This is a genomic window from Chryseobacterium pennae (assembly GCF_003385515.1).
Taxonomy (GTDB): Bacteria; Bacteroidota; Bacteroidia; order Flavobacteriales; family Weeksellaceae; genus Chryseobacterium; species Chryseobacterium pennae.
On the sequence record NZ_QNVT01000028.1, the window covers coordinates 1 to 57,671 of the forward strand.

Annotated in this window: 55 protein-coding genes and 3 tRNA genes (1 of these 58 running past the window's edge); 6 read left to right on the plus strand and 52 right to left on the minus strand. The window is 34.1% G+C overall.

Features of this window, described 5'->3' with window-relative positions:
- Positions 1–224: 224 nt before the first annotated feature.
- From DRF65_RS22300 to DRF65_RS22460, 33 genes are all read right to left on the minus strand, one after another.
- Positions 225–298 (minus strand) — tRNA-Asp (locus DRF65_RS22300).
- A 33-nt stretch (positions 299–331) separates the two neighbouring features.
- Positions 332–405, minus strand: a tRNA-Asp gene (locus DRF65_RS22305).
- 33 nt (positions 406–438) lie between these two features.
- Positions 439–512, minus strand: a tRNA-Asp gene (locus tag DRF65_RS22310).
- Between the two features lie 485 nt (positions 513–997).
- Positions 998–2,644, minus strand: a complete 1,647-nt coding sequence (locus DRF65_RS22315; RefSeq protein ID WP_115972948.1) for a hypothetical protein — start codon at positions 2,642–2,644, stop codon at positions 998–1,000.
- A 132-nt stretch (positions 2,645–2,776) separates the two neighbouring features.
- A complete protein-coding gene (locus DRF65_RS22320; protein ID WP_115972949.1) occupies positions 2,777–3,883 on the minus strand; it encodes a hypothetical protein in 1,107 nt (368 codons plus the stop codon).
- A 64-nt stretch (positions 3,884–3,947) separates the two neighbouring features.
- A complete protein-coding gene (locus DRF65_RS22325) occupies positions 3,948–4,895 on the minus strand; it encodes a phage exclusion protein Lit family protein (RefSeq protein WP_115972950.1) in 948 nt (315 codons plus the stop codon).
- A 135-nt stretch (positions 4,896–5,030) separates the two neighbouring features.
- A complete protein-coding gene (locus DRF65_RS22330; RefSeq protein ID WP_069214566.1) occupies positions 5,031–6,227 on the minus strand; it encodes a hypothetical protein in 1,197 nt (398 codons plus the stop codon).
- Between the two features lie 98 nt (positions 6,228–6,325).
- Complete coding sequence (locus DRF65_RS22335; RefSeq protein ID WP_115972951.1) at positions 6,326–7,063, minus strand: hypothetical protein; 738 nt, start codon at positions 7,061–7,063, stop codon at positions 6,326–6,328.
- Between the two features lie 9 nt (positions 7,064–7,072).
- Positions 7,073–7,984, minus strand: a complete 912-nt coding sequence (locus tag DRF65_RS22340; RefSeq protein WP_123947415.1) for a hypothetical protein — start codon at positions 7,982–7,984, stop codon at positions 7,073–7,075.
- Positions 7,985–8,447: 463 nt separating this feature from the next.
- The gene (locus DRF65_RS22345) at positions 8,448–12,458 is read right to left on the minus strand and encodes an NACHT domain-containing protein (RefSeq protein ID WP_115972953.1); all 4,011 of its coding nucleotides are present in this window, start codon (positions 12,456–12,458) and stop codon (positions 8,448–8,450) included.
- Positions 12,459–12,575: 117 nt separating this feature from the next.
- Entirely contained in the window at positions 12,576–17,732 is a 5,157-nt protein-coding gene (locus DRF65_RS22350; protein ID WP_115972954.1) for an Eco57I restriction-modification methylase domain-containing protein, read from the minus strand.
- Positions 17,725–18,405, minus strand: coding sequence for a hypothetical protein (locus DRF65_RS22355; RefSeq protein ID WP_078777615.1), 681 nt, complete (start codon positions 18,403–18,405; stop codon positions 17,725–17,727). Before DRF65_RS22355 ends, DRF65_RS22350 begins: the two co-directional genes overlap by 8 nt.
- Positions 18,406–18,475: 70 nt before the next feature.
- Positions 18,476–20,746 (minus strand): hypothetical protein, encoded by a 2,271-nt coding sequence (locus tag DRF65_RS22360; protein ID WP_228438889.1) that lies wholly within the window; start codon positions 20,744–20,746, stop codon positions 18,476–18,478.
- A gap of 57 nt (positions 20,747–20,803) precedes the next feature.
- On the minus strand, positions 20,804–21,493 hold the full coding sequence (locus tag DRF65_RS22365) for a hypothetical protein (protein ID WP_115972955.1): 690 nt from the start codon (positions 21,491–21,493) through the stop codon (positions 20,804–20,806).
- Between the two features lie 13 nt (positions 21,494–21,506).
- A complete protein-coding gene (locus DRF65_RS29195; protein WP_115972956.1) occupies positions 21,507–22,391 on the minus strand; it encodes a M23 family metallopeptidase in 885 nt (294 codons plus the stop codon).
- Positions 22,392–22,393: 2 nt separating this feature from the next.
- The gene (locus DRF65_RS22375) at positions 22,394–24,400 is read right to left on the minus strand and encodes a TraM recognition domain-containing protein (RefSeq protein WP_115972957.1); all 2,007 of its coding nucleotides are present in this window, start codon (positions 24,398–24,400) and stop codon (positions 22,394–22,396) included.
- On the minus strand, positions 24,400–24,753 hold the full coding sequence (locus DRF65_RS22380) for a hypothetical protein (RefSeq protein WP_034870040.1): 354 nt from the start codon (positions 24,751–24,753) through the stop codon (positions 24,400–24,402). Before DRF65_RS22380 ends, DRF65_RS22375 begins: the two co-directional genes overlap by 1 nt.
- A gap of 11 nt (positions 24,754–24,764) precedes the next feature.
- Positions 24,765–25,634, minus strand: a complete 870-nt coding sequence (locus DRF65_RS22385) for a DUF4138 domain-containing protein (protein WP_034870041.1) — start codon at positions 25,632–25,634, stop codon at positions 24,765–24,767.
- Positions 25,635–25,638: 4 nt separating this feature from the next.
- On the minus strand, positions 25,639–26,853 hold the full coding sequence (gene traM / locus DRF65_RS22390; protein ID WP_115972958.1) for a conjugative transposon protein TraM: 1,215 nt from the start codon (positions 26,851–26,853) through the stop codon (positions 25,639–25,641).
- A 33-nt stretch (positions 26,854–26,886) separates the two neighbouring features.
- On the minus strand, positions 26,887–27,240 hold the full coding sequence (locus DRF65_RS22395; protein WP_052114697.1) for a hypothetical protein: 354 nt from the start codon (positions 27,238–27,240) through the stop codon (positions 26,887–26,889).
- A 2-nt stretch (positions 27,241–27,242) separates the two neighbouring features.
- Positions 27,243–27,857 carry a conjugative transposon protein TraK gene (gene traK / locus DRF65_RS22400; RefSeq protein WP_034870044.1) on the minus strand — a complete coding sequence of 205 codons (615 nt, stop codon included), beginning with the start codon at positions 27,855–27,857 and terminating at the stop codon, positions 27,243–27,245.
- Positions 27,858–27,898: 41 nt separating this feature from the next.
- Complete coding sequence (locus tag DRF65_RS22405) at positions 27,899–29,134, minus strand: membrane protein (protein WP_034870045.1); 1,236 nt, start codon at positions 29,132–29,134, stop codon at positions 27,899–27,901.
- 2 nt (positions 29,135–29,136) lie between these two features.
- Positions 29,137–29,967, minus strand: a complete 831-nt coding sequence (locus DRF65_RS22410; RefSeq protein ID WP_034870046.1) for a hypothetical protein — start codon at positions 29,965–29,967, stop codon at positions 29,137–29,139.
- 3 nt (positions 29,968–29,970) lie between these two features.
- Positions 29,971–30,636: a hypothetical protein gene (locus tag DRF65_RS22415; protein WP_115972959.1), complete on the minus strand. Its 666-nt coding sequence runs from the start codon at positions 30,634–30,636 to the stop codon at positions 29,971–29,973.
- Positions 30,637–30,642: 6 nt separating this feature from the next.
- Positions 30,643–31,365, minus strand: a complete 723-nt coding sequence (locus DRF65_RS22420) for a hypothetical protein (protein WP_115972960.1) — start codon at positions 31,363–31,365, stop codon at positions 30,643–30,645.
- 9 nt (positions 31,366–31,374) lie between these two features.
- Positions 31,375–32,028: a hypothetical protein gene (locus DRF65_RS22425; RefSeq protein WP_034870120.1), complete on the minus strand. Its 654-nt coding sequence runs from the start codon at positions 32,026–32,028 to the stop codon at positions 31,375–31,377.
- Complete coding sequence (locus tag DRF65_RS22430) at positions 32,015–35,101, minus strand: TraG family conjugative transposon ATPase (protein ID WP_115972961.1); 3,087 nt, start codon at positions 35,099–35,101, stop codon at positions 32,015–32,017. Before DRF65_RS22430 ends, DRF65_RS22425 begins: the two co-directional genes overlap by 14 nt.
- A gap of 6 nt (positions 35,102–35,107) precedes the next feature.
- A complete protein-coding gene (locus tag DRF65_RS22435; RefSeq protein WP_115972962.1) occupies positions 35,108–35,437 on the minus strand; it encodes a DUF4133 domain-containing protein in 330 nt (109 codons plus the stop codon).
- Positions 35,438–35,440: 3 nt separating this feature from the next.
- A complete protein-coding gene (locus DRF65_RS22440) occupies positions 35,441–35,761 on the minus strand; it encodes a DUF4134 domain-containing protein (protein ID WP_078771559.1) in 321 nt (106 codons plus the stop codon).
- 113 nt (positions 35,762–35,874) lie between these two features.
- Complete coding sequence (locus DRF65_RS22445; protein WP_115972963.1) at positions 35,875–36,414, minus strand: hypothetical protein; 540 nt, start codon at positions 36,412–36,414, stop codon at positions 35,875–35,877.
- Positions 36,415–36,452: 38 nt separating this feature from the next.
- On the minus strand, positions 36,453–37,106 hold the full coding sequence (locus DRF65_RS22450) for a ParA family protein (RefSeq protein WP_034870054.1): 654 nt from the start codon (positions 37,104–37,106) through the stop codon (positions 36,453–36,455).
- A 70-nt stretch (positions 37,107–37,176) separates the two neighbouring features.
- On the minus strand, positions 37,177–38,667 hold the full coding sequence (locus tag DRF65_RS22455; RefSeq protein WP_115972964.1) for a relaxase/mobilization nuclease domain-containing protein: 1,491 nt from the start codon (positions 38,665–38,667) through the stop codon (positions 37,177–37,179).
- On the minus strand, positions 38,664–39,023 hold the full coding sequence (locus DRF65_RS22460; RefSeq protein ID WP_115972965.1) for a hypothetical protein: 360 nt from the start codon (positions 39,021–39,023) through the stop codon (positions 38,664–38,666). Before DRF65_RS22460 ends, DRF65_RS22455 begins: the two co-directional genes overlap by 4 nt.
- A gap of 1,022 nt (positions 39,024–40,045) precedes the next feature.
- Here DRF65_RS22460 and DRF65_RS22470 point away from each other — a divergent pair.
- The 4 genes from DRF65_RS22470 (at position 40,046) to DRF65_RS22485 (ending at position 42,048) form a co-directional block, all read left to right on the plus strand.
- Complete coding sequence (locus tag DRF65_RS22470) at positions 40,046–40,408, plus strand: hypothetical protein (RefSeq protein ID WP_115972967.1); 363 nt, start codon at positions 40,046–40,048, stop codon at positions 40,406–40,408.
- A gap of 150 nt (positions 40,409–40,558) precedes the next feature.
- Positions 40,559–41,248 carry a hypothetical protein gene (locus DRF65_RS22475; protein ID WP_115972968.1) on the plus strand — a complete coding sequence of 230 codons (690 nt, stop codon included), beginning with the start codon at positions 40,559–40,561 and terminating at the stop codon, positions 41,246–41,248.
- Between the two features lie 140 nt (positions 41,249–41,388).
- Positions 41,389–41,685 (plus strand): hypothetical protein, encoded by a 297-nt coding sequence (locus DRF65_RS22480; RefSeq protein ID WP_115972969.1) that lies wholly within the window; start codon positions 41,389–41,391, stop codon positions 41,683–41,685.
- A gap of 141 nt (positions 41,686–41,826) precedes the next feature.
- Entirely contained in the window at positions 41,827–42,048 is a 222-nt protein-coding gene (locus DRF65_RS22485; protein ID WP_123947416.1) for a hypothetical protein, read from the plus strand.
- 216 nt (positions 42,049–42,264) lie between these two features.
- Here DRF65_RS22485 and DRF65_RS22490 read toward each other — a convergent pair whose 3' ends face one another.
- Positions 42,265–43,305 carry a PDDEXK nuclease domain-containing protein gene (locus tag DRF65_RS22490; protein ID WP_115972971.1) on the minus strand — a complete coding sequence of 347 codons (1,041 nt, stop codon included), beginning with the start codon at positions 43,303–43,305 and terminating at the stop codon, positions 42,265–42,267.
- 307 nt (positions 43,306–43,612) lie between these two features.
- Between DRF65_RS22490 and DRF65_RS22495 the strand changes: the two genes are divergently transcribed.
- Both DRF65_RS22495 and DRF65_RS22500 read left to right on the plus strand, forming a co-directional pair.
- Positions 43,613–44,509, plus strand: a complete 897-nt coding sequence (locus DRF65_RS22495; protein ID WP_185148483.1) for a phospholipase D-like domain-containing protein — start codon at positions 43,613–43,615, stop codon at positions 44,507–44,509.
- Between the two features lie 344 nt (positions 44,510–44,853).
- Positions 44,854–45,375, plus strand: coding sequence for a transposase (locus DRF65_RS22500; protein ID WP_228438891.1), 522 nt, complete (start codon positions 44,854–44,856; stop codon positions 45,373–45,375).
- A 207-nt stretch (positions 45,376–45,582) separates the two neighbouring features.
- Here DRF65_RS22500 and DRF65_RS22505 read toward each other — a convergent pair whose 3' ends face one another.
- The 18 genes from DRF65_RS22505 to DRF65_RS22595 form a co-directional block, all read right to left on the minus strand.
- Positions 45,583–46,389: a PRTRC system ThiF family protein gene (locus DRF65_RS22505; RefSeq protein ID WP_115972972.1), complete on the minus strand. Its 807-nt coding sequence runs from the start codon at positions 46,387–46,389 to the stop codon at positions 45,583–45,585.
- The gene (locus DRF65_RS22510) at positions 46,386–47,099 is read right to left on the minus strand and encodes a PRTRC system protein B (protein ID WP_115972973.1); all 714 of its coding nucleotides are present in this window, start codon (positions 47,097–47,099) and stop codon (positions 46,386–46,388) included. The genes DRF65_RS22505 and DRF65_RS22510 overlap by 4 nt, the downstream gene beginning before the upstream one ends.
- Before the next feature lie 28 nt (positions 47,100–47,127).
- Positions 47,128–48,297 (minus strand): hypothetical protein, encoded by a 1,170-nt coding sequence (locus DRF65_RS22515; RefSeq protein WP_115972974.1) that lies wholly within the window; start codon positions 48,295–48,297, stop codon positions 47,128–47,130.
- Positions 48,298–48,372: 75 nt separating this feature from the next.
- Positions 48,373–48,591, minus strand: a complete 219-nt coding sequence (locus DRF65_RS22520; RefSeq protein ID WP_115972975.1) for a PRTRC system protein C — start codon at positions 48,589–48,591, stop codon at positions 48,373–48,375.
- A gap of 12 nt (positions 48,592–48,603) precedes the next feature.
- Complete coding sequence (locus DRF65_RS22525; protein WP_115972976.1) at positions 48,604–49,194, minus strand: PRTRC system protein E; 591 nt, start codon at positions 49,192–49,194, stop codon at positions 48,604–48,606.
- Positions 49,195–49,205: 11 nt separating this feature from the next.
- A complete protein-coding gene (locus tag DRF65_RS22530) occupies positions 49,206–49,670 on the minus strand; it encodes a hypothetical protein (protein WP_115972977.1) in 465 nt (154 codons plus the stop codon).
- A gap of 25 nt (positions 49,671–49,695) precedes the next feature.
- The gene (locus tag DRF65_RS22535; RefSeq protein ID WP_115972978.1) at positions 49,696–49,893 is read right to left on the minus strand and encodes a DNA-binding protein; all 198 of its coding nucleotides are present in this window, start codon (positions 49,891–49,893) and stop codon (positions 49,696–49,698) included.
- Positions 49,894–49,895: 2 nt separating this feature from the next.
- The gene (locus DRF65_RS22540; protein ID WP_115972979.1) at positions 49,896–50,105 is read right to left on the minus strand and encodes a hypothetical protein; all 210 of its coding nucleotides are present in this window, start codon (positions 50,103–50,105) and stop codon (positions 49,896–49,898) included.
- Between the two features lie 30 nt (positions 50,106–50,135).
- Complete coding sequence (locus DRF65_RS22545; protein WP_115972980.1) at positions 50,136–50,534, minus strand: single-stranded DNA-binding protein; 399 nt, start codon at positions 50,532–50,534, stop codon at positions 50,136–50,138.
- Positions 50,535–51,366: 832 nt separating this feature from the next.
- Positions 51,367–52,206, minus strand: coding sequence for a toprim domain-containing protein (locus tag DRF65_RS22555; protein WP_115972982.1), 840 nt, complete (start codon positions 52,204–52,206; stop codon positions 51,367–51,369).
- 424 nt (positions 52,207–52,630) lie between these two features.
- A complete protein-coding gene (locus tag DRF65_RS22560; protein WP_115972983.1) occupies positions 52,631–53,734 on the minus strand; it encodes a hypothetical protein in 1,104 nt (367 codons plus the stop codon).
- A gap of 65 nt (positions 53,735–53,799) precedes the next feature.
- Entirely contained in the window at positions 53,800–54,006 is a 207-nt protein-coding gene (locus DRF65_RS22565) for a hypothetical protein (protein WP_115972984.1), read from the minus strand.
- Between the two features lie 40 nt (positions 54,007–54,046).
- On the minus strand, positions 54,047–54,754 hold the full coding sequence (locus tag DRF65_RS22570; protein ID WP_115972985.1) for a helix-turn-helix domain-containing protein: 708 nt from the start codon (positions 54,752–54,754) through the stop codon (positions 54,047–54,049).
- A gap of 2 nt (positions 54,755–54,756) precedes the next feature.
- Complete coding sequence (locus DRF65_RS22575; RefSeq protein WP_115972986.1) at positions 54,757–55,008, minus strand: DUF3853 family protein; 252 nt, start codon at positions 55,006–55,008, stop codon at positions 54,757–54,759.
- Between the two features lie 32 nt (positions 55,009–55,040).
- A complete protein-coding gene (locus tag DRF65_RS22580; RefSeq protein ID WP_115972987.1) occupies positions 55,041–55,583 on the minus strand; it encodes a hypothetical protein in 543 nt (180 codons plus the stop codon).
- Between the two features lie 19 nt (positions 55,584–55,602).
- Complete coding sequence (locus DRF65_RS22585) at positions 55,603–55,863, minus strand: helix-turn-helix domain-containing protein (RefSeq protein WP_072922691.1); 261 nt, start codon at positions 55,861–55,863, stop codon at positions 55,603–55,605.
- 166 nt (positions 55,864–56,029) lie between these two features.
- The gene (locus tag DRF65_RS22590) at positions 56,030–56,881 is read right to left on the minus strand and encodes an RteC domain-containing protein (protein ID WP_115972988.1); all 852 of its coding nucleotides are present in this window, start codon (positions 56,879–56,881) and stop codon (positions 56,030–56,032) included.
- 67 nt (positions 56,882–56,948) lie between these two features.
- Positions 56,949–57,671 carry the 3' end of a helix-turn-helix domain-containing protein gene (locus DRF65_RS22595; RefSeq protein ID WP_123947417.1) on the minus strand. The gene runs 924 nt beyond the window's last position, so 723 of the gene's 1,647 nt are visible here — the last part of the coding sequence; the start codon falls outside the window, past its right edge; its stop codon occupies positions 56,949–56,951.

Consider the following 57,671-nt stretch of genomic DNA (forward strand, 5'->3'; position numbering starts at 1 on the left):
TAAATTCATTAAAAACTTCCCACAAGATGTTCAATTTCTGAACAAGCCCATGAACAGGCTTTCTTCTTACTTTTCAGTGACCTTTTTTCAACCTTTCTATCGGGTCACTGAATAGGTCACTTTCAGCTTGTAGTTTTTTAGCTCCATTTGGAACAGGCACAAAACAAAAAATGCTGTAAAACACCTATTTTACAGCATTTTGTACTATTTTGATTTAATAGTTGCGATCCGGACGGGACTCGAACCCGCGACCTCCGCCGTGACAGGGCGGCATTCTAACCAGCTGAACTACCGGATCAATTTTTTTTAAAGTAAATTGAGAAAACTTCTGCGATCCGGACGGGACTCGAACCCGCGACCTCCGCCGTGACAGGGCGGCATTCTAACCAGCTGAACTACCGGATCAATTTTTTTAAAAAGAAATTGAGAAAACTTCTGCGATCCGGACGGGACTCGAACCCGCGACCTCCGCCGTGACAGGGCGGCATTCTAACCAGCTGAACTACCGGATCATTTTTTTAAAAGTAATGAAAAAACTTTTTGCGATCCGGACGGGACTTGTACTTTTTCAAGAAAAGCCCTATCCATAAGCTTTATACTGTTCTCTTATTTTTTAGGTCACCGAATAGGTCACTATTTTAAATAAGTTTGAGAGCGTCTGTTTTTAACTGGTGCAAATATATGTCTTTTTTTAGCTTTTGCAAAAAAAAAGACTCCTTTTAGCGACAAATTTTTATTAAAACACAGACTATCAAAGACAAAAATCACTCTCTATATTTTTTATTTTTAAAAATTAAAAGTAATATTGATCAATAAACGAGCACATTTGTAATATTTTGTGATAAAAAACATATCATTTTTACTTGATATTACTAACAATTTCGCTCATCCACGACCTATTTCTGAACAAATATCTATCTATGATAGATATTTAATCAAAAACTTCCAAAATAAAATTTATTAGTCAATACACCTTTTTCACCATTTATAGACATTCTTAAATTTGTCTTTCAATATTGTCAAAATAAGGATGTTGAATTGTATATACAGCACCAGTATCTTCTGACGTAATAACAAAATCTGGATAAGGGTTTTCGCTTTTTAAGAGCCTATCAAAATCGTGAATAGTATAACACTTGCTTTGGCTATTGTACATATATAAAGTTGGGGCATTAATAATAAAAATGCCTACAACTTCAAAATCATTTAAATCTACTTCGATTGGGTCATTGGCCCGTAATTTAAAATGGTTTTGAATAACAACAATATTATCCTTTACCCAGTCTACTTTTCTTTTCAACTGTTTTTCGTACTTATCTTTAAAATTACTGTAATCTCTTTTCCAGTTATTGTAATCAAATCTGGATCGATTATGTTTGCATTCAGAAACATATATTTTCTTGTTATTCAAATCAAGAAAAAGAATATCAATGTCACCTATAGTATTATTGATATTAATAAATTGCTTCTTAACAGACTGGAAGCTTTCGATATCAACCTCATAAGGGTATTTTTTTGTTTTGATTAACTCGATTATAGGATTCTGCAATGTCTTATCATGGGTATTATCTACTTTCTCAATAAATTTTTTAAGATCATTATTAACTTTCCATTCAGGCGGAAAAATCCCAAATGGAAAGCAATTTGTTGATAGCTGTGAAATACTTTCCAACCATTTATTAGCACCAATTATATGGTACTGTTTGCCATCAATGGAATATTCTAAAATAGGTCGATACATATGTCTGTAAATATCTTGGTTTTTATAAAAGCACGCTTCAATACTTAAAGCATTTTTCTTTGTAATGGTCAAACCTTCATAGAAACTATCAAGAAATGTATGATCAACACCTGTATTAGCCTTAATCCTTTTAACAATTTCAGGAAAATGTGTAACACCTAATCGGTTCTCAGGTTTTTGTAAATTTTCTGCAACAAAGTAACATAGATCATCATATTTAATAGAATACTTATCTTCAACTAAAAGTTTAAAATCATGAATGCAATCCGAGAGAGCAACTTCTGAATTATGATTGTTTAAATCATTGAAAATATACGAAAAGAATAATGGGTAAGGCTGATAGGTTAGAAAAGCAATTTCTTTTTCTTTCCTTTCATATTTAACACCTATTGCTTTTGGAAATAATTGAACTCTTGCTAAATATTCGCTGGAAATAAATGCCCACTCACCAATATAAATTAATTCTTCAAGAAACGTGCAATAATCTAGCATATTATCCTGCATTTCTTTAAAAAAAATAGGAGCACTTTTAAGGTTATATTTTGTAGACTGTTCAAGTATAATCTTTAAAATTCGGCGTGATCCCGCAAATTTTTCTTCATTAATACTTAGCCGATACCCTTCAATTTGTTTTTGATGCAGCTCAATTGAATCTTCATGTAGATTATGACAAAATAAGTAAAATGAAAATCTTTTTTCACTTTGAATCTTGTCCTCCAGTTTTTTACAGAAAAATGTAAAGCTGAATTTAAGAATTTCACCTACAGTTTTAGGGTCAGTAATTTCAACTTCTGTTTGAAAAAATTTCTCTTTTAAAAGCTCAGAGAGTTCAGGCCAGTAAATATCCTTGTATTTATCATCTGAAATAACAATCCTTTTACCTTCAATATTGTATCCTGGCATTTTTAAGTTTTATAGTTATTAGTAGATATAAAATTAAAAAAAATAGACTTGCATATGATTAGAAATCAAAATAAATTATACTGATTGCTAAATTTATTTTTTTTTGCTTTTTTAAGAATACAGATTCTGTAATTATGTATAAATCTTGTCATACAAATCATCAATTTTGAAATTAAGATTTCTAACCTCCTTATTGTTCAATATCTTATTAATCCCCAATATGATTAATTGAGAAACAATCACTTTCATCTCCCAGTAAAGATCTTGTGAAAGCACATCTTTGCCATTAAGCTTTATATATTCATATCCTCTGTAGTGAGATCCTCCATGCGCTATTTCATTTCTAATTTTAAAAACAGCATCTAAAATTCCTTTCATTTTTTTAGCATCGTTCTTATTTTGTGTCAAATGAATTATACAAAACAATTTCATAAAATCAGTTGATGCATTTTTTTCAAATAATCCCTCCATTGCATAAACCAAATCTAAGAGTTTATCCATATCCTCGACATGAGATTCAACGCTTATTAAATATCTTTTTAAAGACCATAAATTACAATCCCATACTTTAGCAATTCCCGATAAATTGTCTTTCAGATTTATTATTCGTGATTTAGTAATTAAAACATGATGCATGAAAACATCTGTTTTCAGATCTTCGTAAAAGTTTCTCTTCTTAGACTTGAAGTGAATAATGCCACCATCAAAAACGCTATTCAATCCCATCACGGAAGTTGTTGGAAAAGTTAAATGCAATGCAGATAAAAATAGAAATGAAATCTCTTTCTGTAGTGCCTTATATTGATTATAACTCTGAATAAAATCATAAGGTATTGAATTCAGATTTTTAATTTGATCTCTGGAAGGTATTAATGTTTTTCGGGTTAATTGAGTTTCTATTATAACTACTCCTGTTGAATAATGCCAGTTCTTATAATTATTATCAACATTAAAATATGAATAAATCATTCCTAGATTATTAAAAACATAACTTTGGACACGATTTGTTTCTACAAAACCACTCCTAAATTTTGGCAGAATTTTAATCAAAACTTTTTCGACTTCATCAGAAACAAAAGTTTTCAGACCATAGTTAAACCCATATTCTACTTTTTTTTCAGAGATATTTAATGTTAGAATATGTTTAATATCGTCCGTAATATCCAGGATTATTTCATCATCCGAACTATCATCTGTATCGAAGTAACATGGAACAATCCATTGTAATTTTGTACTCATATCACAAAATGGTATTTGAATAATTTAAGAGCTGCTAATGTATTGTATAATTCTAACCATCAGTTTAGCTCCATTTATTGATTTGTTTACCTTGTTCTAAAAGCTCGTAGTATAATTCTTTAAAATTATTATAATGCGTGCTTGTTACAAAGTTGTGAGAAAACTGCTTATCCCACAATTTTAAAAATAAAACCAAAAATGCCCATATAGGACTATCTTCAGATGGCTTAATTAAATCTAAAGCATTTTCAATTCTAACATCAACATCAGGATGATCACTTCCACCCGATAAATCATGGCTTACGAAAAGCATTGAAGCCAAACCTACAACGATGGCTAAATGGCTTACAAATGGCTTTCTGCAATTTTCCAGGAGTAAAGATATTGCTCGCGAATCTGCTTCAATTTCTAACGCTTTGACACGATCACCTTTCAGATTATTTTCGCCTCTTGTTTTGATATGTTCTAATTCTGCGTGTGCTATTTCATGGAAAAGAATAAAGTTCATTGCTTCTACATACAGATCATTTGCTCTAAGAATATAAAAACCTTCATCTGTATTTTCATCAAAAATCTCCGGATTAGGAAAATATTCTGTATCCCACTTTGAATAAGCTCTTACTAATGATTTGGCATAATCAAATAATTCTTCTGTAAGTTCTATTAATTCTATATTTTGACTTTTGTGAGTAGAAATTTCTCTTTTAATTTGGTCAGGAATAGCCATTCCCTCCTCATAAAGAACAAACATTGAAAAGCTAATTATCCAAAGATAAGACAGATATGTTTCGTGAATATATATCATTCCATCCTTATCAACATACGGCGTCTGCTTGTTAATTAGAGGGAGAGGATACGATATATAATTTATATGTTCACTTAACTGCAAGTCTTTCTGCAACAGCTCTATAAACTCTTTACTTCTACTTAATAATCGGTCAGTTAAATTATGTTTAAGTACTCTTATTGGCTGTAAACCAGTATGATATTTACCTCTAACACTTTTCTTCATGGTATTTAATTTTCTAAAAAATAATTCTATAATCTTCTATTTTCTCTATGGTAATTTTAATTTCCACCTTGGTTATAATTTTTTCTCGGAGATAAGCGTATTTAGTTTTAGTTTCCATTTAAATATAGTTCACTTCTATTTTTCATTCAGCAGGAACTTTTCTGCGAACACATCCATCTTAGATTCTTGCGCTTTAATTTGATTCTTTACAAAATCTATTCTTTCATTATCTAAGGTTGAAGTTTCATCAAGCAAAGATTTTTGGAGATCCTTATAATCTTCAAAACAGATCAATAATTCTAAATGAATACTTTTCTTATGAATAGGTGCCGTTATTGATTTTAATTTGATAATTGTATCATCCAAAGATGAGATGAGAGAAGATAGATTATCTTTAATCTTAAAAAGCTTTTGTACCTCCTCAGATTCGGCATCAATTTCCTTCTTATGATATATAGGTTTATATTTCCACTCCTTCATTATTTTTTTTATTTTACTTCTCCAGTTCTCAGTTAGAAAAACAGATTGAAATGATTTTAGATCAAGCAGAACAACAGACAGTAAATCTTGGTGAAGATATTTTAGATTTTCCAAATCTAGATGTGAAACGGGTCTATTATGAGCTTCTTCCCTTCTTAATTTATTTAAACTGTCCATCGAACTTTCAAATTGAACAGGGCTTTGGAAATAGTTTGCGAATAGATTAAAGTTAGATAAGATGATTTCTTTCACTTGTAATGTAAATGTGTAAGCAATCAGAACATTACCATCATTACAATCTACTCCAAAATTGTTAAAATAGATTTTCTTAACATCTCTTTTTATTTTATTGCCTATTTCATTATCCCACCACTCATCACCAAATTTATCTTTGAACTTTAATTTTACAATTTCTCTCAATCCATTCTCAATTTCAGAAATTATCTGTTTAGCTTGAGCAAGGCGATAATCTTCTGAATTTTCCTGAAAAAAAGTTGATGTAAGCCATTCAATGGATCTTCCGGTTCCAATAAATTCTGCTGTAGCTTTAGTCGATAAAGCATATAAAATTTCATTATCGTCCTGATCAAAGGCCCGGACTGCATAATTCTTCAGATCAACATTATCATACTGATTGTTTCTGAAGATACCATTAAAGCAACCCATAATTGCAGTCATTTCTAATTTTATATCATATGAATTTCTTGCAACAGCATAAAAGTCGCAGCAAAGGGTATCTTCGTTAAGAAGGTAAACATCTTTGACATTTATTTCTTTACAACTCTTATCCAAAATATGGATTATCTTCAGTGAGCCACTTACTACATTTGTTAAATTCTCAATTGTTATCATTACTACAGTTTCAAAAATTATTTTAAATAAATGTTCAATAATGTCTTGTGCTATAAAGATTAATCAAATTACAACACAGATAAAAAGCTTTAAAATTCCTATTTCTTACTAAATTGTTCTAAAACTTTGTATTGTAAATGATTCAGGATATCAAGAACATAAGCGAGATGGTTTTCAGCATTCATTGTTGCAAAATGTATCACTTGCATTGATTGGTAGGAAGGCATTTTTAATTTTCTTTCAAAATCAGGGGCATGTTGTCCTAAAGGAATACTTATCAGTTTTTCTTCTCCGCCTAATATATTCGCTGGCGTAAAATGGGAAAATCCATCTCTGAATTTTAGCTTATATTTAGTTAATTCACTTGCTTCCTCTTCACTAAGTATTTTATATTTTTTACATTTCTGAATATTTTTGTCCATACTTCTCCCAGCGTACATCTTATCAGCCTGAATATATTTTTTTATTATTTCTTCATCACCATAATCTGCAACAGTACCAACCTCAAATTGTATTAAAGCAAGCTTTAGTGCTCTTTCAAGAAGTAGATTTGTATTAGTAATACTGGGGATATAAGCATTAATAATCAAACAATGGACAGAATCCTTAATATGCTGTTCCAGATCCCTGAACAAAAACAAATTATGTCCATACAAATACTTTTTATACTGATCATATCTAGCTTCTAGGCCATTATTAAAAATCTCTTTAAGATCGTTTTTGTTAGCAGTGTCAATAATTTCTGATAACTTCTCAAATTCCTTATCGTCACTTTCAAAGGAATTCAAAGCACCATTCTTATATTTCCACTTTTCGATTTTTTTAGCTTTATCCATATTAATATTTTAACATTTACAAATTTTCTCTACAAAATCTGGCTGACCATAAAAGGTAAATCTAATTTCACAGTCAGGACATTCGTACACGTTCATCTTATCACCACAGTTCATACAGACTCCATTTATACTATGTTCATTACCTTCCTCATGAATGTTTAATGTATCGTAAACGATTGCTCTTTTAGCTTCACAAGCTTCGCAGTCAATGTAACCTGCTGAATATAGAAGATTTAAATTACAACAGTAACATATTTCATTATTTGGAGAAAATGTCTTTTTGCAGCAATTTATGCATTCGTAAGCTAAACCGGAATATTCAACTGCCATTCTATGCATTTCATCAACATAAGGTTGAAATGAGATCAACTTGTTAAAATCTTTTCCATCCAAATGCTCCTGATAAAATTCTGAGGGACTTTCAAATTCAAAACTGATATCTGTCAGTAAAGGCATCAATAAATGCGTTACAGCAAAGATTAATTCTTTTTTGAGATTAATTATTTCGTCTTCGGACAAAAACAAATTTAAATGTATGAGCTTATTTCTATACAATTGAAATTTAGTAAGGTGATCAAAATGGAGATTAGTGAAAAAAACCAAATCGTTATTGTCTTTTAAAATATTTTTGAGCTCTTCATATGTCTTAGTCTTTAAATGATTTTCTTTAAACTTTTCAAAAAGGATTTCGCTAGAAAAAGTCTCGCTACTTTTTAAAATAGCATTAATATCAACTTCTTTTATTAAGTAAGCCTTTAGTGATAATTCTATTGATGTCTGGATATAAAGACAGGATATAATTGCTGTTTCCGGATCAAAAATTTCTTTATCATTCTGTATAATTTCTTTAATTCCACGTTTTAAAAATAGAACTGCGTTCTTGTAAATTGTTGAATAGATTTCCTGTAAATATATATCCATTTGCGAGTATTTTTTAAGCATTAATTGTTAATATTCTTATTTTCATAATACAAAACAAACAACTTATTGCGCATTCTTTTTGCGTAGTTTAAATAACTGTAAAAAGTCATACTTGAATAAGCGAAAAAGAACAGGAAGAATTGAAGATTATATATGTTGGCATGACAAGACCAAGGAAGATACTCCAATTAGCTGTCCCCACAGATGATGTTGACCTCTGGACCTCCAAATTCAATGTTTTAAAACCTATGATTTAAGCTATTAGTTAGTATTTAGTTCTTTTCATTAATTCTTGCTTTCAGTTAAGTTGTTGTTCGTTTTTTCTTGAAATATTTATTCAATCGAAAAACAAAATCAATTTAAAATTCCTCAAAGTAAAATCATCAATACAGGCTACATATAAATCAATAATAATATATTTTACAGATAGTTACATTTTAATTCTAAAATATTTTTGAAAAAATTATTTTAAGTGTAGTACTCTAAGTAAACTATTACCTAACTCTATTAGTTTTGGAACTTTATCATGAAATTCTACTGGAAGTACAGCTATGTTTTTCCAGTCATTGGTTCTTTTACCAATATCCAGTATGTAATCATGAATTTTTCGTAAAGTACTTTTTGACTTTTCCAGTTCCGGTTCAGATTGCTCTTCCGACAAAGCTGTTAAATCAGCAAGACCTTCTGTGAAGATATTCTTCCATTCTTCGTTATCGATCTTGAGTTGTTCAAATTCTTTTAAGATTTCTTTTACCTTGTTAAGATCTTCATTATTTGAAGAAACATTTAATGTATTGCCTTTACCCCCAATTTGAGTATTTTTCAAATTAGCTCCCTTAAAATCAAAATAATTACCCATAATTATTGTCTTTTGTTTATTATCGTTTTCTATATATTCTAAATAGTTTTTTGCCTCTTTAAATGTAAAAGGCTTTGAAATGGAGGCATAGTATGATAATTGAGAATCATCAATTAACATATTAACATAAAATAACTTGCTGTCATTATCTGAAATTTTTGATTTCAGATTGTAGAGTAAAGTTTGGATTTCTTTATAACCTTTTTCTGTATCTGACAAACTTGAAACTAAAGCTTTAAGAACGTTTTGAGAATGATGGAAATCAAAAGTATCCTTCTTTAAATTTTCATCATAAGCAATCTCAAAAATCTCTACCAACATAGGTAATTCGTCTAAACGTTTATAGTTAGAGATATCTTTAATATTATAATCATCTCTGTAGTCTTCCCTCACAGTCTGGCTAAAAGCACGAAGTAATCCCGAATATGTTAATAAAGTGCCTTCTGCGTTGCAATGAAATAGAACATTCAAAGCATCTGAACCAAAGATAAAAGGATCCTTTTTTTCAGCAATATATTGATTAGCAATGTCCAAAATAAACTTTTCATTAAGTTTTTTTTCTATCATTACTTCAACTGCTTTCCAACACAAGTAAGAATCGATTTCTGTACAGCATTTTTCTAGAAAAATTATCTGCTCTCCTTTAGGTATTAATTCTATATATTTCGATAGAAAGTCTTTTTGAGAATATATGAACCTCTCGTTTAAAAAATTCTCTTCAATTGCACCATAAGCTTCTTTCAGTTTATTTTCTATTGCATATTCAATATGATCTTTTAATGAACTGGAATCCAACACCACATTGTTCAGATTATAGACAATTTGTTCATTAAACAACTTTAGGTTATCAACTCTTTCTTTAACAAATTGTATAGTACCTTCAGCACTACCGAAAATATTGCAATATCTCAATGTCTTTAAATAGAAATCCTGTGAATAATGAAGATCATATTTTTTATCAAAAAAGTATAACAATTTTAGTACATAATAACCGTTGTAAAGACCTAAGTTTCCATCACTTTTAATATTGATTACTTTATCAAACTTAAATTCTTCAGCAAATTTTAATGCGTAAGTTTTAATGTAAGAAATATGCTCTTCTTTTACTTCAAAACCCTCATTTTCTCGATCTTTAATTTTATCTTTTATCTGGAAAAGCAAAAAATAATCATTGCCAATATGTTTAATAACATCCTCTTTCGTTTTGCTTTCAGTACTTCTCACAGAAGCTCCAATGGCTTTAAAAACTGAATGATGGACACCATGAATATCTTCCGTTTTATACCAGTCCCATTCTATATCATGAATCATCTTCCATGTCATATCTTCGATATTATTTGTATCGAAAACCTCAGCCACTTTGCAAGCCATAGCTTCTTTATTGAAAAGAATCTCAAAATTATTTTGAATAAATATTTGCCTTTTTTTCTTTTCTTCCGCGATTTGTTTTTCATTCGGTAGATCTTCAGGAAATTCATATCCAGCCTCTTTAAATACTTTTTCAAAATAATACCCCAATTCAACTAAATTATTGAAGTACCTATATCGCAAATAATTAATATCAGTAAGTTTTTGAATTTTCAATTCATTGTTTTGATATTTTGCTGCTAAATAATCAATACACATTGTATTATTAAATAGGCTTAAAAGTAGATAGTTTTTATCTGAAAGACCATATGTATTGACAATATATCTGAAAGCATTTATATCTTTAGGTGTACGGTTGATAATTTTAACTAAAATATTATCTCCACTATGAATAAAGCTTTCTTCCGGCCTTAAAAAAGCATCAATTACTCGGAATAAAAAGTCATTTTCTTTATTAACAAAGAAAATAATTCTCTCTAGAAGTTTTTCTCTGAAATCTTTGCTGTAGAAATCAGTAAGCTTTAAATCAAATTTGGAGTTAAAAATTACATTTAGTACTGCTAAAAAATTCTCAGCATTCTTAATTTTTAAGAATATTTTTTCTAAAAGCCATCGAGTCCCACGCATCATATTGTCTTTGATTCTTTCAGGTCTAATCTCGTAAAGATTATATAATGAATTGATTAAAACATCAAAATAGTCGTCGACATTTTGAAAATCAGCAATCATTGCAATAATTTGATGGTTAATTTCTGGTGAAAAGTTATTACAGAAATTTTTTGCTATTTCTTTAAAAAGCTCCTGATCATTTTTATGAAAACCCTTTGATCTAAATGACCTCAAAGCTACATCTTGATATCTTCCTTCAGAAAATATAAGACCTTTAAATATGTCTTTAATTTCAGAATCTCTAGTGTTTGAATCGGTGAAAGAAAGAACATCCAATGCTGAGATAACGCTTCGAAAATGATTATTCTTTTTAATAATTTCTATCAAAAAATCAACATCTGCAAATTCTGCAATCTTATCAATTGAAAATCTTCTGTCTTTTCCAAACCAAAATGTTTTTTCTACAGAAATCTCATTAAAATACCTTCTAAATATCTGATGTTGTGTAGATTCACCTAACCTACCCTTTTCTGTTAAAAATAAAACTTCAGGCTCATTTTCCAGAAGCCATTTTTCAATATCAGCGAGTTTATCATCATCAACTATGTTAAGTAAAAATGTGATTGTATTAAACAAAGAGGGTTTTGTTATATTTTCTTCCGGAGTAAGTCTGATAAGCGAAATAATTTGTTCTGCACTAAACTCTGCTAGGAGCTTTGCAGAAAAAAACTCTTGATAGTTCTTGTGTCTAAAAGTATAATTACCAGAATTCGGCAGCTTTTCGATAAATGATATCTGCTCGAAAGTCGATTTATCATCCTTACCTAAAAGTTCATAAACATGATCCTCTGAAATAAAATTCTGCTGCATCAATTCACTAGTAAAAGCAACTTTCTTCAAACAGTCCTTGATATGAGGAATACTAATTTCCTCTCTTTTCTTCAGCTTATCTTTAGTTAGCTTTTTTAACTCATTTTCAATAAATAAATCCCAAGATTCTGTTTGAGTTTCTGGATAAGATCTTTTACTCTCATAGTATTCGCAAAACAAATTTAAATTAAAGGGATTCTCTAAATATACTCTGAATTTGTTTAGCTCACCATTATTTAATAGTTTGGAAATACGTTTTTCAAGTATATTATTGATCTGCCTGTCGGTCAATCCATCAAGATAGAAGTATTTAAACCCTGAAATATTAATTAAATATTTTTCATAAATATTTGTTCTGCAACTAATAACAACATTTATATTCTTATCCTCATTCTTACTTAGAAAGCTTTCCAACTCTGAAATAAAATCTTGAATAACAGCAATTTCATCAAGTCCGTCAAGGATAAAAGTTATACATGGAAGTTCCTCCCATTTTTTAAAATGAATTAAATCTTCAAATTTTGAAACTGCACGAAAGTTTTTCAGGTCAATTCTGAATGGAAAATTTAAATCGTCTTCCTTTTTTACCTCTAAAAGATCAAATAAAATATTAAGTTCGGTTGACTTGCCTATTCCTGGATTCCCAAGCAAAACAATTCTATTATTCTGAGCTAAAATATCAGAAAGAGTATTTTTGCTTTGTTCATCAATAAGCTGAATTTCTAAACTACTCTTTGGCGTTTTTATATATCGTTGTTCGTAATACATTTTATTTCTTATTCGGGTACTAAATTTACTCTATATTAATCAAGCGGAAAGTTAAATTGATACGTTGTTGCATAGATTTTCGGGAGAAGGTCATTTTCAAAAATAAAATAAATTAACTTATCTTTTTCTAATTACAGTTATTACATTATCCACACTCATATTTTCTTCTTGATTTAATATTATATTTACTTTATTTTTGAATTCCACGTTATTGATAGATTCTACTGAACTTTTATATAAAATCCTATTTTCATCACCTCTCTCTTTAATAAAATCCAAATTTTTGTTTTGATTCAGACTTTCCTCCTTTTCTCTTTGATATTGTTTTATTAATTTCTCTTTTATTTCAGGAAGCTCTTCCAGTTTTTCATCCAATTCTGTAATTTTTTCTTCAGTAGCTTTTGTCTGATCCTCAATTTCTGTAACATTCACCCCCTTTTCTGCTAAATATTGAATTGTTTTTTGAACTTCTAATTTTGTAAGATCAATTGTTTTCTGATAAGATGAAAGCTGGTTTTTCCAATATTCTGCATTTTCTCCTTCTTCTTTAGAATATCCCAATATTCTGTTATAATTATGCTGCGCCTTGGTTACATCCTCTTGAACTTTGATAAAATCTTCATATTTCCTCAATACAAAGGCTCTATCAGCATTGAATCGGTCTTTTTCATTTTCAATTCGCTTTTTCATAAGCTCAAATTCAATACTAGCTCTTGTTTCCGGATTGGTAATAATAGCGGTTTTTAATTCCTGGGTACTGATGTCCGATATATCCAAAACATCCGCCCCTTTCTTCATAGCTTCTAAATATCTGGCTTGCTTGGACTGTAGCTTTTGGAGCATGAAAACATCAATGCTATCATTGGTTAGCATAAAATTGATTCTTACATTTTCATTTTTGTTTCCCTGTCGCCACGCACGCCCTTCCACCTGCCGTAGAGCTGTAAAATTATAGGGAAGAGAAAGTATATACACATCCGTTGTGTTTTCCTGAAGGTTCATCCCTTCCTGAATCGCTTCACTACCGATAATTACTTTTATTTTCCCGGAATTAAAATCATCCTGAATCTTTAGCCTGTTAGGTTTACTTGTCGCTCCGGTAATAATTCCAATTTCTTCGGGCTTATAGTCTACTTCCTGTACCAGATATTCTTTCAGCTTTGGAAATTCTGCAACAGCTAATTCTGAATAAATAATTTGCCCTAAGTCAGGAATATCTTTCTTATTCTGACGGATCAGATCCATTGTCTGCTTCAGCTTCGGAGAATTATCTATAAATTCCTTTAAAGTAGGCACTTCTCCATCATAATAAATTGAAAGATATGGAGAAATAGCAATCAATCGGGCATTGAGAATATGAGTCAGGATTGCTCCTTTCTCAGTTTCGCTAAAACTCTCGTTGAGCAAATCATACTGCTCTTTCGTCAGATCATTTTGCTCAGTTTTATATTCTTTATTGATTTTGTTAGGTCGTTTCAGCTCAGGATTATCTTCTTCTCCTTTGATGTCAATAAATTCAGACAACAGCTGCTGAAAAAGAGAATTGTTTTTAAACCTTCGAACATTGGCTTTGAATTTCACATCTCCTCTGGCATCGATCTCCATATCATTATCCGCTTCCATAAAGGTTTCAAAGAAATTATTGACATTGAAATAACCAGACTCTTCGAGACGTTTATTAGCGATCAGGGATAAAATTGAATAATATTCCAGAGGTTTATTGGTGAAAGGTGTAGCCGAAAGCAGCGTTATGTTTCTACCATTATTTTTATCCTGAATGTACTGCGCAGCCATCCACGTATTAATTCCCAGTTTTGATGTCTGCTGGTTCTGGCTCCTGAAATCCGAAGCAAATCTACGGTCTTCAACTCTAACCTTTCCTACAATGTGATTGGCATTGTGTACTTCATCATAAGTAAGGTGATCAAATCCAAAATCTTCCCAGTCATAGATTTTGCCACGTTTCATCTTTCCTTCCACCTCTTTTTCTTTTTCTAACTCCTTCTGAAAATCCCTTTCACTGATGGCATTCACACTTTTCAGCTCACTTTCTGAAATGTAAGAAAATTTAGAAGCCAGTTCCTGGGTAATATTCTCGGAAAAACCAATATTATTAAAGCCTTCGTAGGTAACTATGGTAATTTCTCCGTCCTTATTATCAAACTTTGAGAGGTCGTAATCTTTACCAAGATTCCCCAGTACATTTACTTTAGCATTAGGAATTGTTTCAAAGATCGTCTCCACCCATTGTTTAAGAATACTCTCATTGGGAACAACAATAAGTGGTCTTTTTGCATTTCCACGTTCCACCGCCTCATGCATGGACAGTATTCCTGATAAGGTTTTTCCAAAACCAACCTCGTGAGCCAATAATCCAACACCTTTTGTGGTTTGTCTTCCGATTCCTGCTTTCTGAACTTCAGTTAATTTCAGTTCTCGTCCTTTAAAATTCTTATGGATTTTAGAAAATAACGGAAATTTGGAATAGTCCGGAACATGGATATTATTATAGTTTCTGTTAAAGTCTTTTACAAAGCGCTCCCTTAATTCATCTGATAATTCTTCCCTTAAAAATTTATAAAACAAATCATTGGCAGCAGCTTTTCTCCTTTCACGAACTAAAGCATTTCTTTCTTTATCACTTCCTGTAACGGTCTCATTGTCCACAAAGCTTCGGACTTCCCATGCTGAAGAACCAGCAAAAGCTTCACTGGATAACGTTCCGACAAAATCTTTAAACTTTTCAGCAAGATTGTATGACACCATTGCCGGCTCTGTTTGTCTTGTCTTAGAATTCCACTGATCTTTTTCTACATAACCCAAATCAAATTGATGTATAAACTCATGATTCGGACTGATAAAGATCTCATCCAGTAATTTAGTCCTAGGCAAAACACTTTCTAATAAGACCTTTTGTTTTTCATATTGACCGGCAGTGCCGGAGTCGATAACATCTTTATCTTTTTCTAACTGTTGGAGCTTAGCATAAATATTCCCTTCAGCATAGTAAAAGTCATGCACCCATTTTCCTCCAATATAGTTGGCAAATTGAGAGTGCTTTTCATGATTATGTAGAGTCCCGTCATAAGAAGTATCCTGAAATGCCTCAATCTGCTGCTTAGAAAGCTCAGAGCTGTTTTGGAGCGAAGTATTTACAATATCATCAGATTTAAGGAATTGGTATTTTAGAACTCCTTTTTTAAGCTCTACCTGGGTCTGAATTCTATACTCCGTATTTTTTCCACTATAAGACTGAATAATCTTATCCGCTCTCTGAAGAATATCATCAATTCGATTTTGATCGAACTTCTGAGGTTCACTGGTAATTTGGGATTGAAGTTCCTTGTACTTATCAATCTCCTTTGTAATAGCAGGAGATTTAAATTTTACAGCATTAAGAGCCAAAAGTACTTGTTCAACTTTTTCATGGGTTTCAGTAAGGTTTACTTCATCTGGCTCAGTATCTGTAATACTTTCCGATTTGTCCTCCGAATCCTTATTTTTTAAGATGATCTTAGGTTCTTCAGCTTCGAAAAATAAATCTTCAAAAAGATTTCCGATTCTTTCGACTTCCTTTTTACCCCGCAGCCGCTCTATTTTTAATAAAGCATCCTCTAAATTTCCATGAACATAGTTTTCTTTTCGCCCAAAACGATTGGTTTTTTCACGGGTTTCGCCCAGAATTTTTTCAGGATTAATTTCAAAATAATCCGAAATATCTCTGGAAATTTTCTGCGAATCCTTTTTTAGAATAATAATATCCGTACCAATACCCGTTCCGGCAAAAACTCCACTAGGCAAACGGAATCCCTCTATTAACTGCGCATTTTTTAACTGGCTTTGCCTGTTTAGCCAACCAGACGGAAGCACCATTGCCAAAATACCATCTGGTTTTAAAAAATCTAAAGAACGTTTAACGAAATAATCTTCATATTTTGAGATTTTCGGTTCTTCTCCCAACCCTTTGTAAAGTCCCCGATGTTCCCCGTAGGGTGGATTACCAATAACCAAATCATATTTTTCAGAGAATTCCTTTTTATTACCCTTTTCATCAATAAATTCCGTTTCAAAGGAGCGGAGATGGATATCAACTTCTGGATGAAAGATTTTTGCAATTTTTGCAGTGGTTTCATTAATTTCAAAGGCTGTAATATTTGTCTTTACTCCCAATTCTTTTGCAGCATAGAGAAAGTTTCCTGTTCCTACACTGGGCTCTAATACCGAAATTTCCTGTCGGTTTTTAAACTGATCTTTGATTAAATTATGAATAGCATCTACAATCTTTGAATCAGTGTAGTATTCATCTAATATTCCTCTACCTTCTTTTGCTGTACCGCCACTTTTGAACCGTCCACAGACATCTTTCAGATCATCCGTAAGATTAAAATTTTCATTTAGAATAATTTTTCGATCCTTTGAAACAAAGCAGGTTGCAGAAACAATTTCTGCAACCTGCTCATTATTAACTTTCTGACCTTTGTATTTTGAAATAAGAATGGCTACATCCTCATTATTTTTATGGGATGTATTTAATTCTGATCCTGTTCTGTCGGATAAAGTTCTCCCGGATATGATTCCGCCCACGGAATGTTTTCTTCCTTCATCTTCTTCATCATTTTGCGGTTGTGCTCCAGAAGAGGGTCTTTCTCTTGCGGCGTTTCCCAAATCGCTCCCCCCTGTGCCTGCAAGTCCATTTCCAACATGGTTGCTGCCCATAGTTTGTCCTCCTTGGTTATTTCCGTTTTGCTCGGATTGGCTGTTTGGGATAGATTTTCCAGAACTTCGTTCAGAAGATTCGGTTCCCAAGTGCTGAGTGTCGGAAATTCCGTTTGATCTAGTATTAATGTATCCATCTTGTGATTTTCTTTGTTCGACTAAAATAGTATTTTTCTTTTGAACTCCTAGTTTGTTTTCTAAATATTCACTTAAATTTTGATTCCCGTTTTCTGAGATTCCATATAATGGACGGATATCCTTTATATTCTTCCCATTCATGTCTGTAAGAATTTTAAGGGTCATCATATTTCCCGCTCTGTCTCCATCCAGACAAAGAAATATTTTACCAGTATAGTTCTGATACCTGCCAATAAACTTTTTGGTATTTTCTCCGGAATGAAGCGCAACAAGAGTTCTGTTATTATTCTGATTATTTAATTTCAGAAGTTCTAAAAAAGAATGTTTATCCTTAATATTGTTAAAAACAATAAGTTCGTCCTTATTTCCTTCTATTACGGAAATATCATCATCTTTATATGCTAAGCTATTTTCACTCACTTTCTCGGCTTTTTACAAAATGATTAAATTCAAATAGTTCTTTGGCACCAGCATCCCAGTTCTTTCTGGGTAATAATTGAAGGGTCACAAATACGTCGTCCTTCTTATTATAGGAGTCGATACGCTCCAACCTCCCGTGATAATCCATTTCTGCGTGCTCGTATAGTGAATACGGTAAAATTGTGTCTGTTGGATAGATATAAAATCTTGTATAAGTCCAGGGAGAATTAATCTCAAAGCGCTTGTACTTCTTCTGAAATAAGATCGTATCAGATAGATTTCTTCTGTTCCTATAGTTAGGAATCCACTCTTTTGAAAACACAGCCCCCTCTTTCTTGTTCCAAACCAGAAAAGGCCGCCTCTTCTTAGAAAGGTCAGAAAAGATGAGATTACGTTCCACGAGATTAAGGGGATAACAGAGTGAATCCCTGATATAATACATTTCTTTACTCATTTCAGGAAATGAAAGATCAGGAACCTCTTCTATAAGCTCATTTTTAGAATAATTTAGTTTTGATACATGAAAACTCTGCATTTTACTTAGCCCTTTGGACGCATCAAAATAGACGTTCGATATAATATCAATTCCTCCCTTATCGGATTTAACTTCTTTATGACAAGAACTGGCGATGAAAAGGAAAAGCAGGTATGGAAGTATTAAATTTATTTTCATATTAAGAGATTTAAAAAAAAGCGGTAAATCATCAGACTTACCGCTTTTAAGATAATGGACAGGTCTGATTTTATCGTTTAATGCTTTGCTCCTTTACATTGGCTTTATCATGTCCTCTCTCATCTTCCATCCCCTGCAAAGGTTTATTGGTATTGATCCTGGTCATATCCTGATCATAAAGGTTTAAATTCTTGTATTGGGGGTTTAAAACCGCCTTTGCTTCAACCATCTGTTCATTCTCTTTGATCTTTACCTTGACTATATTCCCTTTTTCCAGAGATTTGATGGTGCTGTCTTTATACTCAGGTTTATCAAATACCAAGTTGGATTTTTCGACAATCTCAGCAGTATCAATACCATAGTTTTTATAAAAATTCTGGAATTTGTAATTTCCTTTTTCAGTTTTTGGTTCACTAAAATCGAACCTCACAAAGGCAGGCTCCTTTTGGTCAGTCTTGGGATTAAGAAACTCTATTTTCACACTGCGCCCTTCCAGAAGGTTTACAGCTTCCTTGGCGGTAAAAGTATTTTCCCGGTTTACCGGAAAATTATGGGACATCTCTTCATTTTTATCATTTGTTAATTTTGCGTGATAAGAATTAAGAAAAACACCACCACTTTGAGTTTTATTGAATTTCAAAATAAAATCTACTTTATTTCCGGGCAGAGCCTTATCGGAAGAGGATTTAATTTCAAATTCATTTTTCTTTGATTTAATTCCTTTTTCCAAATCTTTGTGAAGCTTTTCATCTTCTCCAAAACCAAGGTATTTCATCTGGTCTTTTAGGTATTGTACCTGATTAAATTCTTTTGTTGTTTCCATAATGTTAGAATTTTGGTTGTTAAACTTTATATCATTTATTGTTAATATTTTAAAGGAAGGCAAGTTATCTTCGTTTAGATAGTTTTTTAAAATTTCGCCATTTCCTAATAATTCATAAGATTCGCCGTATTCCTGCTTTTCCAATAAGCCAAAAACTAATGCGTATTTATCATTCTTCGATAGTTGGTGTCCATCAAGAACATCAGGTATTTGATCCAATTGTTGCTTTGTCAAAGAATAATCATCGTCTGTTGTTCCAAATTCAGTTTTTTGCGCATAAGCTGCTCTTTGATTCTCAGTAATCTGTAATTTTTCAAGTTTGAATTCATTTTCTTTCATAAAGGTTCTGTAGTTGAGCAGATCTTTTTTTTCCTCTTCTGAAAGTTTCGGGGAAAGATCATTTTTTGCCGCCTTTTCTTTTAAGTTCTGTTCCGCAAAGATTCTAAAGTCGAATAATGTTTGTGGATGGTCATAATGATCTCTCAGAGTTCTCCATCCTCTGCCATCGGGTAATCTGTATTCCTGAGTTTGAAGATCATAGCTGTAGTAGCTATTTTCACTCGGGCTTATCAACGAACCGCTACCATCAGCATATTCCCGCCAGATCCATCCTTGGGGAAGACCGGATGCGGGAACAAGATTTTCGTCAAAATCTTCTTCAAAAAACAGATCTTCAAATCCAAGATTGTTTTCTTCCCAATCAAGATCACGGGTACTTTTCCGGCTTTCAGGTGAATCTTTGATGAGTTGATTGACTTCGATATTAAAGTTATTCTCTGTTCTTTCGTATTTGTGGTAATGGTAAACCATTCGTTCCTCAATCTGTCTATTGTCTAATCCTGAGCTTAAATCAGTCCTATTCTGAAATTCCTTTGCCCATAAATCGAAAAGTAAATTGTGCCGATCTGACGGATTATCTATTCTGACTATTGTATTTCTTTTGTTATCTACAAACTGTAGGATTTTATCATCATCATAATTATTTAGAACTTCTACCGCATATTTTGCCGTCATATTTCTGAATTTTTCCTGAAAACTATTACCAATCAATTCATTTATAGAATAAGGATGAGTATTTACAGAATGAGCCATTTTAGCTTTATTCTTAAATTGATAAATGGCAATGAACTTTTTTTCCTGACCGGAAAACTTCCGTTCACCGTCCTTAAACCATTGTTCCGGAGACGTATTTTTCATCTCTTTTACAAAGTTTTTATAAGCCCTGGTTATCGGAGTAATATTCTTATCATACCAACTTAAATCATTGACTAATTCCATATTTTTTTGATTATTGATAGTATGTTTTTCTAATTTTTGCTCTTCCGTATCAATGGCACGTAAGTCAAAAGGATCTGCATCCAGCCCGTAATCAAACGTATAGCCGATGGCTTCGCATTCTTCCTGAAAAATGGCACAATCATTATAGTCAAGACCTTCGTACATTGCCTTTTGCTGCCACTTATCACATACGGTCTTCAGTTCTTCAGGAATAAGCTCATAATCTTCAAATAAATCCATTCTTAAATTTTATTTACTTTGAGATTCTACTATATACTAGGTTTATCAACAGGGGGGCTATCTTCTAAAGCCCCTTTTTTCATCCCGCTCATGCTCCTCTTCTTCTCTCATTTGGTTACCATCCTGGTAGAGATCAGGATCGTTTACATTCAACTGAACATCCGATTTTTCCTGTTTTTGGAAAATTCCATCAACAATATCTATCTCTCTTGATACTATATTCAGATCACGGGAAATCTCTTTTGCTATTTCAGGTGGAAATCCTAGCTCTAACTTATCCTGAATAAATGCCTTGAGCTTTAATAACTCATTTTTATAGCGACCAAGTTCCTGAGCATCCTTTTTATCTGCAATGATGGCGGTAAGTTCAGTAGCATGTCTAATCAAATCAAACTCAAATACTTTTCCCGTTTCTTCATCAAAGACAAAAGCTTTCTTTTCAAGTCCCGGAAACCCGGGAGGCAATTTATTTGAGACTTCTTTTATATCAGTGTATTCAATTCTCTTTTCACTGTTTTCAAGGAGTTCCGAGAGATTTTTATCACGTTCTAAAAAAATGACATTAAGCCGGCTATTGTTCTCAACGAGCTGAAAAGTGGCTCTTCTTTTATCATTGTCCGCAACGATTGTATATCCCTGTAAAAACCTCTGAATATCTTCAGGACTTAATTTTTTGGAAAATGTATTGTCCTGGTCGATAATTCCATATTTCTTCAGCTGATCTGTGGGTAAATTGTTATTTTTCATTTTTTTAATCTATTTAGTAGGGTTTGTATAATGCTGTACTGGTATCAGGATGGTTTACCATAAGGTTACTGGCTCTTATTAAATCATTTAGAAAATCAGCAGGGTTAATGCTTTGTCCGAATTCTTTTACCGAAAAATGTAAATGAGGCCCTGTAGAATTTCCGGTATTTCCACTCTTTCCAATGATAAATCCGGCTTTCACCAGCTCTCCGACTTTGTAATAGTTCTCCGATAAGTGCAGATAAGCCGTTTCAAATCGGTTAAAGTGCCGTACTTTAATATAGTTACCACCGCCACCAGGGTCCCAGCCACTGGCTGTTACAACTCCATCCATTACTGCATAAATATTTTCATAATGAGCTTTTAAATCAATGCCTCCATGCATTCTCTTCGTACCGAAAATAGGATGTACCCTCGTTCCATAAGGAGATGTGATACTCATCGTATTATGCAGAGGCATTACAATTTTTGATAATACTTCTTTAGGCTCTTCTACAAAATCATATAAAGCACCGGAGGCTTGATTTTTTAAATCCTCTCTTTTTTTCTCAGACCTAAGCTGAGTCACCAGAAGTAAAGAATCTTTTATTCTTTGAACCTCTCTTCTGGAATTATTTACATGGCTGTATTCTTTCAGCAGTATCTTTAAAGAATCGATTTCATTCTTCAAATCCGCTTTTGTGGTCGTATTAAAGATGTTTTTCCAAAAGTTTTTCCCATTTTTTTTGTTTAACTGCTCATCCTCTTTTGCCGTTTCAGTTATCTTCGAACTTTCGGTTTTCTTAGGCTGCAAGGGTGAGAGTGTGTTGAATTGGGCAGACATAAGACTGTTTATTAATAGGAAAATAGGTAGAACCATCTTGTAAAGCCTGGCACTTATTATTTTATTACGTATCATAATTATGCTTTTACTAATTCTCTGACGATTAATTCCACTTCTTTATTAATTTTTCTAAAATTGGTCATCAGGACCTCTTCTTTACGATTAACTCCTGCTTTATCTACAAAAGAGTAGTAAGTCGGCATTGTGACATAATGCCTTTCTTCCTCTTTAATGGCTTTCATATTTAAATTGATCTTACCATTTATCGCAGAAGTTTTATATTCTTCGGTATTATTTTCTTCCCCTTGAGCAATAATCCCTGCCATTTCCCCGGTTTTAAGTGCTGCTATTTTTCCTGCGGGAATCATAAAATCCATTTTCTCATTGATACTGGTGGTTGTTCCTTGCTGAGAGATTGATTGGGAGTATGATTTCTGTTTTATTTTACCAAAAAGCTTTTCAAGCCAGTCAAGTGTATTTTTATCTCTTACAGAGCCAGAAAGAATATTTCCAACAATAGCAGAAATAGTATCCGCCACTTCCTTCTTGTAAAACTGGCGAAGCTGTGGAAGTTCCTGAAGACCTAACATTACGACAACCCTGTTACTTCTTGCCGTGGCAACGACATTATCAATTTTATGAATGTAAATCGTCGGAAACTCATCAGCAATAATACCTCCCGGTAGATTGTTTTTAGAGTTTATTAATCGTAGTGTTCTGTTTAGTACCGAAGAATACAAGGCGGAATTAATATCCTGAGTCCCCGGATCTGAAGCCAGAATAATAATAGAAGGATTATTCCGATCCGTTATTTTCAGCTCCACTTCATCACCTGAAAACACCCAAAAGCTTTCCTTGGTAGCCAGTCTTGACAAAAATATCTTGAGTGTTCCTACCTGCCCTTCCAGTTGGTCAAAAGCTTTGTTTTCATAAGCTGATTTAAAGGGTGATAATAAAGAATACAGCTCCTCATGATTAAAAAGTGTATCGAAAATTTCCTTATAGCTTCTGTTCATAAAAGAAAGGATATGAGGTAAATCCGAATATTTTCCATTCTCGTGGGTAGCAAAAAAATAAATACAGGAGGAAAGGAAATTAATTGCCGATTGGGTGAAAAACTGATCAGATCCTCCTCCGGAACTGGTACTCCCCTTTTGTAGAGAAGATACCATAGCTTCTGCCATTTCCTGCGCCTCTGCCAGAGTTTTTACATATTCTTTTTTGAAAGGGTTTACCCTTCTTGATTTTTCAACCTCATTAAGGTTAATAACGTGGAAGGCGGAAGTTCCGCTTCCATTTTTTCCAGACTTTGAAAGTTTATTTTGACTTAATAAATAATGGTAATAGGCAATCTGTCCCAGATCAGGAAACTTAAAATCATAAATCATAAGACAAAATCCTTTGGCTATCATCTGCCTGATAGCGGGATTGATCACGCCAAAAGATTTACCAGAACCCGGAACGCCAATTACCATTGTCCCGCGAAACGGATCGATATTTATCCACCCCTCGTGCTTTTTACCTCCATACCAAAATATATAGGGAATATTGATACTGGTATCAGATTGTACAAGCTCCTGATTTTGATCAAAAGACTCTTCTTCTACATTCCACCTATCTTTTCCCATTTTCTGCTGCATTAGTTTAGAAATACTATCTGCTCCCATCTGAAGGATCACTGCTCCCAGAAAAGAAAGAAAAGCATAAACAACCTGATAAAGATTCATTCCCGGAAAGATTTTAGGTAATGAAGAATCTCCGGCTTCTTTTTGCAAAACCAAAGAAGAGAACATCATCACAAGCCCCAGTACCATAGGAACAACTATTTCTACAGCGATATTTAAATCTTTCTTTTTCTTGGCTTTTGTACCGATGGCTACCAATCCTATCAGAATAAGTGTCGCAAATTTGGCATTGACAGGAGGGTAAATAAAGCTCATCTTAGAAAAGTTCCTAAGTAAATTCGTGAGTACCGGAATATCTGCGTGCAGATAAAATAGTGATGCACAATCCAACGCAACTACGGCATATACCACTTTTTGCAGGAATCCGTAAATCCTGATCTGATGCTGCTGTTCTTGCATTAGGAATAATTTTCAAAGTATTCACTCAGTAGTTTATGTTCCTCCAATAGCTTGTTGTGCAGCTTCTGTTGCTGTTGCTGTAATTTTTCATGATCTTCATGTATTTTAACAAAATTGGTATTTAACAGATTCAATTGGTCAATTAATTGACGTCCTCTTTTTTCAACCCTTTCTAAAATATATGATCGATTTGCCTCTTCAGGTATTTTCTCATACCAGTCTTTAAGGATTAATAATTGTTCATAATCTTTTATAAGTTCTTTTCGCTTTTTTTCAAAAATGCTTATACAATAGATAATTGCAATTAGCATGAGCCCAAAAACTATAATGGCGATAATTTTAAAATTGTCCATGATATTGATAATTAAAAAGTATCGGCTTTTAAAATATCCGAATAGTTGATTTTCATTTCCAGAGTTCTTCCGGAAAGCTGCTCTTCTATCATACGAATCATCATCACTTTAGAATTTGGATAAGTAAATTTTTTGAACACATAAATATTCCTGAAATTTTTCCTAAAATATTTTTGAGCATTCAACTGAAAAATCGGGGTCATTTCAATGCTCTGATTATTGGTAGCCTTATGAATCTGCTTATCCTCTACAGAAAATTTCAAAGCTTCAATATCATAGCCTAAATTGGAATTGTTTTTAAAAGTCATATCCAAGAAAATGTAGTCACTCATCACATAGACATTATTGAGCTGAACCTTAAGCCTAAGGTTTTTCTCTTCCCGAATCGGATCTTTTTCTGATTTTGTCTGAATAATATTCAGCGCAAATTTTCTAAGCTCAAAATTGGAAAACACCATTTTATTAAACTCTATAGGCTGCATTGCCTCCGGTTGAATATGGACATTGGTAATAGTACTCCTGGTTTCAGAATCCCTGTAGACTGCTTTGTATTGGGCAATAAAGGACTGTGCTACTACCGTGACAATACCAATTTGATCACCGTTACTATGTTCAGATAGGTTTTTATTTCCCTCTTTATCGCTCACATTAGACTTATCTGTAATTTTGACCCTGGCAATATGGCTCAATGGTAAATCACCCGTCAGCTGCTGAGTTGAGAGATCAACATATTGGATGGGTTCCGGAGAAATTAGATGAAGGCTGATTCCTTCAGTAATGTCTATTTCCGGTAAATCCGAAATAGCCTGCTGCTTTGTAGCGGTTTGTGCAGTAAAAAATTGAGCTATGAAAATAAGTAACGTATATAATAGAGCTTTCATCTGTTTATTTTTTTTGTTGGTTTTGTGAGTCTTTCATTTGTTTTTCATCTATCAGAAATACCTGTGAGCCATATTTTAATTTGGCTTTATTGGTTTTAATTAGATTGGCAATGGACTTTGAAGTGGAGGTGAATAACTTGGAGCCTATACTGGTGAAAAATCCCTGTCCGCCCATATCCATCTGCGTTCCCTGTACGGAGTTACTTCCCATTTCCCGGATCATATCCCGAAAAACGCTCTCCGGAACATACAGCCCTTTCATTCCATCGACATCGTATATAGACAAGTTGACAGGATAGATTTCTCTTTTAATGAATGCAGAAACTATAGTAAGGTTCACCCTTTGCATCGAGAACCCAGAGATTTGTCCATACAGTATAGAGCCTTTATCAAGTCTTTTATTTCCAACGAAAATATCCTCTAATAGTCTCAGCCGGATTCTGCTTCCTAAATAACCTTTGTTATTTTCGTCAATGACCGCTTTGATAAAACTGTTTTCCCTCTCTCTATAAAAAGCATTGAACTCACTGTTTATCCCTGATTTGCTGACATTGAACGTTGAATTAAGGAATTCTTCAAGCTTTTCCTTACTGGCTTTCAGCTTTTCTTCAGCCATGAGCTTATTTTGGTATTCAGGATCTCTTGATTTTTCTAAAGAATCCATCACCAGCATCTGTTGTTTCAGATATTTAGCCGGATCAGGAGCCTTCTCATTATTTCGAGGTTTTGTTCCTGGACTTTCCATAGGACTACTGCTTTCCTCTCTTCCATAGGATTTATCGTTCAGCATTCGGATAATCTCCGAAGACCTTTTATAGTCTCTGTCGTTATTTTGCTCTTGTTTGGGATTATAGTAAGAGGATGAATTTCCCTTGGACCCGTACTCGTTTTGTCTTTTGGATAGGGTTTTAAGTGAATCTATTTTTCTTTTTTGAGCTAATGATAGCTGGTCTTCATAGTGTAATAAACTATCCTTCTCTTTGTCAAGCCCTTCCAGCATTGTTCTGTTATCCTCTTTTTTGAAAAATGCATCATAAGCATCATTTTTACTCATAATAGAATCCTTAGACTCACCAAGGGAAAGAGAGAGCTCTTTGGGTTTATCCTTAGGCGGCTCCTTTTGGGTAAACCCTGCTCCCACATAAGCAAAAAGAAGCAGGAATGGCAAAGCCAAAAGAGGCAGCACATATTTTTTTTCCTTAAAATTCAGTTTTTTCATTGAGTTTCGATTTTTAGATAAATTGCCCCGGTGCTACCGGTCATTTTTTAATTGCTGATATTGGTTAAATAAATATTCAATCCTCAAGCTATCCTGTCTTTGCAGTTGTTTCTCGTCCCTTTTCACTTTTAGAATTTCAAGCTCTTCTACAATCTTTTTCATCTCTTTTTCATTGTTTACATTAGGATTCTGGGGCATCTGACTTTTGGAATAAAGAGTGGGAGGTTTAATTTTAAATACCGTCCCCAAGGGAAAGAAAATTCCCTGAATCAGAGAACCTACAAAGGACACTGAGAGAAAAACCATCGAATAGGTAAAAAACTTTTTAGGATGATGGACTATCCAGTCCAGGCATTTCCGCCTTGTTTGTTTAAATAAAGGGTTCATGGCTAGTACGAATTTTTAGATTGATTAGAAATGTCTTCATTATCGATGATACGCCAGTTTCTCAGGATCACACCATGCGGGTTGTTAGGACTGCGGATGAGATCTTCAAAGAAACCCTCTGTGATTAATTTTCGGGTAATAATGGATGACTTCCTGGTAATCATCTGTTTTCCGAAAAAAACGAATTTCTTTTGCTCCGGATTTAGGGTTATCGAATCCGTATGGATACTAACCATTGAACTCGAAGCTATAATCTGGTTATAGAAACCTTTTTCCCTTAAGTTGGTGTATTCTTTCTTTCCACTGTCATCAATCAGATAAAGGGATTTCTGAATATTGTCCTTGATATAGGTATCGTCAGGAGCCAACGTGAAAAATAATCTATGAAAAAGTTCGATCTGAGCTTTATATTCAACAGGTCTGTTGAGCAAAACATCGGTTTGTTTGGCCAAAACCGGAACGCCATTATCCAGTATGTAAATGGATTTTCTGGAATCTTCAATGATTTTATAAGCAAAGAAAAAACCACCGATAACAATGAAAACAGCAAAAAAAATACTCGCCAGAGAAACAATCTTGTTAATCTTTATTCTTTGTTCAATATTTTTGATAAGCATTTTTATTTTAGGAATTAGAAATTAGACACTAAGGATTTTATTTATTTTCCACTTTTCATGGCTCTGTTTACTCTACCGGATGCAGAGCCTGCCGCAGCAGATTTTGCAGCCGCTACACCTCCTGTTTTAGCAGCTAGTATTGCCGTTTTTACAGTACTTGCCATTTTACCAGCGGCATTCTTCATTTTAGTCATTACTCCTGCTCCTCCGGCCGTTACAATCGTATCAGCAATTGTTGGAGTCATTAAAACACCAATTCCCGTAACGATATAAGCAACACATGTAAAAAGCTGATTATAGATCATTCCTGAATTATTAATGTAGACCATTAGAGCATCTAAATTGGTAACAGTACCATCTGTTAAAAGCGTATTGTAGCGGTCTATTTCCATAGTATAACCGGAAGCAATGAGTTGCTGACCTATATTGATAATGGTATAAGCAACGAAAGTGTACAGATTGATGTTGATGAATTTAGAAACCCAGCTGTACAAAGAGTTTTCAAATCCCGGAACAAGAGCCATTCCCACAGCAATAGGTCCTAAAATAATGAGTATATAAGCCCAGATCTTCTGAATAAAGAAAATAAGATAGACACAAATCCGAAGAATGGAGAGGCATATAAACTCAATGACTTCAGCTACTAATTTTTGCATCTGGAATTGCATTCTGATCTGCCATTCCTTAATAGGCTGGATAAGTTTATCCAGTCCGTCACTAATATCAAACCAGGAATCATCTGCATCTTTACCAGTATTCTCAATAACCTCCTGTTTGGCATCTTCACTGGCTTTGAGTTTTATGACGGCATCCAATAATTGCTGTTGCTTTTTGAACCTTTCTACTCTTAAGTCATTGACCTCTGATTCTATATCACTAAAAATGGCGACTCCCGGTTCTGCAATAGCCTCAAAGGGAGCTTGAATCAAATTCACGAATCCTGTCCAGTAAATCAGGGTAAATCCAATCAAAACAGGTTTTAGCATAGGCATAATTTCCCATTCTCTGTCTCCGGCAGCCATTTGCCATCCCATATACCCCAGGTACATCAAAGCACCTAATCCGCCTATGGCCTTTCCAACCAGTGCAGCATCATTTGCACTATCCTGAACACTGGTATCAAGCTTTGTAAACACCTCCATAAACCATTTCTCAAAAGCACCATCACCTTTTAAAAACTGAAGTAAATTACCATAATCACTGTCTGTTTGGGCAAAGCCCATTACTGGGAGTACTATCGCCAGTAAACAACAAAATAAGGTTAGCTTTTTATTCATATTTAATATCGGTGTTTGTATTGTTGCATTATACGCTCAGCACGCTGCTTGTCCGATGACGGAGTCCAGCCCGAAGGCAATGCAGAAGGAGAATGATCTTTCAAAATATTTTTATAATCCAGAAGCAGGGTCGTCTTGTTATTTTGCTTTCTTAATTCCTGTACAAATTTCCTCCACCGTAAGAGTGTTTCGTGGTACATCATAAAGCGTTTTCCCCGTGGCATATCCATAGATCGGGACATAGCGTATTTCTCTTTAATGAGATCAAGTTCCTCCTGAAGCCTTTTTAGTGTTCCTGTAGTATGAAGTGTTTCATAAGCCTCCTGATTTTTCAACCGCCATTCCATAAAATTTTGTGGCGTATCAGGAAATTCTGTGATTGGCTTTAACATCCGCTTGTAATACAAGAGCCATAACGGATCAGCATCTACAGTAACACTCGTCCAATGGGCAAAATCCTGAACGCTCCTTTTGTAAATGGTATCGGAAGCTGCCTTTATTTTTTTAGCCTCTTCTTCCTCGTATTTCAATTGAGCAAATCGCTGATTTTGTACTCCTGTAGGCTTTAATGGTCTTATGTCCTCTCCATCCTTATAATCTCTATTGATATTTGGAGCCCACATCCCCCATACCGTGGCGTAAGCAAAATTGGTTTGAATCCCTAAAAAATATTTGGGATAAGGTCGCCAGTCTCCCCAGCTTTCAAAAACCATTCTTTTATGTTGGGCAACAATGGCCGGATCATTCAGGCGCTTTACACTCACTTGTGCAAAAACTCCCATAGTTATAAACAAGAATGAAAAGCCTATTAATTTTCTGAATTGATATTTCATCGTTTAATTAAATATGTATTTATATTTTTGAATAATATCTCCTACAATCGCTCTGTCGACATTAATGTAATTTCTAAGGACAGGGACCTGATAGAGATAAGGAATCTTCTTGGCATTCTCTAAGCGTAAAATGATATAGAGAATATTACCATTGATGTTTCTAGCCCTTGTAAATACCTTTTCCAAAAGCATTTCCCGATCCATAGCATCCATCAAAAAGTCTTTGTTTTCATTTAATATATCCGCCGATACTTCCTGCTGAAGCTTTAGCACCTGCTCTCCTATTGCGCTATAATATTTTGAAACTAAAACCGCATATTCAGGGTGTTGTATCGATAAATCCAGCATTTTGTTAGAATTGCTTACGATTTTTCCCACATACTGATAGAGATAGATGAGCTTTTTACTCTGGGTAAGAGCCGAATTAACATTTTTCAGCTGCTGATAGATATACTCTTGAATGGCGATCACTTGTGCGGTCTTATTTTTAATCTCATTATAGAGCTCATTTTGCTTTTCATAAGAATCTAAAAACACCTGCTCACTTCCTAAACGAACACCGTGATTGACGGTAATCTGGGATAACAGCTTGTCATTAATCACTATCTGCTGGCTTTTTACATAAACCGCAGAAAATACTATAATTCCGAAGGTTGCTATTTTTTTCATTTCTTATTAAAAGGATTTGATATTCTTCATGATATTTTCCACAACCTGCCTATCCCTGTTGACATAATATTGGAAGGCTCTCTTATTCCTTAGGACTTTGGCTTTAATGTCACGTATTTTTAAAAGCATGTGGGTAGAATTCCTGCTAAGGGTTTTCACCTCTCCTAAAGCATAGTCCAATAAAATTTTACGCTCCGATTTTTCCATTTGATTGATCGCTCCGTAAGAGAGAATAATTCCTGTAATTAGGCGGGTTACCATTTGCAGATCATCCACATACTGCACTCCGGAAGGCAAAACCGTTATAATCGAATAAGGTGCTGTACTCAATTCATCAATAATGGAAGCCTGATTTTGAGTAATTTTCTTAACCTCCCTGCTCATCGCTACTCCGGTTGGAATGGCCTGCAGAGCAAATGAAACAACCCTTAGCCTGTCCTGTATTTTAGTAACCTTATCCTTAAAGCTATTCCATTCGCTTCTGTTGGTGGTCTCAATACCAGCATTCAGAGCCTGATTCTTTCGCATTTCCTTTTGTCTGTCATGCTCTTTCATCGTGGCATTAATTTCTATATTCATCATCGGAAAGGAAACATTTTCTTTCTGCCAGGCAGGGGTAGAACCCCCTCCTGAAGAAGTTAATACCACATAAACTACCGGAATAAAGAGGCGTAGAAAAATCTTTTTTTTGAGCCCATAAAGTCGGTGAAACTTATTTTTCGAGTTCATACAAAAAAATTAAAAATTGCGTTTGTATCGGTTCATAATGTCTTCAACAATAGCCTTATCCGTATTGATGTATCCGGCAAAAGGATTAATAGAGTTCCAAAAGCCCAGTCTATTAGCCTTTTCAAGTCTCAGCTTTATGGCCAGAAGCCACAGCTTTAGACTTTTTACATTTCCCGAAATATTGTGCAGAATTTTATAGCGATCACCTGCCGTAGCAAGGTTGAGCTCTCCCGAAGAAAGAATATCCGATACATCTGTTACGATTTTCAAACTTTGCTCATACGTTTTTTGAGACGCTTTAGTTCCAAAAATGGCGTACTGTGGATGTGCAGAAGCCAGTTGAACCACATCAGAAGAATATTTATAACACTTATTTAGTTCTGAATAAATTTCTTTTACCTGAAGTCCATTTTGTAAGGTTCCGGAAACTTCTTTTAAACCTTTGAGTATTCTGTTTTGAATATCATTAGCTGCCACCATCTGGGTTCCTACCCACATTTGTGCATCTTTCAGCTTGGAAGTTTCATCTATGACTTCATTCTGTTTGGCTTTCAGGTTTTCTGAATACAGGATCATCGCTGCTGTTACCGTAGGATCTATATAGGTATTTTGGGCATATAGTAAGCTTCCGAATCCTAAAAAAAATAAGCTAAACTTTTTCATATTCATAGACTTCTCTGTTAACTAATTCCGAAAAACTGATGTTATAATCTTCTAATTCCTGAGAGATAATTTTGAAGATATTTTTACCGGTATTCTCCTTCCTGTTCTTAAGCTCATGATAGAACTTAAGAACTTTCTGATCTAAAGGTCTTTTATACAGATTTACTAAAGAGACCATACTTCCCATATCATCCCCGAAGTTCTTTACCTGTTCTACAAAAATTTCCAGGGCCTCATCATAGTTCCCATGCTTTTGTACATAATATTCAACAGCCGATTTTTCAGGCTTTTCCGTAGTGTAGGTTAAATACTGCTCGAGAGATACTTCGTTACCGTATACTTCTCCTTTAGAACCTCGTTTCAGATAAAATTCCTTGAAACGGCTTCGTCCCTGCTTATTATTTAAGTTGTTGATCGTGAAAATCTTATTCTGCTCTACTTTATTTAAGGATAATAAAGCCGCTATACGATCAAAATTGTCCTTGAATTTGGTCTGATCCAGAAGGATAAACGTATCGGAATTATTGATAATACTGTCTTTTACAACAGCATTTCCGATAATATCATCCAGTTCCTGGGTTACCACCACCGCTTCACCCCAGAATTTCCTTACAGTCTTATAGAGATATAAAATATATCCACCCATTAATTTTGATGCAATCGCCTTCCATGCTTCTTCGATTATAAGGGCTTTACGACGATCTTTTCTGAGTCTCATTTTCTGGATGAAAGTATCCATAATGATAAGCGTTACAATGGGGAAAAGCTTGGGATTATCTTTCACATTATCAATTTCGAAAACAATAAAAGGCTCATCAAATAGCGTATTGTCAGCACTTTCATTGAGTGTGGTTTCATATCTTCCGCCTTTGTAAAAATCCCTTAGAACAAACAGGAAGGTCCTTAAATTAAATTCTCTTTCCGTTATTCTGTGCTTTTTATTACCAAGGTAAAGAGGCAAAAATTTGTCGCAATACTCATAAAATCCATTGAAAGAAAGCTCTCTTGTATTAAGCCTTTCTTCCAGTTCCTTAATCTTTTTAATGAGAGCCTTTTTAAAAGATTCATTCCACTCCTTCAGATCTTTGGGCTGTTTTATAATTTCATTAGCCTGAATAATCATCAGTAGGGTTTCATTATAGGCTCTGCGCTTTTCTTCACTGCTCAAAGTTTCATAAGCCTCATAGACTTTATAGAATTTTTCACTGTCATAATCAGGATTATTCATGTTTTTATCCGGATGATATTCAATCGCCAATTTTCTAAAGGCTTCTTTAACTTCATCAGAATCGGCATCGAAAGCTATTCCCAGTACATCATAATAACTATGTCTCTCCGCCATTTCTTCCTCATAGTCTGCAAGAATATCTTCTTCATGAATATTATATTTACTTAAGTAGAGCATTAGTTCTTCAGAGCTTTTATGCTTATACCACTCTGTTCCCGAGTTGAAATAAGTATGATAATAGGACATCAGTACATTATCCAATATGGATTTCTGCGCAGAGGTCATCATAGCATCCGGTCCCTGCCAGATTAGAAAGATCAGATTGGTCAAAAACTCTATTTTTTCAATATTGAATTCTTTCTTATCCATCAGAAAAGGATTCATCGTAATTGGCTTTTCTTCTGTGTACTGAATATATCGCCCACCTTTGTACATACATGTTCCCGAGTAGGAATCTCCTGTATCTACGATCACAACATCATAATTATAGGTGAGATACTGCTCAACGATATTATTCATCAAAAAGCTCTTGCCTGATCCGCTGGGTCCCAGCACAAACTTGTTCCGGTTATTGATTCTTCCGATCTTAATCGGTAAATCCGCAGGATCAACTTTTATAGGGACTCCCTGTCTGTCTGTAAATCTTAGGTAGAAGCTGCTTTCTTCACTCAAAGGGTAGCTTTCTTTAAAAAAAAAACAAAGCGCAGCTTCGCTTGTCGTCATAAACAGATCATATTCCCTAAGCTCTGTAGCATTGCCCGGAAGGGCGGCCCTGAAAAGCTCAAGCTGATTATAGGCATTCTTCGAAACAATAATTCCTTTGGTGAATAACTTATTCTCAATCATGGATTGGATATTTTCCATTTTTTCCAGTGTAGGAGCAGAAAACAAAATGGAAAAATGGGCATTGACAACTAACTGTCCATCTATAGCGATATTATGAAGCAGGCTCTGAATCTCCTCCGCAATAATGGCATTGGAAGGAGAATTGTTAGCAGCACCTTCGTGCTTTTTCTTCTTTTTGTCAAGTTCCCTTTGCTGCTGTGCCTGATGTGGAATGGTAATGACCTGGTTGTAGATTATCGTTTCGTAATCTTCCAGCTCTCCTATAAAAGTGAAATTATCTACTGCCGTTTCTCCGGCAGCTCCATTACCTCCTAATAGGGAATATGGTTCTATTTCAGAGGGTAAATCAATCTTTTCTACATCGACATAAGAAATATTCTTAACAAACCTGCTTCCTATTTGCAAATACTCCTGAGTACTTTTGATATTATCATAAGTCGGAGTATCTGTAAGCTGCATGGTTAAAACTCCGGACAGGTAATATTCAAAGTCTTTTTCAAATAAGAACTCAGGTTCACAGTTATTTTGCTTTAAAAGCATATAGACCTTTTGACATTTGTCCCGGAGTTCTTTATAGCTCTTTTCTGTTATATTGCCACCGGTCGCTGACCGGCCGTTTTTCTTTATTTTGTCATTAATAATATCCGTGAACAGTAACACCGTTTCAATGGTTTTGAAAAGTCTCCCGTCAAAATGCTCGGAGTATTTCTGTTGCAAAAACTGATTGGATTTCTCAGCCGTGTATCTTTTTTTGGCGAAAATATCAAGCTTTTGAACAATCCTTCCTTCTCCGATAATGGATACTACCTGATTCAAAACCGTATGGAAATGGAGATAATGATCCGGATCTGCCGAGTACTGTTCCACCATATTTCTAAGCCTGATTCCTATAATAGGATTTCCATACTGCCCGAAAAGAACATCAAAACCCCAATCATAATTTTCCCCATAGTCATAGCCGATGAAAGGAATAGTAAATGCTTGTTTTTTTGTTTTCATACGGAATTATTTATTTTTTGATTGATTGTATGGCCTTTTGCTTCCACTTTTCTGGAAAAGCTTTTTATTGTTTATCCTTTTGGGAAAAATGAAAATTTGATTATTGTTTTTAGTCTTATCGTACAGTCCGTATTTGTCCTGTCTTCTGAAGATCAGATAAACACCTCCTCCGGTCGCTAAAAGCCCCAGTAAAGAGCCTAATAGTCCAAATTTGGATAATATGAGCGCTGCAATGACTCCGCCTCCGATAACACCCACGGCATAAAAAATATATTTGCCTTTGAGCCCGAAGAATACAAGAGGCTTTTTCAGCCCCTTGTATAGGTAGAATCCCATGACTTATGCAAAGAATGAGGTTACAAATTCCGGAACTACAATCAGAAAGATCATCGCTCCACCATAACCAAGGATTTCTTTGTTCACATCCTGGTCTCCATTGGTCCATTTGTTATATACTCTAAGACCTCCAATAAAGCCGACTAATCCGCCCACGGCTTTCAAAATCAGTTTAATGGGGTCCCAATAATCCTTAATATCACTGGCTGCATTTGAAATAGCCGTTGCTCCTCCCTGAGCAAATACAGGAGTGATAGCGAGAAGAATTACACAGGCTGTCAATAACTTTTTTACCACTTGATGGCATTTAAATTTGTGATTCATAATGATTAAATTTTATTATCAGAGTTAGATTTTATGCTTAGAATTGGGCATAAGAGGTATGCTATCCTTATTGGTTAAGGATCATACAGGGTAATTTTTGAAGTGTTTTTTGCTTAAATTATAGAGTGGTAGACTTTCTGTCCATCGTAGTTAGCGACCATTTGAACAGTTGTCTCCGATAAATTCAGGAGCTCTTTCCAGTGGGATTTAGTTTTCTCCTTTTTTTCGCTCTTAGAATCCTGATCTGATATATTAGATACAGGCTGAGATTGGTTGGTGTGATCTGGCTGATTCTTTTCTTCTACTGTCGGAACGCTGTTGTTTTTTGCTGGTAAAGGCATATCATCAATATCCTGTTCAGCTTCAAATCTTTTCCTTAAGTCTTCCAAATCCGGTTGCTGCTCACTGGAGGATTGTGTTGGAAGGTTAAGTTCCCTTTTCAAAAAGGATTGGGGAGTTCGGATGTTTTCAACATCTTCAATTCCAATGGAAGTCGGAACCTGGTCACGAGTTTTGGAAAAATCACCAAGTGAAAATTCCTCAGTTAAATCTACATGTATGATTTTCTCTTTCCTTAAAAACAGATCATACAGGATATTTCCGGCATAGTACAGGAAATAAAGTCCTAATAGAATTAGTGAATACTTTATCATTTCTTATTTTTGATTTTGTTTTTACTAAGTGACTAGCCTTAAAGGGTAATTTGCAGTGCTTCATTAATTTGGTCTATGATTTCATTGAATGGTCTTTTTATAGCATTTTTTTGTTCATAAGTAAGCTTTCGGGTATCAATGGTCTGTAGACAGTTTCTCTTATATACGGGGCTTTCAATCAGGGTTCCATATTTTGAGATTTCTATATCCATTTCCTTTTGGTTGAGATATTTATAGCCTTTGTCATATTTGGAACGGATAAAGATCCGCTCTGCCTCACTTTCAAGAAGTCCCAGCAGGTTTTTGAATACCAGAGTAGATTTTACAGATACATCAGAATATTCAAAGGGAATGATGATAAAATCGCTGTAAATGAGTAGATCACTGTATTTTTGATCGAGTGTACCCGCCAAATCAAACAGGTAGATTTCTTTACTCTCCTTTAAGTCAATAATTTTTTCTAAATCTGCAAAAGGCTGTTCTTCATCCTCATCTCCTATAACTTCCACATCATACAGCTTAGGCAAAACAGAATATTCATCTTCTTTCCATTTATTAAAGAAAGACTTCTGATAATCAAAGTCAAACACATTAATCTTTCTTTCAGATACTACAGACAGATAATTGGCAAATGCTAAGGCAAGCGTGGTTTTCCCCGCTCCGCCCTTTTGGGTGGCGAACGTGATAATCATAGTATGGTTGCTACTTGGTAATTGTAGGTATTTAGCCTTTATGTTAACTGGAAGCCGAACTTCGGCCGGCTTATCGATTTTTCTTTTTACGCCTTTTCTTAAGCTCCTCCTCCGCAGGATCTTTTCCAGATCCTCCTGAAGATTTACTGAATTGAAAAATCAAATCATTAATACTTTTACTCAGCTCTTTTGTAAGCTGTTCATTTTGGCTTACTGAAACCTGCTGCTGGTTTAGATTTGGATTCAGAAACTTTTGATAGTCACTCTCCCCTATCAACTGTTCCAACTCTCCTACATAATGTAGTTTTGAGTGAATAGCGTAATATTTATCGTCCTTCGATTTTATAATATGAACATCTTTTGGACTCTGTGTTTTAACATATTGCTTTACATCCCTCCTGATAGAGCCAAATACTTCTCTATTCTTCCTTTTCTTAGTTTCAAAAAGCACAAAATCTTTTGGTATACCATTAGGATTCTGACGTTTTAAATATTCTATCAGGATTTGTTTGGAAACTTCATCGGCTATATTGTAATCTTTTAGCCCTTCAAAAAGCTTTTTATCAATAGTTTCAGCGGTAAATTCAAACAACTCATTCATTTTCAAAATATCGCTTCCTTTATACACCGATCCTGTTTTATGGTCAATCAAACTATATCCGAAAGGTTTAAGATCGACAGCTGATTTTTCTTTATTAGAAATATGGAATACAATATCAACCCCAAAGACATCTCTCAATTTTTTCTGAAGCTCACTCTCAAATTCAATTTTAGGGAGCATTTTTGTTTTTAGCTTTTCCTCCGGTAACATAGCCTCTTGTGCTCTATGGTCTTCAATCTTAAACACTTTGCACGAGTACAGTTCTTTGTATTTTGAGAAAATCGCCTTAAACTGCTTCGCTCTGGAATCATTTCTATGATTACTAAAGTTTAGTTCGGTAGCATTAATTGTTTTTTCCCGAACTCCGTTCTTCAAAATATCCAGAGCATTCTCATCATTCTTATTTTGAATAAGCTTAAATCCACTTCTTTCCAAAAGCAGTTCCAGTTGCTTAAGAGAACTATACCGGTAACCCAGTAATTTTTCTATTTGCTCCTGCGTGTTTACTCCATACAGCTTTTCCATTGTCAGGCTTAATGCTTTCTGGGCTTTAAGCTTTTCATAGCTGTCATTAATTTTCTTACCAGTCTGCTTGTCTACACGGGTTGAAACAATGTGTATGTGATTATTTTCCATATCATTATGGAAAACTACTATATAGGGCTGCTGCCCATATCCCAGCTCATCCATAAAGTTTTCCGCAATTTTTGTAAGTTCTTCTTTGGTGTGCTCTTGAAACTTCGTAGAAATAGCAGCATGAAATTGAGGCTTCTTTACCCTTTCATTATTTGAAACAGATTTCAAATAGTCCCGAACATCATGCTGGCTACTGTTTTCGTTAATGGAAGAAGGAAAATTTTTCATCAGCATCAGTTCTCCCGACCCTTTCTCTACTTTTTTGTCATTATACTGCACTCCGGGAAAACCTGATCCCGCAGGTTCCATGATCTTCACAATCATCTTGCAAGCATTGAATAGATTTTGGAAAAGATCATATTCTGCTCTCTCTTCAATTTTTCAATTTCAGAAAGCTTATCAAGGAAATTTTTTAATGCCTCTTCAGAAATAAACTTTTGTCCATTTACGATTCTTGCAATCTGGTTAATATTGGTTTCTATCTTGATAAAAATATTATCCTGTTTTTCAATGAAAGCCATTACCTTTCGTCTTTCATCATTCAGAATTCTGTTCTCTACTGAATGGATAATCAGGCTAGTCAGGGAAATCTGCTTTTCTGAGCAGATCCTTTTCCAGTTTTCTTTTCTGGATTTTTGGATTCTTATGATAATTAGGTCTTCTTTTCCATTTTTTTCCATTTTCAGTTTTTCCTATGGTAAATAAATAGTCGAGGTTTTATCAAAAAAAATAGCTCTTCACTTCTTGGTAAGTAAGGGGTAATATTGTCCCTCAAAAAAATGACAGAAAAATAAATCAGTGTTTTCATTTTGTTTTGATTAAAATTTCTTTTGCAAAATTGGGGTATAAAAACACTGAAAGCAATAGTATTCATGGGGTGTGGGCTAAAAAAGAACACGCTGGACTTATCTGGAAGATCTGGAGATTAAAAAAGAATGTACTGGGCTATTCTGGAAGATTGTACCTGATTTTCCCCAAATAAAAAAAACGAGTTCCGAAGTTTTTTCCCCTTTTTGCAAAAAAGGCAAGATCGTCTTTGGATCATACAACTTGAAAAGTTTGTATATACAAAGACACATCTTGCTCTATTAAGTCGCCCACTTTTTTCAGAGTTCTGAAAAGCTTTCTCTCTAAACCATAAAACACTAATAACCAGAATATTGATTTTATTTATATGGTTTTTGCTGTTGAAAGAAAAAACATTGCAAATATCGAAGTGCGGAGAATACACTAACCTGTATCCATTTTACTCAGGGTAGGAAGATAACCTGATACATTTTTACACAGGTTCTGTAATAGGATGGGTAAAATTTACGCAGGTTAGAATAAAACATGGGTAATTTTTACGCAGGTTGCAGCTTTGACAATTAATATTCAAGATCAGAATGTACATGATACTTTTTTATTCAGGTCTTATAATAAGCTGGATAAAAATTACGCAGGTGAAAAGAAAACATGGGTATTTTTTACGCAGGTTCCAATTTTTGCCTGTAATTATTTAAGATCAGACATGAACCTGATACTATTTTTGCACAGGCGCTACAATAAGGTGGTAAAATTTACGCAGGTTAAAAGAAAACATGGGTAATTTTTACGCAGGTTCACTTCATCAATAAGTATATTTTACCCTAAGTAAGTAATTAATCCCTGCAAGAGAGATATTTTGGAAATTAGTCGTATTTTAGATTTAAATAAAAATAGTATGGCTGAATTTACAAACAAATCATTTGATTACACAGATATTGTAGCGGGCAATGAATATAAGATCAAAGTATTGATTGTCTCTGCACCTGATGATATTCAGATCTCTAATATGGATACCAAAGAGGCAAAAGGATTTATCTTTAACATAGCTGTTAGCACTGAGCCACGCCTTTCGAATGATTATTTTGATACAGCAAAACAGTACGTGTACGTATTTGGCAGGGAGGGTGAGCATAAATTCGGCTATCTTGAAAACGGTAGTCTGGTTGAGACCGCTGAAAATCGCTTTATACAACTACTCGCGGTTCATACGCAAGAAATTCTTATGATTGCCGGGAATGAAGGACACTTCCATGTATAACTGTTTATGTTCTTCGCATTTTTGATGATATTTTTGAACATTGTTTTAAAAGACTTCGAAAGGCAAATGTTTTACTATCAGTTTTATGAATAAAAGAATTAAATGGAGAATAAGTCTCAAAAAACGATAAAATCATAGAGATTACAGCAAATGAAGAAGCAAAAGAAGAGTTTTGATTCATTGATCGAACCAATCAACAACTATTTGGAATCATATCACTCTGAACAAAGGATTGCGAATACAAAGGCGCATTATTCAAAAACACTGGATTGTGTTAATGCTCTTGCCCAAATTTTTGAAGAATGTTTATCTTATGGGAACTTTAAAGACGAATGGGATTATGATAAATTCTATGAGTTTCTTTATGGTCCCGAATTAATCATTACGTCAATCAAAACAAATTGTGGTTATAAATTAGGGATTGACGATAAGGGATTATATCTATCAATGAATTTACATTATAGTGAAAACTTACGTTACATGGATGACAAATACTGGAAGTTGTTATTAGCACTCTCTGATTTTAAGGATTTTGAATATGAAGAATATGAATTTATAAGAAATGAGAGAAGAAATGAATTTCCAGAACTTTTCAAAACAAACAAGAGCATGATTTATAGAATTATGCGTAAATATATATTTGATTTTACTGAAACGCATTCAAGCTATCAACCAGGAAGTGTAGGAGAATTTAAAATTATAGCACCTTTTAATGAAGATTTTAGTCAAAGTGTTAAAAAATTTTGTGAAACATTTAAGATCATGTATAAACTGAATTATGATTTATGGAAAATTACCGACCTAAAAAATAAGAAGACAGCGACTGGAGATAGATATTAAATAGTGAGAGATTTATTCAGCAATTATGGTAAAGCATATTAAAACTTAATTTAGCCTTATTAGATCTTCATGGTGAAGCTATTTTTGTAAATCGACAAATACACTATATAACTGATTTTTGGATCAAAAATGTTAATGCAATGACAGAAAACTATGTACAATACGCAAGCGGATTTCAAAAAGACAATATTGATGAAGCGGATATAGTAAAAGCTATATCAGACATTCAGCTAATGGATGATGAGCATGGAGCCTTTTGGGTTTCAGTTATAACCGATAATGAAAATGTAATTGAGGTAAATAAAGACCTGTCACTTTCTGTAATTTTCGGAGGACAAGAAACTAAGTACCATGCTATAGATTGGAAAGAAGTTAAAGAACTTTATAAACTACTGTTGCTTGAAAAGTTCGATGAAATAGCCTCGATAATAAAATAGCGAATGCCTGGTACTAGGTTTACGTCGATGGGCTGGTGTAAAAATTTGAAACATTGTAGTCCGAAACCAGCCTAAACTTCAAACCTTTTGGACGGTTATAAGAGATACAATAAAATCCCAAAACCAATACAAATTAAATCTATGATTGTACTTCTATGTATTGATTATTTTAGAAAACCTGTAAATTGGAATTACCCATTTCTTCCAAGAATCGGAGAAAAATTATTTACGGCTGATTTCCTTCCCCATGAAGAGCTTAAAGAACCGGAAGATTATTTGGTTGTCACTGATGTGATTTGGCATAGAGAAAATACGGAATCGAAAGAATTGTGTGTAAGTTTACTATTAGATTACCAAAAATAAGGTAACCTCAAAAAAGATGAAAAAAAATAAGCTTTATATTTTCGTAATAATGGCAGTAATAATCTTACTTCTGATTTTTATTTTTGAGTATGAAAAAGGAGTAAAAATAGGAACCTGGGGAGTGAATAGATCGATTAACTGGGGATGGGACTTTGGATTTTGATAAAAATTAATCTCACAAAACGATGTGTAAAAGCTATGAGAAGTCTTTGATTTTTATTGTTCTTCGTTACCGTTTTTGTCAAGCTGCTCAATATTATCTTTTACCAGTTGTTCCAATTGATAGGTGGCAACTCCTAACGGTTTATCCATGCCCCGCATGGCATATTCTACTTTTACATTACTTTTTGATGCACAAAGTAATAATCCGATCGTAGGCTCATCGGTTGGGGTTTTAAGCTTATCATCTATGGCGCTGATATAGAAATTAAGCTTCGAGATATATTCGGGTAAAAACTCTCCTGCCTTGAGTTCAATAACGACATACGCATGTAACACTGTATGATAAAAAAGCAAATCAATTTTGTAGTCCGTATCATCAACTTCAACCGGATACTGTCTGCCTACAAAGGCAAAACCTTTTCCCAACTCTAATAAAAAGTCAGTAATTTTATGGGTCAGAAGCTTTTCTATTTCAAGTTCTTTTACTTTTTCAGAAAGCATTAAGAAATCAAAATGATAGGGATCTTTAAAAATACTTTTGGCTAAATCGGACTGATATTCCGGTAAAGTTTGTTCAAAATTATGGATTGCCTTCCCTATTCTTCCATATAAATTACTCTGAATCTGCAACAACATCACATTTCGGCTCCACTCATTTTTGACAGTTTCTATGATATAAAAAGCTCTTTCCGCTGTATCTTTTACTTTGGTTAACAAGCTGATATGATGATACCACGTAATTTGTGCAAGTGGCACTTGCACAAATTCACCACCCGATTGTGCAAGCGGAACTTGCACTATTGGAAACTCCGGATATGCTTCTGCAAAAGCCCTCATATATTTGAGATTTCTAACAGAGAATCCTTTACTTTCAGAGAAATTTTTAGCCAAATCCAATGCCAGAAGGTCAATAATTTTACTCCCCCAACCGTTTTGTTTTTGTTTTTCAATGATGGAATTTCCGATTTCCCAATACAGGGTCAATAATTCTGCATTAACCTTGAAAGCTGCCTGAGTTTGAGTAAGCTTTATTTTATTTGCTATAAACGTTGTCCAATCCTGGTAATCTTTATGGTGGATAATTTCATCACTCATATAAAAACACATTTTTGTAGAGTTACAAAGATAGCAAAAAGGCTCTGCCATAAATTATGACAAAGCAATAAAATAGCTTAAAAAGTGCCCGATGAGCAGAAAAATCCACAAAATCATTGCTATTGATTATATTTATTTTTCATATCACAGATAATTTTTCTCTATAATTATCAAAATTTATATGGCAATTTAAGATTAAAGTTTTAACTTTATTTACCATTTGATATTTACATTTGTATCCCACTAAAATGTTTTATATCTGTATTTAAATCTTAAAATCACAAAACATTAAACATTAAATATTAAAATGAATTTTTTAACAGGAAAAGAATTAAACGAAAAAATATATGATACCATTTATAACTCCGAAAAATATCTCTTAATTCTGTCCCCGTTTATTCAGTTAGACCCCTATTTTAAAAATGAGGTCTTCAAAACTCATTTAAATAATTCCAATGTTCATATCATCATAGGTTTTGGGAAAAATGAAAATAATGTAAACAAGAGTTTTGGGAAAGAAGATTTTGATTATTTTACACAATTCCCCAATATTACTATAGTTTATATTCCTAAGCTGCATGCAAAATATTATGGAAATGAAAATAAGTCTGTGGTTACCTCTATGAATTTAATAGATTATTCTTTTATAAATAATATTGAATTTGGTGTTTATTCCGAAAAAAAACTAATATCTCTCAACCAGAATTCATTTTTTGAATCTGCTGTCAGCACATGTTTTAATATTGTTGAAGAGGAAGGTTACACCATTTTTGTTAAAAGACCTAAATATGAAAAGAAATCAATATTTGCCAAAAACTATGTGGGTTCAGAGGTAGAATTAAATTACATCGAGGAATTAATAAAATTCGGGCAGGTATCTAAAAGAAGATTGTCAGATTTTACAAATGAAAAGTATGTAAATCTTGCTCTAAAAGATCAAAGGAGGTCAAGAGAGGAATATCATGTTGAAAATGTCAATAAACAAAGTAAAATAATCAGCAATAAAGGGTATTGCATCAGATGCAGAACCACTATAAAAGTAGACTTGGAAAAACCCTTATGCTGGGAATGTTATAAGACTTGGTCAGTATATGAGGATCCTTTTTATAAGGAAAAATTTTGTATTTCGTGCGGGGAAGAAAATAATACAAGTTTTAATAGACCTGCCTGTCTTAAGTGCTTCAAAGAATTAAAGAAAAAATAAAATAAAACCGCAACCTTTCTTAAAAACACAAGGCAACAGCACTGCATTGTTTTTCAATAGGGTTGCACCGATTTCCGCAAAAATGCGTTTCCGACCAACAGGAGGAAGTGTATTTTTGCCGACTGATTGAATATATAAATTTTAGAAAGATTTTTTTTCAGAAGTATCAGATTTTATATTTTTTACAAACCAAAAAACATTCTGTCCATCAGAAAATTTTAAAAAAAGATTGCTATTTAGAATTATTTTCTTGAAAAAAAATCAAAGAGTATAAAATTCATTATCATTTTTTTATATTTGAACTGCTTACCAATATCTAAAAGAGAAATTTCAACAAAAATAAAATGAGAAAAATACTAATTCTATCCGTAATATCAATCTATTCATTAGCATACAGTCAAGCCAATTGCGAAGCTCTCAAAAAGGAAAATGAAACCTTACAATCGATGAATAAAACTTTGGCTTCAGAAAATGAATACCTTAAAAAAGTACTTGATATTAACAAGCCAATTCTTGAAACGGAAAAAGAAAATTCTTCATTCAAAATAACAAAAATTGTTGGAAGTAAAGCCGAAAAAAGCATTGCCATTACGTTTCTTGTTGAAGCAAAAGATGAGAACAAAAAAATGACGATTGAGGATATTTTCGTAGTAGATATTGAAGGAAATGAATATAAAATTGATTTTTTCAAATCCAGCAAGCCATATCCTCAGTTAGCATTGAATGTACCTGTTAAACTTACTTTCTCATTTAAAGACATACAGGGCGAACCTTTATTTATTAAAATTTTCAGGTTTAAAACCACTTCACAACCCGAAAGAAATTCTTTTGAAAAAACGAAATCGAATTTAGAATTTAGAATTTAGGGATTTAAAAGTCTTATGGAATTAATAATACTTTGAATAATAAAATTCAAGGTATTAAATAAAAAAGACCGCAACCTTTTTTAAAAACACAATGCAAAAGCTTCGGAATGTTTTTCAATGGGGTTGCTCCACTTTCAGCAAAAATGCGTTTCCGACCGCAGGGAGGAATTGCATTTTTGCCGCCCGATTTTTCTCAGACGGCAGAAATCATGCAATTTTTATGGGTTGGGAATGAAAGTTTTTAAGGTTAAGGAAAAATCCTCTATTCTCGGTTAATCCGTTTCTGAACAAGCTCCACAGCAAGGAGCTTCCCATTTGTGCCAATGTTGAGTTGATAAACAAATCCTGCTTTTCCAGTGCTTCTGCGAGTGAACAGCTTGGCGTATCATCATTGGTTTCCGATTGTTTTAACAAATCTCCAAACTCATCGGTGATAAAAGGTAAATGATCCACCGTTTCATATTTCTCGGAATTGGGCTGTTTAATTGTTCCAATGGTTGACAATATTGTTTGACCTGTATTTTTGCTGTTTCCAAAATCTAAGGAATACAAGGGACGGTCAGCATAATAGCGACCATTATTCAGACTTTTTAATATATCCGATATTTCAAATCTTGCACTCACACTGTCAACACAGGATATATAAATATTTGAAAGAATATTTTCAGAAAAATTTTCTGATTCACTCTTTTTAAATTTTTGTGTTTCTGCTTTCCAGTTTGTTCCCACCCAACGGTTAGCACGGTTGATTAAGGCAACGGACTTGTATAACCCAACTTCCGATTCTGCAAAACGCTGTCTCCCTAAATTAGCATCGGTAATAAGATCATCATCCCACAACCGCACTTGTAGCCCTGAATGCCTCAATTGTATAAGACTGTAATTCATTTCCATTAATACTGTCAGTACTTTTGAGCCTGTTCCCCCTGCACCGATTAGGTTGATGGTGACAGGGTTTGTAGGATTAATCAGGTAATTATCTGTAAAATGCACTTTTATTTTGTTGTTATTCATGGCAGTAAATTTTTAAGGGTTTTATTGGTTTTTTTTAATATTTCTTTTGGAAAAGTTTTGTCTGTATTAACGAGTTCTTTCCAAAGGTTTACACAGTTGCTATTGGTAGGATTATGGTTTAAATGGCTGAACCTGCTGTTAAAAAAATAGTTTTCCCAAGCCTTTATAAATTCTTCAACCGAAGCCGAGTTTTTAATATCCACACTGACTGTTCCCATACAGACACTTCCGTTTTCATACACATTAAAAAAGGGAGCATGATATAAAACTCTTTTCTCTGTTGGTCTTTTGTCGGAAGTGAGGGCAAATACGGTAAGATTTTGCTTTGAAGCCACCCACAGCATAGCCGGAACATTTGCTGTACCATTGGGGATTCCAAGTGATTCCGTGAAGAAAAGTTTTGTTTTTCTTGCTTTGGTGTACCATATTACAGAGCCTTTTTCAGTCGGATTGATATATAGAATATGGGTTGGCAGAATACTTTCAGGTTTTAAAAATGCTTTGCTTTTTTCTTTTTCCGTATTAAGGGATTTTGCCAATATTTTGGCTTCCCTTTCACTCAGAGGGTGAGCATTAATGGGATTTCCGTTTTTATCCATATCGAAATGCTCCACATAGGTGTGTTGGTTATCATCTTCGTTAGCCTGATAAATGACCAATGCTGAAACGGGATGGTATAATGTTCCGAAATGATGGGTTATATCTTTCATGATGTTATATTTTAAATGGTATTATACTTTAAATGCTGTTCAGAATATCAATTAATCTTTCTATCAGGGGAAAAATGCAGTTTTCAAAATCAAGGTTATCATTGCTGACATTTGTTCCGTCAAATCTTTTTTGTGTGGATGGTTCTTCTATTTCCGTACATTCCTGAAATTCAGCATTAACAGAATCAAATAAAGTCTGAAATAATATTCCTTTATCATCTGCACAGAATGAAACATATTTTTCCATTGTGATGGTTCTTTCATGATAATCCTCGTCGTAGTCGTCATTATTTGTATTTCTTTCCTTCCTCTGAATATTTCGGTAAATAGTAGCATCAGGAAACATTTCGTAAAGAGCAAGGGTATCACAGGCTAAAAGGAGACAATCGGTTTCAAATGAATCTCTATTTTCAAAACGGTTGATCCTCTCTTTAAATAAGGTTAAATTCTGTGGATTGTATATTTTTTGTTCCATATAGTCACCAATCCATTCACTTTGTTTTATTTCACGTAAATATTCAGGGGTATCTTCGGTTTCATCATTAATGAGCCAGTCCGATATCATTTCATACATCCAGCACAGGTAGCTGTCCTGCTGTCTGTAATAAGGGACATCTGCAATGTGATACAGGTATGAGCAAACGGACTGTACGAGCTGTGTAGCCTGTTTATAATTGGGATTTTTAGATAATCGGTACAGTGGAACGATTGGAATGTAATATAATGTTGCTCCTGTATTATATCCTTCTTCACTTAACAAGTACGTTTTCTTGTTATCCTGTACCAAGCGGATTCTCTCCCAATTCTTAACTTTAATTTTTAACTGCTTTTTGAGATCCTCTAAAGCAAAAGCAATATTGTAAGGAAAACCTAAGTGTTTTGAATGTGCAGGTATGATTCCGTAATGTTCAGCCAATTGGGAAAGGGACTGGTAAAAATCCCTTTCCATTTGGTCTGTTTCCTCCCAAGCCTGTACGGATGGTGTGTCTTTTAGTTTGGGCAGGAACGAACAATTTAAAAAAGCATGGGTAGCATGGCTATTGGTACTGCTTTCATTTTGTCTTTCTGTATTTCTCCTGCATCCTTTGGTCTTTGCATCCAATGGACGAACTCTCCCAACTGCCTGTGCAGTTGCTTTTGTTTTTGCTGTTCGAGAAGCTGTATTTTTCCCGATATGATTTTTCGTTGCATTCATCATAATTTAGTGATTGATATTGGGTAAATAGTGGTTGGATGTAAAGAAGATTACTGAAAACTCAACCACAAAATTTTATCAGCCTTTCGTTCCCATTACACTTTCAAAACGGTATTCTACCATGTCATTCCTGATTTGTGGTGCGGATACTTTTGCAGTTGTTAGGATGGGATAAGTATTGGCATAAAAATTCATGACGGCTTCAACACTCCATTTGGGTTCGGGGTCTGTTAATTGGATTTCCTGTCCATTATCTTTCAGGATAAAAACTCTTTCTAATTGGGTTGCAAGTAACATAATTGTTGATTTTTAAGGTTGAAAATTTTGTTCCTGTTCTTGTTCCTCTTCATGCTCTTGTTCCTGCTTTTGTTCGATATTTTCTATACTTTCAGTATTAAACAGGCTTGGGGCAAAATGTCTTTCATATTCATCCTGTTTTTTGCGGATAATGTCTGCATAATCAGGATATTCCGAAGCCTTTGGAAGTGCTGACCATGCACCTTTGTAGTTGCCTTCTTTTTCGAGTTCTTCTGCTTTTTGAAAGGCATCTTTGTACTTTTCCTCTTTGGTTTCTTTTTTGTCCTTATCGGATTTTTCCTTTTCCATTGCGGACTCTTTTTTAGCTTCTTCAAGCTGTTTCATAAAGCTTTCCATATTAACCATTAATCCAGAAGCTCTCTGCAATGGCGCTGAAATATTCTCAAAAAATCCGTTGTCTAATTCCTCTGCTGTTCCGCTTAGATTCAACGGCAGAATTAGGTTTTTCGCTTTATCCCCACACTGTTCGTTGTTAAGCAGTACGGAAAGGACTAAGCTGTTTTCATCTGCCTGCCGGAGTATCAATTGTAAATCTCCGACAAGGTTTAACTTTGTAAGTTGTCTGAAAAAATTGGTTTGCATAATTTGTTGGGTTATGGATTAATTACTAAATGAGTATTGAAGTCTATTAGTTCCCATAATGAAAACTCCACTGTCCTGAATTCTTCTTCCGTATGCTTTCCATAGGCTTTATAAATGGCATTTCCATCTTTAGATATCTGTATCTGGTAATGACACAGGCTATTTTTAGGTTGTTTCAGTTCTTTTAAATCTTCTTTCTTCAATTCAATGAAAATCCTGCTCCTCTCAGAGAGCCACTCTTCCACCAAAGGATAATATACTTTCGAAAATCTAAAGAATTCCACATGGGTATCGAAATAGTTTAGCGACTTTATATCTTCATCATTTTCAATGATTTTTATAACTTCAAGACGTTTCTTTTGGGTTTGTTTCCAATGCTCGGTAATATTGATAATGGCGAAATCGCAAGCATCCCATTCACTGTTGGTTTTTGCTTTTACAAGTAAATATTCCGTTAGTATATCAGATCGTTTCATTTTTTGTTTTTTTATGTTATAAATTCTATTTCTCAGAGGTATAAACCCCGTTCACGTAGTAGCAGATAAGCTTTTCCCAGAGACGTATTAAGCCATTGGTATCTACATAATATTTTTCCGTCCAACTGCAATAAATAACATATACAGGGACATCTGCGTACTCTTTATTATAGCTATATGCTTTCGCCAGTTTTTTAGCTTCGGATTTTGATTTTGCTGTCATACTCAGGATTTTTCATAGATATATGTTCCACTTGTTTTCATGGGGTCTGCACCCTGTGTCAATCGGATTTCCTTGTTAAATTTTAATGACAAGCTTCTTGCATAGTGTATCGCTTTCGTCCTGTCACAATGGATTTTGAAGTATATTGCTACCTGCTCCCATTCTGTTCGGTCATTTCGGGACTTCATCTGAAAATTATATTGTGATTCCATACGTTTTTTAGGGTAATCTTTGGTTAATTATTAAAATGGTAAATCATCATCCGTATCCCCTGCAAAAGGGTTACTTGATTCTTGCGTTGCATTTTGCTTCGGTTCACTTTCAACATTTCTTCCACCTCCATAAACCTGAATGTATGAAGTATGAAAATTCAATCCTGAACGGATTTCTCCATCTTTGCCTATCCATGCGCTTGAGCTTGCCCTGCCTGTTAATTCTACCACCGTCCCTTTGGTAAGGATTTTGGCAACATTCGGGCTTATCCAGTACGAACAATTGTAATAGGTGGTCAGCTCCCTGCGCTCCCCCTGCTTGGTCTTGTAGCTGTCGTTAATAGCTACTGAAAAGTTCACGACCTGTCTGTCGTTTTTCAATGTGTTGATTTCTGCGTTTCTGGTAATTCTACCGATAATTGTGTTCATAATATTTTGTTTTAATTGTTAATCATTACTTTTTTCAGTTGTAAAATTTCGAGTGATTTGATTCGGTATCGAGGACACTCGGCTTCTTTCTTTTCACCTTTTCCAATGGGAAAAGCATTATTTATTTTTTTTGTTTGATTATTCTTATGTTAAAGAGCGACTGTTTGATTCGTATAACTGAGGTTCCGACTTTTTCTTTGCTAAATGACCATAGTACAGGATCAGGCACTTAAAACCGAAATGGAAAGCATTGAAATAGAGGCTCCGAAATCTTTTTGTCCGAAGGATTCAGGAGTGTCTGGAAAAATTGTTGGAGCGAAGCGGAGAGAATTTTTGTAGAAACCCAAAAAGATTTTTTTGAGTGAATGACCTGTACTACATTTGCTACAGTAAAAAGTGAAAAACCACAGTTATATATATGAATTGAATAGGTGATATTTAACCCTAGAATGATCTAAAACAACAATGAATAATTGGATTTTTCCTTGTGTTGATGTGATTTTGAAGTTTATTTTCTTAAGACCGTCATCAACATTCAAGACCGGAATTCTAAAAATTAACAGGTTTTATTGAAGGTTTTATATTTTTGTTAGTTGAAGAAGCTGAAAAAATCAGGTATATAAATCTGAATAATAAAGCACTTGTGGCAGCCAATAAAATGAGGTTACATAAATTATTTGACACTAAAAAACATCTTTATAACCATCACAATCAGCAAAAAAGCCTCCTCGTAAAGGAGACTCAAAAAATGATGATTGTTGGAAAAGTTTTCATTTCAAATATAGTGATTCTAAACAAACTCACTGACAAAAATGACCATTAAGAGAACCAGTTACTCAATATATCCCTGGCAAAACCACTCATTAAGATCCTTAAAATCTCGATAAATTAGAGAACAATCCTCTACATGTTTATATTTCATTAATATTTTGTTTTTAGTGATATTTCCATTAGAATCATTATCAAGAAAAAGGTAAATTTTATCGTATTCACCAAGTGCTTTTATTGCTTTGAAAAGCATTACAGTAGAATTGAGAATCAAATAATCAGAATTTTTAGTTTTTTCTATATTTTTGAAGGTCAGATAATCTATAAAACCTTCAAAAACAGTGATTTCTTTATTATTCTCTTCTCCCTGAATCAAAGTCACATCTTTCTTCCCTAAACAGATTTTTGAATACGGATTGCGGATTTCAAAACCACCTGAATTATTTTCAAAGGCAATTCCAAAATAATTTCTCCCTTTTAATTCATAATGCAGCTCTTTAATCAGCTTTCTCTGTTCATAAACTTTCCTGGATTTCAGGTATTGAATTAAAACTGGATGTTGAATCTTTTTTACTTTAAAACCCCTGTAATGAGACTGTGTTACGATTTCTTCTTTCTGTTTGTGATACTGTATTGAAAAATCAAATTTTCCAAGATATTTCAAAGCTTCCGAAACAGAACATTTATTTACCAGCTGAACAATAGAAATAACATCATAACTCTTCCCCGTTCCAAAGTCGAATGCTATATTTTTTATAAAATCAACAGAAAGACTGGGAATTTTTTCCTCCCTGTCCAGCGCAAAATAAAAAGCGGTCTTTCCGTTTTCTTTCACGGGAAAAAGATTGAAGGATTCTAAAACCGTCCGGATTCCGACTTTCTGTTTGATTTTTTCGCAATTCATTTTTTTTTCTTTTAAAAGCAGTTTTTTTATTCCGGAATTTCCTTTTTAATAAAAAAAAGACTTTTATTTTCTTTTTAGTTTACTTTTAATCATTCGTTGTATCTGCTTGTGACAAAGCATTTAGATTGTTTTCAAAATGAGTGTAATTCCGAATTCCAAATGAGTACAAATCCGAAATATGAATGAGTACAATTCCGAAAAAATGGCTTTTATCGCATGAGTGCAAATCCGAATTGAATTTTGTTTTCATCTCTTGTTTTCACTGTATCTACCATTTTCACCAGCTTTACAATTCCGAAATGAGTGCAATTCCGAAATCAACGCCATAAAAATTCAAATTTTAACATTTTCTTAACTTCAGTGAGTGCAATTCCGAATTCTAAATGAGTACAAATCCGAAATACGCATGAGCGCAATTCCGAAATCAGAGAATAACTGGATAACCGTTGGGCAGTATTTCCCCCATTTTTGTTTCCCTGTACAATTGTATAATAAGTTCCTGTATTTTGTTTAGAAAAGCCGTTCCCTGAAAATTCGTAGATTTTATCCCTTTCAGCCTGTTAATCCTTATAAATTCACTAAAAGCCTTTTCTATCAGTTGGCGGGTTTGCGGAATAGTTTGATATTGATAGGAAAACTGAAGCATTTCGCGTTGCTCCAGCCCATATCTTTTGCTGAAATAATAGAGCCTCCTTGTAATCTTCGATTTTCCTGCTGTATGTTCCGGTATATCTACACCTGTGATCTTTTTAGTATAAAAAGGATGAATGAAAATAAAATCACCTTTATAATGATAATTGAATGAAAGGTTATTGTACCTGTTGATATTTATTTTTGCAGTTTTAAGAAACTTGAAGCAAAAATCATTCGCGGTTTTATAGTTCAGCCCAAACTTTTTGTTCAGTGAAGAAAGTTTCATCATGGTTCCGCCTTCAGGAAGTTTTGAAAGCCAGATGGCAAAAATAATATGCTTGTTGTTTCTTATATTATACACCAGATTGTAAAGGATATAGTTATATTCGGGAATAATCATCAGCTTTTTCAGCCAGTAGCTGCTGATAAGAAAGCTTGTATATCCACGCTCATCATAACTTGGTGTGGAAATAAGCCCTCCAAATGTTTTAATCTCTTTTCCTTTAAAATTTACCGATTTATACCAGCCCATTTTGAACCGGGCAAGAAACTCATACGCTTCTACAACCTGTTTGGTTGAGCCACTCGGAGAGATTTTATTGTTCCTGATTTTAATTGATGCAAAAATGTTATTTTCGGTTTCAAATTCCTGATCAAACAGGGAAAGCTGTTTCGGACGGTCATCAGGCCGGAACTGCTCACTGCTGATAATCGAAATAATGTTAAAAATAACACGTAGCGCATTGATCGGAATATCAGCGGCTTCTTGGTCTTGGTCTTCAAAAATAAAATCGTCCACAAAATGATTTCCCAGGCGTATTCTTTCGGGAATTCTCTCGTCTTTATCCTCAAATATCTTTCTGACAAGTCTTAAATCTTTTTCCGGAATAGCCATACTTTATATTTTTAGCGTGCTCTAATTTTGATCTTTAACAGAACTTTGTTCAGATTGAAAGACCTTTAAAGCAATTTAATTTTCTCTGTCTTTAGAGTTTTTGAGCCCTCATTAAGATTATAATACAGGTAATCCCCCGTTTCATCTGTTCTGAAAACTCTTTTTTCTACTTTCCCGAAATTGGGGATTTTAACTTTCTGAATTCCTTGGTACTCGGCAGGAATTCCATTGAGACTTACTTTCTGTCCAGGCTTTATATCTGATAGTTTCATTTTTAAAGTTTTAAAATTTTAAATAGATAAACATCAATGCTTACTTTGGAGGTTTGATAGTAGGGATTGACTCTAAAGACAGCTGTTCATTATCTGTCCTGTTTTTTATATAGGGCAAAAGGTTTTTCAAAGAGGACCTCCAGTTGGTTATCGGTTTTCCTAAATTATTGCACCAATCATTACCCGCCCACAAAGCGTATTTCTCTTTAATATCGGGATTCATTGATTCTTCAAAACCACTAAGCGTATAGGCATAGTCCATAAATTCCTCCAAAGAAGGCTTGTTGACTATTTTAAAAGGTTCAGCCTTATCATTATAAAAGGATGCTTTCTCCTCCTGTTCTGTAGTTTCAGGTGTATTTAAGGCAGATAAGTCTACCGATGGTAAATTTTCATTTTCTTCTGCGATCGATACCTGGGGAAAATGTTTGATTTCTAACTTTTGCTCTTTTTCTTGGCTGAGGGTTGGTAAAGGATAATTCAGCAGTATTCTGTAAGAACAGGAATACCCGTTTCTGCTTTCATACTGAACCAGCCCCGACTTCCGAAGTGCTTCCCTGGCAGATTTTACCGTTTTTCTTGTTACTCCTAATGTATCACCAATCGCTCTATCGGAAACACTAACATTGTATCCGTTATTATCATTCGCCAATTTCAGCAGATACAGATATAGTGCAACAGCAGTGGTACTGAGTTGTGCTTTCGGGCCAAATTCCCAAAACTTTTGTGTAAGTTCCTGATAATACATCGTTATTTCCGTCCAAAAAGCTCCAGTACTTTTTGCTTATCTATAATGATAATCTTTCCCTTTTGTATAATGGCTTCATCCAACATTCCGGAGGATTTGATTTCCGAAGCTTTTGAAACGGAACAGCCCAGAACTTTGGCTAATCCTTTCAGTCCGTACTCATGCCTGTTTTCAGAACCAAAGTTTTTGATAATTTCCAAAAATTCCTCAACCGTCAGCTTCCAAAGAGGTGTTTGCGGATCTATTTTTTTCATTTTATTTTTTCTTTTATGGAAAACCTTACATTTTAGCTGCCGATTTTTCTTTCCTTAGAAATCCAGCTCCTTGCAGCAGCCTGCCAGCTGTTCATTAATTTCCCGCCTCTTAATTTCCATCTCTTAGAATTATACAATGAATAAAATTGATGTGCCTGAGCAGAGGGCAAGTCACGTTCATTAAAATACAGTTCTACTTCATAAAATGTAGGCACAGAAAAGAGGCTTTCTTTTTGTGCTGATAATTTTTGCTCCCAGAATGTTTTGTTTATTAATGATTCAGGCTGATCAAAATCTACAATCTCAATTAAGCTTCCTTTATAAGGGTCGTAACTGGGGAAATACATAATAAATCCGGCCAAATGTAGCTCTTTAATGCACCTATGATAAGTTCCTAAAGACTTTATCTTACCTAGTCCCATTACCTCTGTACGGCAGATACGAAAAGGACTTTGGAACCTGTTCATGCTCCAACACTGGAAAAGTGCTACATAGAGACTGATATGGGAAGGATACAGCCGGCTGTCTTTAACCACATGGGCAAAAAAACTGATAATATCTTTAGTCTGATTCATGATTTCCTGTTTTCTGTGGTTATTTAGAATCCGTAAGCAATTTCTCAATGTCCTTGTAATTATAATACAGGATCCCCCCTATCTTCGTGTAAGACAGGGTTCCGTTGATCCTAAGATTCTGTAAGGTTCCTGAAGAAATATTCAGAAGTTTTTTGACCTCGGAGGTACGAAGCCATAATTTTTGTTCTGTCGTTCTTACCTGAAGCAGGTCTTTAATATCTTCCAGTAATTCAGTCTTAAATTGCTGGAGATCTTCTTTGGTGATAATGGATATTGCCATGATTTCAAAAAATTTGTTTACTTGACAAATTTTGGGAATCAGGCGGGATTTCTTTCGGTAGGTCTTCGGTACTACCGAAAGATTTTTATATAACCCTTATCAATAAAAGAATTGTGGAAAAACTACTAATAATTTGATTTGTAGTCTAGAAACAGGAAAAAAATGCCTATTGATCACTATCCTGGAAAGATTGATTTAAATTATCACTTAGGTGCTGAAGGAATTTAGTTGGGTTAATTTTCCTGCTTTTTATCTCATGAAGTGTCTTATAAAAGTTTCCCAGGTTAATATTGAGTGACTTTTCAGTAAATTTAATAACCTCGCTAAATTCAATATTACCCCCATTAAATGAGCGGGTATTGTGGAGCGCATATAAAAGTTCCACCAAGGCAGATTTTGAAGCCGACCATTGGAGCGGAGATTTATCAGTTATCTTTTCGTATACATACACGTTAATTTCAGCAATGGATTTCAAAAGATATTTTTCCAAGCGGTCATTGGCAATGATCTGTGAAATTAGGTGGTCATGTGAAGTAGCAAATTTTTCATCATAATCATAAAGACCGGATGCTATTTTGGTTTTCAGGTCAAATTGATTCCTGACAAAATATTTTTGGTCAAGATAGGTGGCTTTACGCCTGTAATACTCGTAAAAGTCCATATGGTCTTCATAAAAATTTTTCAATACTTCCAATTCACATTCAAAATATTCTTTCAGGCTTAATTCCCCTGCATTGGGTTTGGCTGCTTCAACCGACAAAAGCTTTGAAAAATAAATAAACTGCGAAATAAAAGCCGGCTTGATTTCCTTGAAAAAACATACTTCGTCCGCAACAGTCGAAAACTCAAATGAACTTACCTCCTGTTTAATGATTCTTATAGCAGAATCTATTTCCATTAATGATCTCTCATATAAACTAATAGGATCATTTTTCTGTTCAAAGCCGATCTGTTCAAGCCTTTTCTCTAAAGTCAGTTGTAATCGCTGACACTTTTTAAAAAACAAGTTAGCATGCATATTTTAAATAAAAAGTAGAAATTTTTAATTATCAAAAATGATAAAGCTGTTAATAAATATAATAAAGCTAAGGTTCACCGCTCTCATCCTTAATCTTTTGAATAAACTCAGGGGGAGTGAAAGTAGTTAATTCAGTAAAGAGTTTGGAGAAATTGGACCTGTTGGAAAATCTACATTCATGAGCTATGATTTCAATGGAATACTTCCGCCATTGTGCACTGGTTGTTATCATTTCCTTAGCATACTCGATCCGCAAGCGATTGAGGTATGTACTAAAGTTCGCACCTTTATATTCATTGATTACTTCCGATAAGTACGCGGTATTCGTTTTCAGCTTTTTGGCAAGCTGATTTTGGGTAATCCCTTTTTCTAAATAAAATCTGTTTTGCTCCATAATTTCGAGCTTATCCAATATTTCTTCTACCAGCTTTTCAGGCAGCTTAGATAATTTGGTTGGAACCGTATCTTTATTCTCCTCTTCTCCTAAAGTCTGATCAGCGGGAATCTGGTACTTTTTAACACTTTTTCTTACCTTATAATACCTTACAGAAACCACGAGCAGAGCACCGAAAGAAATCCCGGCCACAATATATCCGTAAAAAGCAGAAGATTCTAACTCTTTTTTGGATATAAGCAGGTCATTGGTATCATATTCTTTAATGATCTTTCCTGAAAGGTATTTAAAATCATGATGCATCACCCGGTCAAATTGCAATAATTGTTTGGTATAATACAGTTCTTTCTTATTATCATTTTTATCCTTGTAATGTGTGATAAGCAGCTCAAAAGC

Bases quoted from the DNA above. Each gene is read 5' to 3' on its own strand.
- DRF65_RS22385 (WP_034870041.1), bottom strand. From the start codon at position 25,634: ATGAAAGCTCTATTATATACGTTACTTATTTTCATAGCTCAATTTTTT.
- DRF65_RS22585 (WP_072922691.1), bottom strand. From the start codon at position 55,863: ATGGCAATATCCATTATCACCAAAGAAGATCTCCAGCAATTTAAGACT.
- DRF65_RS22530 (WP_115972977.1), bottom strand. From the start codon at position 49,670: ATGAAACGATCTGATATACTAACGGAATATTTACTTGTAAAAGCAAAA.
- DRF65_RS22575 (WP_115972986.1), bottom strand. From the start codon at position 55,008: ATGAAAAAAATAGATCCGCAAACACCTCTTTGGAAGCTGACGGTTGAG.
- DRF65_RS22380 (WP_034870040.1), bottom strand. From the start codon at position 24,753: ATGGACAATTTTAAAATTATCGCCATTATAGTTTTTGGGCTCATGCTA.
- DRF65_RS22320 (WP_115972949.1), bottom strand. From the start codon at position 3,883: ATGAGTACAAAATTACAATGGATTGTTCCATGTTACTTCGATACAGAT.
- DRF65_RS22440 (WP_078771559.1), bottom strand. From the start codon at position 35,761: ATGAATCACAAATTTAAATGCCATCAAGTGGTAAAAAAGTTATTGACA.
- DRF65_RS22525 (WP_115972976.1), bottom strand. From the start codon at position 49,194: ATGCAAACCAATTTTTTCAGACAACTTACAAAGTTAAACCTTGTCGGA.
- DRF65_RS22355 (WP_078777615.1), bottom strand. From the start codon at position 18,405: ATGAAAATAAATTTAATACTTCCATACCTGCTTTTCCTTTTCATCGCC.
- DRF65_RS22590 (WP_115972988.1), bottom strand. From the start codon at position 56,881: ATGCATGCTAACTTGTTTTTTAAAAAGTGTCAGCGATTACAACTGACT.
- DRF65_RS22580 (WP_115972987.1), bottom strand. From the start codon at position 55,583: ATGAATCAGACTAAAGATATTATCAGTTTTTTTGCCCATGTGGTTAAA.
- DRF65_RS22485 (WP_123947416.1), top strand. From the start codon at position 41,827: ATGATTGTACTTCTATGTATTGATTATTTTAGAAAACCTGTAAATTGG.
- DRF65_RS22480 (WP_115972969.1), top strand. From the start codon at position 41,389: ATGACAGAAAACTATGTACAATACGCAAGCGGATTTCAAAAAGACAAT.
- DRF65_RS22405 (WP_034870045.1), bottom strand. From the start codon at position 29,134: ATGAATAAAAAGCTAACCTTATTTTGTTGTTTACTGGCGATAGTACTC.
- DRF65_RS22360 (WP_228438889.1), bottom strand. From the start codon at position 20,746: ATGGATTTATTTGAAGATTATGAGCTTATTCCTGAAGAACTGAAGACC.
- DRF65_RS22565 (WP_115972984.1), bottom strand. From the start codon at position 54,006: ATGAAACTATCAGATATAAAGCCTGGACAGAAAGTAAGTCTCAATGGA.
- traK (WP_034870044.1), bottom strand. From the start codon at position 27,857: ATGCTTATCAAAAATATTGAACAAAGAATAAAGATTAACAAGATTGTT.
- DRF65_RS22430 (WP_115972961.1), bottom strand. From the start codon at position 35,101: ATGAAAACAAAAAAACAAGCATTTACTATTCCTTTCATCGGCTATGAC.
- DRF65_RS22415 (WP_115972959.1), bottom strand. From the start codon at position 30,636: ATGAAAAAAATAGCAACCTTCGGAATTATAGTATTTTCTGCGGTTTAT.
- DRF65_RS22425 (WP_034870120.1), bottom strand. From the start codon at position 32,028: ATGAAAAAGTTTAGCTTATTTTTTTTAGGATTCGGAAGCTTACTATAT.
- DRF65_RS22475 (WP_115972968.1), top strand. From the start codon at position 40,559: ATGAAGAAGCAAAAGAAGAGTTTTGATTCATTGATCGAACCAATCAAC.
- DRF65_RS22570 (WP_115972985.1), bottom strand. From the start codon at position 54,754: ATGTATTATCAGGAACTTACACAAAAGTTTTGGGAATTTGGCCCGAAA.
- DRF65_RS22450 (WP_034870054.1), bottom strand. From the start codon at position 37,106: ATGATTATCACGTTCGCCACCCAAAAGGGCGGAGCGGGGAAAACCACG.
- DRF65_RS22375 (WP_115972957.1), bottom strand. From the start codon at position 24,400: ATGCAAGAACAGCAGCATCAGATCAGGATTTACGGATTCCTGCAAAAA.
- DRF65_RS22315 (WP_115972948.1), bottom strand. From the start codon at position 2,644: ATGCCAGGATACAATATTGAAGGTAAAAGGATTGTTATTTCAGATGAT.
- DRF65_RS22495 (WP_185148483.1), top strand. From the start codon at position 43,613: ATGAATTTTTTAACAGGAAAAGAATTAAACGAAAAAATATATGATACC.
- DRF65_RS22330 (WP_069214566.1), bottom strand. From the start codon at position 6,227: ATGATAACAATTGAGAATTTAACAAATGTAGTAAGTGGCTCACTGAAG.
- DRF65_RS22435 (WP_115972962.1), bottom strand. From the start codon at position 35,437: ATGGGATTCTACCTATACAAGGGGCTGAAAAAGCCTCTTGTATTCTTC.
- DRF65_RS22365 (WP_115972955.1), bottom strand. From the start codon at position 21,493: ATGAAAAATAACAATTTACCCACAGATCAGCTGAAGAAATATGGAATT.
- DRF65_RS29195 (WP_115972956.1), bottom strand. From the start codon at position 22,391: ATGATACGTAATAAAATAATAAGTGCCAGGCTTTACAAGATGGTTCTA.
- DRF65_RS22395 (WP_052114697.1), bottom strand. From the start codon at position 27,240: ATGAACCCTTTATTTAAACAAACAAGGCGGAAATGCCTGGACTGGATA.
- DRF65_RS22500 (WP_228438891.1), top strand. From the start codon at position 44,854: ATGAGAAAAATACTAATTCTATCCGTAATATCAATCTATTCATTAGCA.
- DRF65_RS22490 (WP_115972971.1), bottom strand. From the start codon at position 43,305: ATGAGTGATGAAATTATCCACCATAAAGATTACCAGGATTGGACAACG.
- traM (WP_115972958.1), bottom strand. From the start codon at position 26,853: ATGAAAAAACTGAATTTTAAGGAAAAAAAATATGTGCTGCCTCTTTTG.
- DRF65_RS22520 (WP_115972975.1), bottom strand. From the start codon at position 48,591: ATGTTACTTGCAACCCAATTAGAAAGAGTTTTTATCCTGAAAGATAAT.
- DRF65_RS22335 (WP_115972951.1), bottom strand. From the start codon at position 7,063: ATGGATAAAGCTAAAAAAATCGAAAAGTGGAAATATAAGAATGGTGCT.
- DRF65_RS22510 (WP_115972973.1), bottom strand. From the start codon at position 47,099: ATGAAAGATATAACCCATCATTTCGGAACATTATACCATCCCGTTTCA.
- DRF65_RS22535 (WP_115972978.1), bottom strand. From the start codon at position 49,893: ATGACAGCAAAATCAAAATCCGAAGCTAAAAAACTGGCGAAAGCATAT.
- DRF65_RS22540 (WP_115972979.1), bottom strand. From the start codon at position 50,105: ATGGAATCACAATATAATTTTCAGATGAAGTCCCGAAATGACCGAACA.
- DRF65_RS22325 (WP_115972950.1), bottom strand. From the start codon at position 4,895: ATGAAGAAAAGTGTTAGAGGTAAATATCATACTGGTTTACAGCCAATA.
- DRF65_RS22410 (WP_034870046.1), bottom strand. From the start codon at position 29,967: ATGAAATATCAATTCAGAAAATTAATAGGCTTTTCATTCTTGTTTATA.
- DRF65_RS22560 (WP_115972983.1), bottom strand. From the start codon at position 53,734: ATGGCTATTCCGGAAAAAGATTTAAGACTTGTCAGAAAGATATTTGAG.
- DRF65_RS22515 (WP_115972974.1), bottom strand. From the start codon at position 48,297: ATGATGAATGCAACGAAAAATCATATCGGGAAAAATACAGCTTCTCGA.
- DRF65_RS22340 (WP_123947415.1), bottom strand. From the start codon at position 7,984: ATGGATATATATTTACAGGAAATCTATTCAACAATTTACAAGAACGCA.
- DRF65_RS22420 (WP_115972960.1), bottom strand. From the start codon at position 31,365: ATGAACTCGAAAAATAAGTTTCACCGACTTTATGGGCTCAAAAAAAAG.
- DRF65_RS22460 (WP_115972965.1), bottom strand. From the start codon at position 39,023: ATGGAAAAAAATGGAAAAGAAGACCTAATTATCATAAGAATCCAAAAA.
- DRF65_RS22455 (WP_115972964.1), bottom strand. From the start codon at position 38,667: ATGATTGTGAAGATCATGGAACCTGCGGGATCAGGTTTTCCCGGAGTG.
- DRF65_RS22555 (WP_115972982.1), bottom strand. From the start codon at position 52,206: ATGAATTGCGAAAAAATCAAACAGAAAGTCGGAATCCGGACGGTTTTA.
- DRF65_RS22505 (WP_115972972.1), bottom strand. From the start codon at position 46,389: ATGAATAACAACAAAATAAAAGTGCATTTTACAGATAATTACCTGATT.
- DRF65_RS22445 (WP_115972963.1), bottom strand. From the start codon at position 36,414: ATGATAAAGTATTCACTAATTCTATTAGGACTTTATTTCCTGTACTAT.
- DRF65_RS22345 (WP_115972953.1), bottom strand. From the start codon at position 12,458: ATGTATTACGAACAACGATATATAAAAACGCCAAAGAGTAGTTTAGAA.
- DRF65_RS22470 (WP_115972967.1), top strand. From the start codon at position 40,046: ATGGCTGAATTTACAAACAAATCATTTGATTACACAGATATTGTAGCG.
- DRF65_RS22545 (WP_115972980.1), bottom strand. From the start codon at position 50,534: ATGAACACAATTATCGGTAGAATTACCAGAAACGCAGAAATCAACACA.